Origin of the sequence: Conexibacter arvalis (assembly GCF_014199525.1) — a bacterium.
Lineage (GTDB): Bacteria > Actinomycetota > Thermoleophilia > Solirubrobacterales > Solirubrobacteraceae > Conexibacter > Conexibacter arvalis.
The window spans coordinates 106147-160023 of record NZ_JACHNU010000002.1 but is presented as its reverse complement, the minus strand read 5'-3'; the positions used below and the strand labels follow the sequence as shown (position 1 = coordinate 160023).

At 76.3% G+C, this 53877-nt stretch carries 56 protein-coding genes and 1 pseudogene (1 of these 57 only partly in view); 33 read left to right on the top strand and 24 right to left on the bottom strand.

Annotated features, from left to right (window positions below; translation table 11 throughout):
* The 3 genes from BDZ31_RS09290 to BDZ31_RS09280 form a co-directional block, all read right to left on the bottom strand.
* On the bottom strand, nt 1-650 hold the 5' portion of the coding sequence (locus tag BDZ31_RS09290) for a glycosyltransferase family 9 protein (RefSeq protein ID WP_183341372.1). 664 nt of this gene lie to the left of the window's left edge; only the first 650 of its 1314 coding nucleotides appear in the window; the start codon lies at nt 648-650; its stop codon lies beyond the left edge, outside the window.
* Entirely contained in the window at nt 647-2320 is a 1674-nt protein-coding gene (locus BDZ31_RS09285) for an HAD-IIIA family hydrolase (RefSeq protein ID WP_221242963.1), read from the bottom strand. The genes BDZ31_RS09290 and BDZ31_RS09285 overlap by 4 nt, the downstream gene beginning before the upstream one ends.
* A gap of 269 nt (nt 2321-2589) precedes the next feature.
* The gene (locus tag BDZ31_RS09280) at nt 2590-4254 is read right to left on the bottom strand and encodes a carbamoyltransferase family protein (RefSeq protein ID WP_183341368.1); all 1665 of its coding nucleotides are present in this window, start codon (nt 4252-4254) and stop codon (nt 2590-2592) included.
* Between the two features lie 146 nt (nt 4255-4400).
* Between BDZ31_RS09280 and BDZ31_RS09275 the strand changes: the two genes are divergently transcribed.
* Nucleotides 4401-5291 carry a glycosyltransferase family 2 protein gene (locus BDZ31_RS09275; RefSeq protein ID WP_183341366.1) on the top strand — a complete coding sequence of 297 codons (891 nt, stop codon included), beginning with the start codon at nt 4401-4403 and terminating at the stop codon, nt 5289-5291.
* A 96-nt stretch (nt 5292-5387) separates the two neighbouring features.
* Here the strand turns inward: BDZ31_RS09275 and BDZ31_RS09270 are convergent, their stop codons facing one another.
* On the bottom strand, nt 5388-6536 hold the full coding sequence (locus tag BDZ31_RS09270) for a carboxylate-amine ligase (RefSeq protein ID WP_183341365.1): 1149 nt from the start codon (nt 6534-6536) through the stop codon (nt 5388-5390).
* 136 nt (nt 6537-6672) lie between these two features.
* Between BDZ31_RS09270 and BDZ31_RS09265 the strand changes: the two genes are divergently transcribed.
* On the top strand, nt 6673-7041 hold the full coding sequence (locus BDZ31_RS09265) for an STAS domain-containing protein (protein ID WP_183341362.1): 369 nt from the start codon (nt 6673-6675) through the stop codon (nt 7039-7041).
* Between the two features lie 53 nt (nt 7042-7094).
* On the opposite strand, the gene BDZ31_RS09260 is transcribed toward BDZ31_RS09265, so the two are convergent.
* On the bottom strand, nt 7095-8048 hold the full coding sequence (locus tag BDZ31_RS09260; RefSeq protein ID WP_183341360.1) for a Crp/Fnr family transcriptional regulator: 954 nt from the start codon (nt 8046-8048) through the stop codon (nt 7095-7097).
* 158 nt (nt 8049-8206) lie between these two features.
* Here BDZ31_RS09260 and BDZ31_RS09255 point away from each other — a divergent pair, with 158 nt between their 5' ends.
* Entirely contained in the window at nt 8207-9340 is a 1134-nt protein-coding gene (locus tag BDZ31_RS09255) for a HemK2/MTQ2 family protein methyltransferase (protein ID WP_183341358.1), read from the top strand.
* Between the two features lie 7 nt (nt 9341-9347).
* Here BDZ31_RS09255 and BDZ31_RS09250 read toward each other — a convergent pair whose 3' ends face one another.
* Nucleotides 9348-10385 carry an iron-containing redox enzyme family protein gene (locus BDZ31_RS09250; protein ID WP_183341356.1) on the bottom strand — a complete coding sequence of 346 codons (1038 nt, stop codon included), beginning with the start codon at nt 10383-10385 and terminating at the stop codon, nt 9348-9350.
* A 324-nt stretch (nt 10386-10709) separates the two neighbouring features.
* On the opposite strand from BDZ31_RS09250, the gene BDZ31_RS09245 reads away from it, so the two are divergent.
* The gene (locus tag BDZ31_RS09245; protein WP_183341353.1) at nt 10710-11843 is read left to right on the top strand and encodes a carboxylate-amine ligase; all 1134 of its coding nucleotides are present in this window, start codon (nt 10710-10712) and stop codon (nt 11841-11843) included.
* A gap of 25 nt (nt 11844-11868) precedes the next feature.
* On the opposite strand, the gene BDZ31_RS09240 is transcribed toward BDZ31_RS09245, so the two are convergent.
* The 4 genes from BDZ31_RS09240 to BDZ31_RS09225 form a co-directional block, all read right to left on the bottom strand.
* The gene (locus BDZ31_RS09240; RefSeq protein WP_183341351.1) at nt 11869-12423 is read right to left on the bottom strand and encodes a TetR/AcrR family transcriptional regulator; all 555 of its coding nucleotides are present in this window, start codon (nt 12421-12423) and stop codon (nt 11869-11871) included.
* On the bottom strand, nt 12420-12740 hold the full coding sequence (locus BDZ31_RS09235; RefSeq protein ID WP_183341349.1) for a DMT family transporter: 321 nt from the start codon (nt 12738-12740) through the stop codon (nt 12420-12422). The genes BDZ31_RS09240 and BDZ31_RS09235 overlap by 4 nt, the downstream gene beginning before the upstream one ends.
* Before the next feature lie 112 nt (nt 12741-12852).
* Entirely contained in the window at nt 12853-13764 is a 912-nt protein-coding gene (locus tag BDZ31_RS09230) for an enoyl-CoA hydratase/isomerase family protein (protein ID WP_183341347.1), read from the bottom strand.
* Complete coding sequence (locus BDZ31_RS09225; protein ID WP_183341345.1) at nt 13761-14144, bottom strand: hypothetical protein; 384 nt, start codon at nt 14142-14144, stop codon at nt 13761-13763. The genes BDZ31_RS09230 and BDZ31_RS09225 overlap by 4 nt, the downstream gene beginning before the upstream one ends.
* Nucleotides 14145-14305: 161 nt before the next feature.
* Between BDZ31_RS09225 and BDZ31_RS09220 the strand changes: the two genes are divergently transcribed.
* The 4 genes from BDZ31_RS09220 (at nt 14306) to BDZ31_RS09205 (ending at nt 17238) form a co-directional block, all read left to right on the top strand.
* Nucleotides 14306-14845: a hypothetical protein gene (locus tag BDZ31_RS09220; RefSeq protein ID WP_343075558.1), complete on the top strand. Its 540-nt coding sequence runs from the start codon at nt 14306-14308 to the stop codon at nt 14843-14845.
* 219 nt (nt 14846-15064) lie between these two features.
* Nucleotides 15065-16009: a hypothetical protein gene (locus BDZ31_RS09215; protein WP_183341343.1), complete on the top strand. Its 945-nt coding sequence runs from the start codon at nt 15065-15067 to the stop codon at nt 16007-16009.
* 6 nt (nt 16010-16015) lie between these two features.
* A complete protein-coding gene (locus BDZ31_RS09210) occupies nt 16016-16276 on the top strand; it encodes a hypothetical protein (protein ID WP_183341341.1) in 261 nt (86 codons plus the stop codon).
* A gap of 299 nt (nt 16277-16575) precedes the next feature.
* Nucleotides 16576-17238 (top strand): peroxiredoxin, encoded by a 663-nt coding sequence (locus BDZ31_RS09205; RefSeq protein ID WP_183341339.1) that lies wholly within the window; start codon nt 16576-16578, stop codon nt 17236-17238.
* Nucleotides 17239-17301: 63 nt separating this feature from the next.
* On the opposite strand, the gene BDZ31_RS09200 is transcribed toward BDZ31_RS09205, so the two are convergent.
* Complete coding sequence (locus tag BDZ31_RS09200; protein ID WP_183341337.1) at nt 17302-18657, bottom strand: cytochrome P450; 1356 nt, start codon at nt 18655-18657, stop codon at nt 17302-17304.
* Between the two features lie 183 nt (nt 18658-18840).
* Between BDZ31_RS09200 and BDZ31_RS09195 the strand changes: the two genes are divergently transcribed.
* The 4 genes from BDZ31_RS09195 to BDZ31_RS09180 all read left to right on the top strand — a co-directional run bounded on the left by BDZ31_RS09195 (nt 18841) and on the right by BDZ31_RS09180 (nt 22698).
* Nucleotides 18841-19500, top strand: a complete 660-nt coding sequence (locus BDZ31_RS09195) for a TetR/AcrR family transcriptional regulator (RefSeq protein WP_183341336.1) — start codon at nt 18841-18843, stop codon at nt 19498-19500.
* Between the two features lie 85 nt (nt 19501-19585).
* Complete coding sequence (locus BDZ31_RS09190; protein ID WP_183341334.1) at nt 19586-21052, top strand: FAD/NAD(P)-binding protein; 1467 nt, start codon at nt 19586-19588, stop codon at nt 21050-21052.
* A gap of 199 nt (nt 21053-21251) precedes the next feature.
* On the top strand, nt 21252-21572 hold the full coding sequence (locus BDZ31_RS09185; RefSeq protein WP_183341332.1) for a hypothetical protein: 321 nt from the start codon (nt 21252-21254) through the stop codon (nt 21570-21572).
* Nucleotides 21573-21576: 4 nt separating this feature from the next.
* Nucleotides 21577-22698, top strand: a complete 1122-nt coding sequence (locus BDZ31_RS09180; RefSeq protein WP_343075557.1) for a sensor histidine kinase — start codon at nt 21577-21579, stop codon at nt 22696-22698.
* Nucleotides 22699-22768: 70 nt separating this feature from the next.
* Here BDZ31_RS09180 and BDZ31_RS09175 read toward each other — a convergent pair whose 3' ends face one another.
* Nucleotides 22769-23425 carry a response regulator transcription factor gene (locus BDZ31_RS09175; RefSeq protein WP_183341330.1) on the bottom strand — a complete coding sequence of 219 codons (657 nt, stop codon included), beginning with the start codon at nt 23423-23425 and terminating at the stop codon, nt 22769-22771.
* 109 nt (nt 23426-23534) lie between these two features.
* Between BDZ31_RS09175 and BDZ31_RS09170 the strand changes: the two genes are divergently transcribed.
* The 8 genes from BDZ31_RS09170 to BDZ31_RS09135 all read left to right on the top strand — a co-directional run bounded on the left by BDZ31_RS09170 (nt 23535) and on the right by BDZ31_RS09135 (nt 32766).
* The gene (locus tag BDZ31_RS09170; RefSeq protein ID WP_183341328.1) at nt 23535-25154 is read left to right on the top strand and encodes a SpoIIE family protein phosphatase; all 1620 of its coding nucleotides are present in this window, start codon (nt 23535-23537) and stop codon (nt 25152-25154) included.
* Nucleotides 25151-25510 carry an STAS domain-containing protein gene (locus BDZ31_RS09165; protein ID WP_183341326.1) on the top strand — a complete coding sequence of 120 codons (360 nt, stop codon included), beginning with the start codon at nt 25151-25153 and terminating at the stop codon, nt 25508-25510. Before BDZ31_RS09170 ends, BDZ31_RS09165 begins: the two co-directional genes overlap by 4 nt.
* A 74-nt stretch (nt 25511-25584) precedes the next feature.
* Nucleotides 25585-26868, top strand: a complete 1284-nt coding sequence (locus BDZ31_RS09160; RefSeq protein WP_183341324.1) for a sensor histidine kinase — start codon at nt 25585-25587, stop codon at nt 26866-26868.
* A gap of 134 nt (nt 26869-27002) precedes the next feature.
* Nucleotides 27003-27674: a response regulator transcription factor gene (locus tag BDZ31_RS09155; protein ID WP_343075577.1), complete on the top strand. Its 672-nt coding sequence runs from the start codon at nt 27003-27005 to the stop codon at nt 27672-27674.
* A 212-nt stretch (nt 27675-27886) separates the two neighbouring features.
* Nucleotides 27887-28663, top strand: coding sequence for an ABC transporter ATP-binding protein (locus BDZ31_RS09150; protein ID WP_183341320.1), 777 nt, complete (start codon nt 27887-27889; stop codon nt 28661-28663).
* Nucleotides 28664-28667: 4 nt separating this feature from the next.
* Nucleotides 28668-31178 (top strand): ABC transporter permease, encoded by a 2511-nt coding sequence (locus BDZ31_RS09145; RefSeq protein WP_183341318.1) that lies wholly within the window; start codon nt 28668-28670, stop codon nt 31176-31178.
* 106 nt (nt 31179-31284) lie between these two features.
* The gene (locus BDZ31_RS09140) at nt 31285-31818 is read left to right on the top strand and encodes an isochorismatase family protein (RefSeq protein ID WP_183341316.1); all 534 of its coding nucleotides are present in this window, start codon (nt 31285-31287) and stop codon (nt 31816-31818) included.
* 279 nt (nt 31819-32097) lie between these two features.
* Entirely contained in the window at nt 32098-32766 is a 669-nt protein-coding gene (locus tag BDZ31_RS09135) for a nucleotidyltransferase family protein (RefSeq protein ID WP_183341314.1), read from the top strand.
* Here BDZ31_RS09135 and BDZ31_RS09130 read toward each other — a convergent pair.
* Entirely contained in the window at nt 32747-33037 is a 291-nt protein-coding gene (locus tag BDZ31_RS09130; RefSeq protein WP_183341312.1) for a hypothetical protein, read from the bottom strand. The genes BDZ31_RS09135 and BDZ31_RS09130 overlap by 20 nt on opposite strands.
* Entirely contained in the window at nt 33034-33171 is a 138-nt protein-coding gene (locus BDZ31_RS09125) for a hypothetical protein (protein ID WP_183341310.1), read from the bottom strand. The genes BDZ31_RS09130 and BDZ31_RS09125 overlap by 4 nt, the downstream gene beginning before the upstream one ends.
* Nucleotides 33172-33608: 437 nt before the next feature.
* Between BDZ31_RS09125 and BDZ31_RS09120 the strand changes: the two genes are divergently transcribed.
* From BDZ31_RS09120 to BDZ31_RS09090, 7 genes are read left to right on the top strand one after another with little or no spacing between them, the layout of a single operon-like run.
* The gene (locus BDZ31_RS09120; protein ID WP_183341308.1) at nt 33609-35183 is read left to right on the top strand and encodes an amino acid permease; all 1575 of its coding nucleotides are present in this window, start codon (nt 33609-33611) and stop codon (nt 35181-35183) included.
* 2 nt (nt 35184-35185) lie between these two features.
* Nucleotides 35186-36166, top strand: coding sequence for a metallophosphoesterase family protein (locus BDZ31_RS09115; protein ID WP_183341306.1), 981 nt, complete (start codon nt 35186-35188; stop codon nt 36164-36166).
* A gap of 25 nt (nt 36167-36191) precedes the next feature.
* A complete protein-coding gene (locus tag BDZ31_RS09110; protein WP_183341304.1) occupies nt 36192-37433 on the top strand; it encodes a M24 family metallopeptidase in 1242 nt (413 codons plus the stop codon).
* A 5-nt stretch (nt 37434-37438) separates the two neighbouring features.
* Nucleotides 37439-38230: a nitrilase-related carbon-nitrogen hydrolase gene (locus tag BDZ31_RS09105; RefSeq protein WP_183341302.1), complete on the top strand. Its 792-nt coding sequence runs from the start codon at nt 37439-37441 to the stop codon at nt 38228-38230.
* Nucleotides 38227-39345 (top strand): histone deacetylase family protein, encoded by a 1119-nt coding sequence (locus tag BDZ31_RS09100; protein WP_183341301.1) that lies wholly within the window; start codon nt 38227-38229, stop codon nt 39343-39345. Before BDZ31_RS09105 ends, BDZ31_RS09100 begins: the two co-directional genes overlap by 4 nt.
* A 1-nt stretch (nt 39346) precedes the next feature.
* On the top strand, nt 39347-40153 hold the full coding sequence (locus BDZ31_RS09095) for a hypothetical protein (RefSeq protein ID WP_183341299.1): 807 nt from the start codon (nt 39347-39349) through the stop codon (nt 40151-40153).
* Entirely contained in the window at nt 40150-41139 is a 990-nt protein-coding gene (locus BDZ31_RS09090; protein WP_183341297.1) for an extracellular solute-binding protein, read from the top strand. The genes BDZ31_RS09095 and BDZ31_RS09090 overlap by 4 nt, the downstream gene beginning before the upstream one ends.
* Here the strand turns inward: BDZ31_RS09090 and BDZ31_RS09085 are convergent.
* Nucleotides 41105-42127 (bottom strand): LacI family DNA-binding transcriptional regulator, encoded by a 1023-nt coding sequence (locus BDZ31_RS09085; protein ID WP_183341295.1) that lies wholly within the window; start codon nt 42125-42127, stop codon nt 41105-41107. The two genes, BDZ31_RS09090 and BDZ31_RS09085, sit on opposite strands and share 35 nt — an antisense overlap.
* 21 nt (nt 42128-42148) lie before the next feature.
* Nucleotides 42149-42727: a helix-turn-helix domain-containing protein gene (locus tag BDZ31_RS09080; RefSeq protein ID WP_183341293.1), complete on the bottom strand. Its 579-nt coding sequence runs from the start codon at nt 42725-42727 to the stop codon at nt 42149-42151.
* Between the two features lie 158 nt (nt 42728-42885).
* Between BDZ31_RS09080 and BDZ31_RS09075 the strand changes: the two genes are divergently transcribed.
* Nucleotides 42886-43839, top strand: a complete 954-nt coding sequence (locus tag BDZ31_RS09075) for a collagen-like protein (protein ID WP_183341291.1) — start codon at nt 42886-42888, stop codon at nt 43837-43839.
* Nucleotides 43840-43885: 46 nt separating this feature from the next.
* Nucleotides 43886-44275 (top strand): TFIIB-type zinc ribbon-containing protein, encoded by a 390-nt coding sequence (locus tag BDZ31_RS09070; protein ID WP_221242962.1) that lies wholly within the window; start codon nt 43886-43888, stop codon nt 44273-44275.
* A 31-nt stretch (nt 44276-44306) separates the two neighbouring features.
* On the opposite strand, the gene BDZ31_RS25935 is transcribed toward BDZ31_RS09070, so the two are convergent.
* From BDZ31_RS25935 to gvpJ, 8 genes and pseudogenes are all read right to left on the bottom strand, one after another.
* Nucleotides 44307-44651, bottom strand: coding sequence for a gas vesicle protein K (locus BDZ31_RS25935; protein ID WP_343075576.1), 345 nt, complete (start codon nt 44649-44651; stop codon nt 44307-44309).
* A 267-nt stretch (nt 44652-44918) separates the two neighbouring features.
* Nucleotides 44919-45197: pseudogene (locus BDZ31_RS25930) on the bottom strand (gas vesicle protein); the annotation flags it as partial.
* Nucleotides 45166-46185, bottom strand: coding sequence for a GvpL/GvpF family gas vesicle protein (locus BDZ31_RS09060; protein ID WP_183341287.1), 1020 nt, complete (start codon nt 46183-46185; stop codon nt 45166-45168). The pseudogene BDZ31_RS25930 and the gene BDZ31_RS09060, both read right to left, overlap by 32 nt.
* Nucleotides 46178-46615, bottom strand: coding sequence for a gas vesicle protein (locus BDZ31_RS09055; RefSeq protein ID WP_183341285.1), 438 nt, complete (start codon nt 46613-46615; stop codon nt 46178-46180). The genes BDZ31_RS09060 and BDZ31_RS09055 overlap by 8 nt, the downstream gene beginning before the upstream one ends.
* A 4-nt stretch (nt 46616-46619) precedes the next feature.
* A complete protein-coding gene (locus tag BDZ31_RS09050; RefSeq protein WP_221242961.1) occupies nt 46620-46898 on the bottom strand; it encodes a gas vesicle protein GvpO in 279 nt (92 codons plus the stop codon).
* Nucleotides 46891-47148, bottom strand: coding sequence for a gas vesicle protein GvpG (locus tag BDZ31_RS09045; RefSeq protein ID WP_183341283.1), 258 nt, complete (start codon nt 47146-47148; stop codon nt 46891-46893). Before BDZ31_RS09045 ends, BDZ31_RS09050 begins: the two co-directional genes overlap by 8 nt.
* Entirely contained in the window at nt 47139-47936 is a 798-nt protein-coding gene (locus tag BDZ31_RS09040) for a GvpL/GvpF family gas vesicle protein (RefSeq protein WP_183341281.1), read from the bottom strand. The genes BDZ31_RS09045 and BDZ31_RS09040 overlap by 10 nt, the downstream gene beginning before the upstream one ends.
* Nucleotides 47933-48331, bottom strand: a complete 399-nt coding sequence (gvpJ, locus tag BDZ31_RS09035; protein ID WP_183341279.1) for a gas vesicle protein GvpJ — start codon at nt 48329-48331, stop codon at nt 47933-47935. The genes BDZ31_RS09040 and gvpJ overlap by 4 nt, the downstream gene beginning before the upstream one ends.
* A gap of 360 nt (nt 48332-48691) precedes the next feature.
* Between gvpJ and BDZ31_RS25505 the strand changes: the two genes are divergently transcribed.
* The 4 genes from BDZ31_RS25505 (at nt 48692) to BDZ31_RS09015 (ending at nt 53696) form a co-directional block, all read left to right on the top strand.
* On the top strand, nt 48692-49954 hold the full coding sequence (locus BDZ31_RS25505) for an SRPBCC family protein (RefSeq protein WP_183341277.1): 1263 nt from the start codon (nt 48692-48694) through the stop codon (nt 49952-49954).
* A gap of 5 nt (nt 49955-49959) precedes the next feature.
* Nucleotides 49960-50100 carry a hypothetical protein gene (locus tag BDZ31_RS09025; protein WP_183341275.1) on the top strand — a complete coding sequence of 47 codons (141 nt, stop codon included), beginning with the start codon at nt 49960-49962 and terminating at the stop codon, nt 50098-50100.
* A gap of 45 nt (nt 50101-50145) precedes the next feature.
* Nucleotides 50146-51027 (top strand): hypothetical protein, encoded by an 882-nt coding sequence (locus BDZ31_RS25500; RefSeq protein ID WP_183342487.1) that lies wholly within the window; start codon nt 50146-50148, stop codon nt 51025-51027.
* Nucleotides 51028-51707: 680 nt separating this feature from the next.
* Nucleotides 51708-53696, top strand: a complete 1989-nt coding sequence (locus tag BDZ31_RS09015) for an FG-GAP-like repeat-containing protein (RefSeq protein ID WP_183341273.1) — start codon at nt 51708-51710, stop codon at nt 53694-53696.
* Nucleotides 53697-53877 lie beyond the last annotated feature (181 nt).

Below are 53877 nucleotides of genomic sequence, written 5' to 3'. Positions count from 1 at the left end.
CGTCGCAGGATCCGCAGCGCGCCGTCGTCGCCGGGTGGGAGCGGGTGGCCGGCGGCTGCGGCGAGGCCGAGGGCGCGCTCGACCTCGTGGACGTCGTCGGAGATGCGGTGGCGGACGTCGAGCAGCGAGCCGGGGTAGTCGACGCTGGTCGCGGCGATCCGCGGGACGCCGGCGAGCCGCAGCAGCAGCGCCAGCGGCAGCGGGCTCTGATGGAAGGAGGTGAAGATCACCGCCTCGTCGACCGGCCGCGCGGCGACCTCGCGCACCAGTCGGTGGCTGTGGGCCGGGTCGAACGGCTCCGGCTCGGGATCGATCCACTCGGCGCGGTGGAGCAGCAGCTCGTCGACGCACGGCAGCAGCTCCGCGGCGGCCTGGCCGCGCGGCCCGCAGAGGAGCGTGACCCGTCCCGCGTTCGCGGCGACCGCCCGGATCGCCGGTCCGGCGAGCAGCACGTCGCCGTCGTTGTCGAGCCGGGCGACGAGCACGTGCGGTCGTTGCGGCCGGTCGGCCGTCCGCCCCCCGATCGGCCGCGGCCGCGCCGTGTCGGCCGGATCGGCCACGGTGCGCGGCGGGGCGGGACCGGTCGCGGTGGGCGTCGCTGCGGGGGCGGGCGCGGCGTGGCGGCGGTCGCGGTCGGGGCGGGCCGTCATGTGACCGCCTCCCCGTCGAGCACCAGCCGGACGGCACTCAGCAGGTCCGGGGCGACCTCCACGGCGGCGTCGACCTCGGCCGGCAGGGTCGCCCGCGTCGGCACGAGCACCCCGCGCGCGCCGGCGGCGCGGGCGGCGGCGACGTCGGCGCCGATGTCGCCGATCACGACGCACCGCTCCGGCGCGACGCCGAGCGCCGCCGCGGCCGCCAGCACGAGGCCGGGCGCCGGCTTGCGGCAGTCGCAGCCGTCGGCCGGGACGTGCGGGCAGACGAGCCACGGCCCGACGTCGCCGAGCAGCTCCTCGACGCGAGCGTTGACCGCCTCGACCTGCGCGGGGGTGAGAAGCCCGCGCGCGATCCCGGACTGGTTCGACACGACCGCCGTCGGGACGCCGGCCGCGCGCAGCGCCGCGAGCGCGTCGAGCGCGCCGGGCATCGGCCTCACCCGCAGCGGATCGCCGTTGTACGGCACGTCCTCGACGAGGGTCCCGTCGCGGTCGAACAGCACCGCCGCCGGCCGCCCGCCGCCGCCTGGCGCTCGGCCACGAGGGTCGAGCGCCGGCCCGCCGCCGCGCATCGCCGCCGCCGGCCGCCCGCCGCCGTCTGGCGCTCGGCCACGAGGGTCGAGCGCCGGCCCGCCGCCGCGCATCGCCGCCGCCGGCCGCCCGCCGCCGTCTGGCGCTCGGCCGCGAGGGTCGAGCGCCGGCCCGCCGCCGCGCATCGCCGCGGCCGGCGGAGCATTGGCTGTTTGCACGTGAAGAGCACGTGCAAACAGCCGATGGCCGCCGCCGTGCCAGGCATCTCTGTCGTACGGGGCGGCCGCGCGCCAGCGCCACTCGCCGGCGAGCCGGTGCGCGACGGCGGCGAAGGGCAGGGCGATCGAGGTCGCCGCCATCACCGCGACCTCGGCCGGCGTCCGCGGCCCCGGCGCGATCCGCGCCCAGGCCAGCTCCGCCGTCCCGCCGACCCACCCCGCGCCAGCGATCAGCGCCGCGGCCCGCACGCGCCGCGAACCGTTGCGGCGCGGGGCTGTGAGCGCGAGGAGGAGGCCGGCGGTGGTGAGGCCCGCGGCGGCGGTCGCGGCGTGGCGGGGGAGGCGGCCGGCGGGAGCGGCGGCGCGGGTGCGCCAGTCGCGGCCGTGGAGGCGGCGCATCAGCGCGTCGTCGGCGTTGCCGGCCTGGCGACGGACGCTCGCCCAGAAGCCGGTCGGGCCGACCGGGTGGAGCGTCTCCCGCTCGCCCCGCTCGATCCGCCAGCCTGCACCGACGACCCGCAGGCCGAGGTCGGCGTCCTCGCGGTAGTTGCGGCGGAAGCGGTCGTCGAAGCCGCCGACCGCCGCGAGCGCGGCGCGCCGGTAGGCGAGGTCGGCGGTCGCCCAGCGCGCCGACGCGAGCCCGGCGACATTGCGCTCCCAGTCGGTCGGGCGCCGATCGGCCGGCAGCGGGACGCGGATCCGTCCCTGCACCCCGCCGACCTCCGCGCCGGCGCCGCGCAGGTCGTCGAGCAGCCGCTCGCCCCACCGCTCGCCGGGCACCACGTCGTCGTCGAGGAAGACGACCCATTCGGCCGCCGCCACCCGCCATCCGACGTTCCGCGCCGCCGCCGGCCCCCGGCCGCCGGAGGTGAGGACGGTCACCGAGAGCGACCCGGCGTCGCGCAAGCCGCCCACGTCCGCGCGGAGCGCCTCCCGCGCCGCGTCCCCCGTCGTTGCCGACCGGCCGCCGCCGGCGCCCGCCCCCGCGCCAGAGCGGAGCGCTGCCCCCGCCACCCCCGCCACCCCCGACCCGCCGCCCCCGCTTATCCCCGCCCGATCGTCCACGACCCGCACCCGCGCCGGCCGCTCGGCGGGCGGGAGGGCGTCGAGGGCGCGCAGCAGGCGGGAGAGCGACGGGCGTCCGACGGTGGGGATGACGACCTCGTAGGTGAGCGGCGGGCGCCTCATCGGGCGAGCGCCTCCACGGGGCGGGAACCGGCGAAGGCGCCGGCGCGGCGGACGACGAAGGGGCCGATCGCGAGCAGGTCGATCGGCGCGGAGCCGAAGCACTCGAGCGCGTCGCGGGGATCGTCGACGATCGGCCGTCCGGCGGTGTTGAGGCTCGTGTTGACGACGACGGGGACGCCGGTGCGCCGCTCGAAGCCGTCGAGCATCCGCGCCACGAGCGGTTCGGCCGCGCGCGCGACGGTCTGGATCCGCGCCGTCCCGTCGACGTGGACGACCGCCGGGATCCGCTCCCGCCACGCCTCGTCCACGACGTGCGTGAACAGCATGTGGGGACTCGGCAGCCGGCCGTCGAAGATGGCGCCGGCGCGCTCCTCCAGCACCATCGGCGCGACCGGCCGGAACTGCTCTCGGCCCTTCACGTCGTTGAGCCGCTCGACGTTCGCCGCCCGCCGCGGATCGGCGAGCAGCGAGCGGTGCCCGAGCGCGCGCGGCCCGAACTCGGCGCGCCCCTGGAACCAGGCGACGATCCCGTCGTCGGCGAGCGTCGCGGCGACCTCGTCGGCGACGTCGTCGGCGCGCGCGAACTCGACCCCGGCCGCGCGCAGCCAGCCGGCCAGCTCGTCGTCCTCCCAGCCGCGGCCGAGCGCCGCGGTCGCCATCGCCGCCGGCCGGTCGCCCAGCTCGCGCGCGACGTGCAGCGCGGCGCCGAGCGCGGTCCCGGCGTCGCCGGCGGCCGGCTGGACGAACAGCTCCGCGAACGGACCTTCGCGCCACAGCCGCGCGTTCGCGACGCAGTTGAGCGCGACGCCGCCGGCCATCGCGAGCCGGCGCTCGCCGGTCCGCTCGTGCAGCCAGCGCGCCAGCTCGAGCACGACCTCCTCGGTCGCCCGCTGGACCGAGGCGGCGAGATCGGCGTGGACCGCCTCCGGGGAATCCCTCGCCGCGACCGGCGGGGCGAACCGCTCCCACGCCGGCGGCGTCGCCGCGAAGCCGCCGTCCCCGGTCGCGTGGACGCATTCGCGCAGCGCGCCGAGGAAGCGCGGCTCGCCGTAGGCGGCGAGCGCCATCACCTTGTACTCGTCAGAGGCGCGCCGGAAGCCGAGATGCGACGTCAGCTCCTCGTAGACGAGCCCGAGCGAGTGCGGGAGCGCCTGTGCCGCCAACGGCTCCAGCCGCCCGTCGCGCACGCGACCGGCGAGGTGCGAGCCGCGCTCGCCGCGGCCGTCGAGCACGAGCGCGGCGCAGTCGCTCCAGCCGGCGGCGCCGTAGGCCGAGGCGGCATGCGCGAGGTGGTGCGGGACGTACGTGACGCACGCGGGATCGAGGCCGGGCAGCGCGGTCGCGAGGAAGCGGGGAGCGCGCCGCACGTAGAGCGTCCGCAGCCCCTCCCAGCGCAGGTCGAGCACCCCGTCGGTCGGCGGCGCGAGCGCCGGGTCGTAGGAGTAGGCGACGGCGTCGAGCTGGTCGGGGCGCAGACCGGCGGCCTCCAGGCACCAGCGCGCCGCCTGCTCGGGCAGCTCCCACGTCGAGAAGGCGACCGGCGCCTTCCCGTGCTTGCGGCGCGTGAAGCGCTCCTCCTCGGCGGCGGCGGCGATCTCGCCGTCGACCACGAGCGCTGCGGCGGGATCGTGGAAGACGGCGTTGACGCCCAGAACGCGCATACGGGCGACTCCTTCGTAAGGGGGCCACGAGCGCCGGCGGGGCGGCGCGAGCCGGACGTACCCCTGCGAGAAGTGGCTAAACGACAACGGACCGGGATCTGCGCTGCCTGGCGTCTCGAATCGCTTCGCGCGGGTACGGAGGCCGCATGGAGGCGAGGGGAGAGCCGCGGATCGGCGTCGCGCTCGCGACCCGCGACCGCCGCGAGCTCGTCCTGTCGACCGTGGCGCGGCTGCGCGCGCTGCCGGAGCGGCCGCCGATCGTCGTCGCCGACGACGGCTCGGTCGACGGTACCGCCGCCGCGCTGCGCGCCCGCGGGGACGCCGGCGTCGAGGTGATCGCGCTCCGCTCGAGCGTCGGCGCCGCCGCGCGGACCGAGGCGGTCGCGCGGCTGCGGACCCCGTACGTCGCGTTCAGCGACGACGACTCGTGGTGGGAGCCCGGCGCGCTGGCGCGGGCCGCCGCGCTGCTCGACCGTCATCCGCGCGTCGGGCTGATCGCCGCGGCGGTGCTCGTCGGTCCCGAGCGGCGGCTCGACCCGACCTGCGTCGCGATGGCGTCCGGTCCGCTCGCCGCCGCGGCCGGCCGGAACAGCGGCCCCGGCGTCCCGGTCACCGGCTTCGTCGCCTGCGGCGCGGTCGTGCGGCGCAGCGCCTTCGTCGCGGTCGGCGGCTTCCACCGCCGCTTCGAGGTCGGCGGCGAGGAGCAGCTGCTGGCGCTCGACCTGGCCGCCGCCGGCTGGGAGGTCCGCCACGTGCCCGAGATCGTCGCGCGCCACTGCCCGCCGGGCGGCGGCGCGCCGCGGCCGGCGCGGGTCGCGGCGACGCTCCGCAACGACCTCTGGACGATCTGGCTGCGCCGGCCGCCGCGGCGGCTCCCGGGCGCGACGGCGCGGCGGCTCTGGGCGGCCGGCCCCTGGCGGCGGACGACGGCGGCGGGCGCGATCGCCGCGCTCCGCGGCCTTCGCTGGGTCGCGCGCGAGCGCCGGGTCGTGCCCGCCGCGGTCGAGCGCGACCTGCGCGCCGTGGAGCGGGGGTGAGCGGACCGCCGGCCGCGCCGCGCGCGCCGCACCCCCGCCGCGCGCGCGTCGCGCACGTGCCCCGCCGCCCGTGCCGCGCGTGCGGTCCGGGGCCGCTCAGCCCCGCGCCGTCAGCGTCGCCAGCTCGCGCAGCAGCGCGCCCATGCCGCCGATCGCGTGGATCGAGCGCTGGCGCCCGGCGCCGCCGCCGCGCGCGACGAGCGCGGGGAGCGAGTCGAGCGCCGCGTCGCAGCCGAGCTCGCGCGCGTCGCCGGCGATCTCGCGCAGCACCTGCGCGAGCAGCGCGTCGAACGGCACGAGGCGGCCCTCGGCATCGGGCAGGCGGGCGCGCACGCCATAGCGGGCGGCGCGGAAGGTCCCCTCGTCGAGCAGCTCTGCGGGCGGGCTCGGCTCGCCGCGCCCACCCGCGCCGCGCGCCGGCTCGGCCTCCGCGAGGTGCCGCGCGAGGCAGTGGACGAGCGCGACGAGCGCGGCCAGGTCGTCGAGCGACGCCTGCGCGTCGAGCGCGCGGATCTCGACGGTCCCCAGCCGTGGATGGGGCCGCAGCTTCCACCAGAACCACGTGTAGTCGGGCACGTCGGCGGCCCGCACGAGCCGCGCGCTCAGCTCGGCGAAGTCGTCGAAGTCGCGCAGCGCGCGCGGCACGCCGGAGCGCGGCCATCCGCGCGTCGTGATCTCCCGCGCGGAGGCGAGCCCGGTGTCGCGCCCGTGCCGGTAGGGCGTGTTGGCACCGAGCGCCTGCAGCAGCGGCAGGTGCCGGCGCAGCCCGTTGAAGACGCGCACGGCCGTCTCGGGGTCGGGCATGCCGACGTGGACGTGGAGCCCGCCGACCGGCGTCGCGACGGCGTCTCCGAGCAGCTCGTGGATCCGCTCGTAGCGCGCCTTGTCGGTGATCTCGGCGGCGCCCTCCAACGCCGCCGGGTGGGTGCCGGCGCCAAGGATCCCCGCGCCGGTCCCGACGACGGCCCGGCGCAGCCCCCGCAGCGCGGTCGCCGCCTCGCCGGCGTCATGGCAGAGGTCGGTGATCAGCTCGACCTGGCAGGCGTGCAGCTCGCGCTCGACCGTTCCGCGGACGGCGCCGAGCCGCTCCAGCACGGCCGCGGAGGCGTTCGTCTGCGCGCCGTCGACGGGGTCGACGAGGAACAGCTCCTCCTCGACGCCGAGCGTGAACGGGGCCTCGCGGCCGAAGCGGTGCTCGCCCGCCCACGAGCCCTCGCCGCCGTCCGCATCGCCCGTGCCGTCCATGCGCGGAATCGTTCCCCGCGTCGCCGCGGAGACATGCGCGAGGCCTCCGATCCGCCGCATGTTGGAAACCAACATCCCCGTTGCCCCGGTCTCCGTCGGCGCGATACGGTCGATGAACCCGAGCCTGGAGGCTCTCATGCAGCATCTCGGTGACGCCGCCGCCGGCGGCCTCGCGATCGAGCCCACCATGGAGTACGGGCAGGCGGTCGTGCGTGTCACGGGCGAGCTCGATCTCGCAACCGTCGGCATCCTCGAACAGACGGTCCAAGATCTGCTCGCAAGCGGCTGCCCCGGCGTCGTGCTCGATCTGCGCGAGCTGGCGTTCATCGACTCGACCGGTCTGCGGATGCTGCTGCGACTCGACGACCTCGCGAGCGACTGCGGCCGCCGTTTCGGGATCGTGGAGGGCACCGGCCCCGTGCGCCGGCTGCTGCGGCTGACCGGGCTGGACGCCCGCTTCGCGGCCGACGCGAGAACCTCGGTCGGCGCGTCGCCGCAGAGATGACGCGACCGCGGATCGCCGCACGGGCGGCTGCTCTCGACCGCAGGCCGCCGCTGTCAGCCTGAAGCGCCGTCTCTGCTCGAAGGTGCCGAAGCTGACGCTGTGCGGGCGCGCATCCGCGCGTGGACGGCCAGCATCCGCTCGATCCGCGCCTCCAGCCGGTCGAGCGCGCCGGCGACCGGCAGGGCCTCGCGGGCGGGACGCGACGCGGGCGCCGTCGGCGCGGGGGCGTCGCGCTCCGGCGGCAGCGCCAGGTCCCCTTCGAGGAAGCGGACGCCGCCGCCGCGGCGGTCGGCGACCCCGACCTCGTCGCCGGAGGGGACGAGCAGCAGCCACGCACCGTCGTCGCGCCGCTGGACGAGCCCGTCGGCGGCGAGCTGTCTCAGCGCGAGCGTGACCGTCGACCGTCTGGCGCCGAGCATCTGCCCGAGCGTCTCGTGCGTCAGCCGCAGCGGCAGCACGACCCCTTGGCTGCCGATCCGGCCCCAGCGCTCGGCGAGGAACCACATCAGCGTCTCGATCCGGTCCTCGACGCGCGCCAGCCCCGAGATCGCGCATTGCGTCCCCTGGCGCGCCGACTGCGCCGCGATCCGCTCGAACAGCGCCGCGACCACCTCCGGCCAGCGCAGCACGCGCTCGACGAAGGCGTCGTCGACGGGGAGCGCGCGCCCGGGCTCGAGCACGACCCATGCGACGTCGATCGGCACGAGCCGGCCGCCGAGCGCGTCGGTGCCCGGCTCCAGCAGGTCGCCGCGGCCGAGCAGCTGGACGGTCGTCGTGTCGGCGAGCCGCACGTTGCGGCTGACGAGCCCGTCGAGCAGCAGGAGGCCGTGGAGCGAGGAGGCGTCACGGTCGAGCGCCGCCGGCGCGAGCGGTCCGCGCGGCAGCCGGACCGCGCGCGCCAGCAGGCGGACGCGGGCCTCGGCGCGGCGCTCGGGAGCCAGTCGCTCGGCGAGGTCGGGATCCTCGTCGAGCAGCCGCACGGCCTGCTCCTCGCGCGGAAGGCTCATGGTCGCTCGTCTACCCGCCGCGGGCTGCCGCGATCCGCGCTCGCGAGGGACGCGGCCGGCGCCGACTTGCTCGCCGCGCGCGCGGCGCCCGCGCCGCTCGCCCGCCGCGCCGGACCACGCCGCTTTTCGGTCTCACGGGTGCGGGGTAGCGCTCGCCCATGTCCTCGATCGCCTCTCGCCCCGGCGGGCGCGCCGCCGTGCGGATCGCGGCGCCGCCGGGCGTCTTTCGCCCGCGCAGCGACGCGCTGCTGCTCGCCGCAGCGATGCGCGAGCGCGGCCTCGCCCGCGGCGCGCGCGTGCTCGATCTCTTCACCGGCAGCGGCGTGCTCGCCGTCGTCGCGGGGCTGGAGGGGGCGAGCGCCGTCACCGCGGTCGACCTGTCGCGCCGCGCGGTCGTCGCGGCGCGGCTGAACGGCCGCCGCAACGGCGTGCGGCTGCGGGCGCTGCGCGGCGACCTGTTCGCGCCGGTCGCAGGCGAGCGCTTCGACCTGATCGTCGCCAACCCGCCGTACCTGCCGGGCGCCGACGAGCTGCCGCGCGGCGGCGCGGCGCGGGCGTGGGAGGGCGGCGCCGACGGGCGCCTGCTCGTCGACCGGCTGTGCGACGGCGTCCGCGGCCATCTCGCGCCGGGCGGGCGGCTGCTGCTCGTGCAGTCGTCCTTGACCGGCGAGGCGGAGACGCTCGACCGGCTCGCCTCCGCGGGCCTGCGTCCGCGCGTGCTGGCCCGCCGCCGGGGGCCGCTCGGCCCGCTTGCGCGCGCCCGCAGCGCCGCGCTGCGCGCCGCCGGTCGGCTCGCGCCGGACGCCGACGCGGAGGAGCTGCTCGTGATCGAGGCGGCGGCGCCTGGCGAAGCGGGAGCGCGCACGGCGCCGACGGGCGGCGCCGTCGAGCGCGACTCAGGCGACTGGTGGAGCGCGCGCCGCGTCGTCGGAGGCGCGACGGCGCCGCCCCTCGGCGCGAGCGCGTCCGGCGGCGAGACGTCCGGAGCGGTCGCGCGCTCGCCGGCCGACGGCGACGCGGCCGAGCCGCCGCTGCCGCCGCGTCCCGCCGCGCCCGCGCGGATCACGCCCTACCGCGACGGCCCCTACCTGCTGCGCGGCCCGTTCGAGCTGACCGACCAGGACGGCAGAACGATCGACTGCGGCCGGCAGACCGTCGCGCTCTGCCGCTGCGGCCGCTCCCAGATCCGCCCCTTCTGCGACGGGACCCACAAGCTGGTCGGGTTCAGAGCGGCCGGCGGAGCGGAGGGCGGCCCGCACGGCGACGAGCGCCGGGCGGGCGGCGAGGGCTGACGCCGCGTCACGCCGCCGGGCGCAGCGAGCTGGCGCCGGACTCCCAGGCGTCGAGCAGATGACGCGCCCAGCGGGCCTCGAGCGCCAGCAGCGCGCGGGCGCCGAGCAGCACGTCGGCGGCCAGCTCGGGCTCGCTCGCGGCCAGCCCGCCGGCGAGGTCCCACGCGGCAATGTTCTCGTGGACGGCGTCGGCGGCGACGTGCTCGTCGAAGAAGTCGGTCGCCTCCTCGCCGAATCCGAGCCGGCGCAGCGCGTTGCCGTAGCGGCGGTTGGGCAGCGAGGAGGTCATCTCGAACGCGGCGAGGTGGCCGACGATCGCGCCGCGCAGCCGCCGGTGCAGCCCGCACAGCGACATCAGGTTGACGGTCGCGAGCGTGACCGCCGGCAGCCGCTCGACGTAGGCGCCGTAGGTCGGGTCGAGCCCGACCGCCGCCATCGCCTTCGCGAACAGCGTCGCGTGGATGCGGTCGGCGGCGCCGCCGCCGTACTCGTCGGCCTGGACCTCGACGAGCGCCGCCTTCGGGCCGCCGGCCAGCCGCGGGATCGCCCACGAGTGGGGATCGGCCTCCTTCAACTGGTATCCGGAGCGGTGGATGAGGAACTCGCGCACCTGCTCGGAGCTCGCGCGCGCCTCGACCCAGCGCGACAGCGGAGGGCCGTCGTCGGCGGCGACCAGCTCCTGCAGCGCGGCGCCGATTCGGGCCGGTGCGACGGCATCGGGCGGCGCGGCGAGCGCGCGGACGGCCGCCTCGAACGGCCGTTCGAGCGCGGCGCGGAAGGCGAGCTGGCCGGGATCCCACTCCCAGTCGGGATCGACCCCGAGCAGCTCGCTGTAATGCAGCTCGTAGGAGAGGTAGAGCGCGAGCTGGAGGTCGTCGTCGGCGAGCGGGTCGTCGATCGCCGCGAGCGCGTCGGGCGCCGGCGCGGCCAGCGGCGCGCCCGGCTGGCGGCGCAGCGTCTCGATCAGCCGCTCGCTCAGCGGGCCGCGCGGCGTCGGGAGCGCGAACGCGCGCGGCCGGGGACGGAGCGTGACGGTCGGCACCATGGGCGGAAAGGTTCACGCGCGGCGCCCGCTTCAAACCACGGCGGTCCTGCGCGGCGCCGGCGCGGGCCTGCCGCGGCGCGCCGGCGCGGGTCGTGTGCGGCGCGCGTGCGCGCGGCGACGGGCCGGCCGCGGCGCGCCGGCGGCGGCGCGGGCGCGGCCGCGCGGTGCGGGCGGCGGCGGGCCGGCCGCGCGCGCCGGCGGCGGCGCGGGCGCGGCGTGTGGGCGGCGGCGGCGCGGGCGCGGCGGGTGCGGCGCGGGGGCGGCGGCGGCCGCGCGCGGGCCTCCCGCGGTTGGAAGCGCGCGCGAACGGTCACAGTGGCGGTGATGACGGTCCCAGCGCTCGAGCTTCCGACGACCGCCGAGCTGCGGCGGCGGTTCGACGCGGCCGGCGGCTTCACCGTCGGCGTCGAGGAGGAGACGATGCTGCTCGACCCCGGCACACGCGACCTCGCTCCGCGCGCCGGCGCGCTGCTGGAGCGGCTCGGCGGCGACCCGCGCTTCAAGCCCGAGCTGCCCGCCTCCCAGCTCGAGATCGCGACCGCGCCGGCCGCGACCGTGGGCGAGGCGGTCGCCCAGCTCACCGCCGCCCGCCGCGACCTCGCCGCCGCGGCCGACGGCCTGGCGCTGCCGGCGGTCGCGGGCGTCCATCCCTTCAGCGACGCCGAGGGCGAGCTGAACGGCGGCGCCCGCTACGAGCCGCTGCAGGAGCGGTACGGGACGATCGCGCGGCGCCAGCTGGTCGCGAGCCTCCAGGTCCACGTCGCCGTCGGCGGCGCCGACCGCTCGCTCGCCGTCTGCAACATGCTCCGCGCGCGGCTGCCGGAGCTGGCGGCGCTGGCCGCCAACGCGCCGGTCCACGCCGGGCGCGACACCGGCCTCGCGTCCGTCCGCCCGACGATCTGCACGCTGCTGCCGCGCCAGGGCGTCCCGCCGCATCTCGACGGCTGGGAGGCGTATGCGGCCGAGCTGCGCTGGGGCGCGGCGGCCGGGGTGCTGGAGGGGCCGCGGACGTGGTGGTGGGAGCTGCGCCCGCACCCGGCGTTCGGGACGCTCGAGCTGCGCGTGCCCGACGCGCAGACGACCGTCGCGGAGGCCGCCGCCGTGATCGCGGTCGTGCAGGCGCTCGTCGCGACGCTCGCCGCGCGCTGGAAGGCCGGCGAGCCGGTCGCCGCCGTGCCGACGTGGCGGATCGAGGAGAACCGCTTCGCGGCGCTCCGCGACGGCCTCGACGGTTCGCTCGCCGACCTGGAGACCGGCGCGCCGACGCCGACCCGCGCCCGCCTGGAGGCGCTGCTGGAGGAGATCGCGCCGGCCGCCGAGCGGCTCGGCTGCGCCGCCCAGCTCGCCGCCGCCCGCGATCTCGCCGCCGCCAACGGCGCGATGCGGCAGCGCGAGGTCGCCGCGCGGTCGGGCGCCGACGGCCTCGCCGCGTGGCTCGCCGAGCGCTACCTGGCCTGACGCGCGTCGCCTGGCGCGTCTCGCCTCAGCGGCCGCCCATCAGCGCGGCGATCCCGTCCTCGAGCGCCTCGCCGTCGAGCGGGCGGTCGAGCGCGACAGCTCGCACGATCGCGCCGTCGACGAGCATCGCGATCGCCCGTGCGCGCCCCTCGCGGGCGATCGGGCTCAGCTGGCGCTCCAGCAGCTCCAGCCACTGCCGCACGAGCTCGCGCAGCTCCGGCTCGCGGGCCGCGGCGATGTACAGCTCGTATTCGACGACGGCGCGCGCCCGATCGGCGAGGTAGGAGGCTGCGAGCGAGACGAGGGTCGCGGGGAAGGGGTCGCGCGTCAGCGCGTCGGCCCACCGCTCCAGCTCCCTGGCCCAGTCGCGCAGGTTCTTCTCCAGCGCGCTCGCAACGAGGTCGCCGCGGGTCGGGAAGTAGTAGGTCGTCGAGCCGAGCGGGACGTCGGCGCGCTCGGCGATCAGGCGGTGGGAGGCGTTGCCGAGCCCGTGCTCGGCGATCACCTCGACCGCCGCCGCGACGATCGCCTCGCGACGGCCCTTGGGGTCGCGCGGGCGCGGTGGGCGGCGGGCGCTCAATGGGCACCTCCAAGGTTGAGCATGACGACGCCAGCGATCACGAGCACGATCCCGCCGACCTTCGCGGCGGTCAGCGGCTCGCCGAGGAACATCGCCCCGACAGCGGCGATCGCGGCCGTGCCGATCCCGGCCCACATCGCGTACGCGACCCCGACCGGCATCGACTTGATCGCCTGCGCGAGCAGCGCGAACGCGATCCCGTAGCCGAGCAGGCAGGCGACGGTCGGCAGCGGGCGGGTGAAGCCGTCGGTCTCCTTCATCAGGCTCGTCGCGGCGATCTCGGCGGCGATCGCGATCGCGAGCAGCAGGTACGGCATGCGGGCGGTGCTCCTTCATGTACGACTGTACATGTACGAGCGTACATGGCGTGCGGACGGCGCGGCGCGGGGACCCGCGCCGGGCGCCGGGGCGGGTCGCCGAAGCCCGCCGTCAGGAGCGCGCCAGCCGCCCGCGGACCGCCCCGGCGAACGCCTCCGTCGTGAAGCAGACCGGCTCGGCGAACTCCTCCAGCGCGAGTGCGCCGTCCCAGGTCGCGTCCGCGGCGCCGCGCAGCAGCGGCTTCGTCATCTGGAGGGCGTGGGGCGGCAGCGCGCAGGCGCGGTCGCACCAGCGGTCGGCGGCGGCGAGCAGCTCGCCGCCGGGGACGACCTCCTGCACCAGCCCGCGCGCGAGCGCGCCGCGCGCGTCGAGGTGCTCGCCGGCGACGTAGAAGGCGAAGGCGCCCTGGTAGCCGAGCGCGCGCGTCAGCGCCCAGCTGGTGCCGACCTCCGGCAGCAGCCCGAGCTTGCCGAACGCGGGGACGATCACCGCCTCCTCCGCGGCGATCGCGATGTCGCAGGTGAGCGCCCAGGCGAGGCCGACGCCGGCGGCCGGGCCGTTGAGCGCCGCCACGAACATCGTGTCGCCGCGGGCGATCAGCCGGGCGATCGCGCCGAACTCGTTGCGGATCCAGCGCCACATGTCGGCGGCGCCCTCGGGCTCGCGCCGCTCGAGCGAGTCGACGGCGCGGTCCATCATCCGCAGGTCGCCGCCGGCGCTGAAGCCGCGGCCGTCGCCGGTCAGCACGACCGCGCGGATCTCGGGATCGGCGGCGAGGTCGGCGAGCGCTCGCTTCAGCTGCGTGACGAGCGCCGCGGTCAGCACGTTGAGGCGGTCGGGCTCCGCGAGCGTGACGAGCGCGCGGTCGCCGCGCCGCTCGACGTGGACGGCGGCGCGGTCGGCGGCCGCGCCCTCGTCGAGCAGGTCGCGGTAGACGGAGGGGCGGCCGGCGCTCGACCGGCGCGGCGCGGCGTGGCGGTCGGGTGCTCCGGGCGTGGTCGGCCGGCGGTCGGATGCGGTCATGGCGTGATCGGCTCCTGCTCGCCGACGGTCCCGAGCGCGGCCCAGGCGGCGTCGGCGAGCGCCGTGCGGGCGTCGGCGCCGATCGCCGGCTCGGGGCCGTCGAGCGCGTGGCGGACGTAGTGGAGTGAGGGGCCGAGCCAGAGCGCGCTCAACAGCGGGAACGGCAGCTCGCGCACGGCTCCGTAGTGGACGTGGGTGGCGTACCACCCGCTGGCGCGGCCGAAGAAGCCGCGGTTCGCGTCGGCGAGCGCGGCGGGGTCGGCGGCGCCGCGGCCGCCGAACAGCAGCCGCGCCTGCGCCGGATGGGCGGCGCACCAGTCGAGCGTGTGCAGCACCGCGCCGCGCACGCCGCCCTCGGCGGTCGGGCTCGCTCCCAGCACCGCCAGGAAGCCCTCCTGGTAGCCGCGCAGCGTCTCAACGCCAACCGCAGCCGGACCTTTGTCATCCAGCTGTTGGTCAGCGACAGTTGGATGACAGAGGTCCGGGCGGAGGCGGGCGAGGGTGGGACGGCAGGCGGTGCGGGGCCGTTACGGTTGGGCGCGTGGGCGCGATCGCGATCGAGTTCGAGAAGCCGCGGCAGGGGCGCCGCTACCGCTCGCTGATCCACCGTCCCGACGGGCTCGTCGTGGCATTCGAGGGCGGGGCGTACAACAAGGTCGGCGGGCCGGCGCGCGAGGTCCCGCACGATCTCGCGCACCTGATCGTCGAGGAGGAGCTCGGGCTGCGCGCCGGCGTCTGGGGCGTGCTCGCGGCCGGCGGCATGTTCGCTCACGCCACGGTCGTCTCCGGCCGCCGCGCCCCGCACGCGGCCAGACGCGGGCGCGAGGCGATCGACCGCGCCGGCGACCGCATCATGCAGGCCGAGATCCTCACCCGCGCGGTCTGCGACGTCGCGCTCGCCGGCAGGCCGGCCGACCCGCGCACGATCCGGCGCGAGATCGGCGAGCGCTGGTGGAGCGACGACGTCACCGCCGCCGCGATCGACCGCGCCCGCGAGCGCCTCCACGACGCCGCCTCCCGCTGGGCCGCGCTCGCGCCGGCCGCCACGCTGCGCGAAGCGTGGCGCCTGCCGCTCCCGTAGGCTGGCCCGCGCCGCCCGCGCCGCCCGCGCCGCCCGCGCCGCCCGCGCCGCACCGCTCGCGCCCGCCCCGCGCCGCTCGCGCCCGCCCCGCGCGTCCGACGCCCGCCTCGCGCCGCCCCGCTCGCCCCTGCCCGTCGTCGCGTTCTCTGACCTCGGCCGCGCAAGCGCCTCGGTCGCCGGGTAGCGACGGGGCGTTGGCGGATACGAGGAGCAGATCTCATGGCGCATGCACATCGCATCCACCGCCCGCGCCGGCGGCTCTCGCGCGAGACCGAGCGGCAGCTCACGGCTGAGCTGCGCGAGGCCGTCGGACGCGACGACGCGACGCTCACGCCGGAGCTGATCGCGCGCGCCCGCGAGCGCCACGAGCGGGGCGGCTCGTTCGTCGCGACGCTCGCGACCAACCGGCTCTACATCGCGATCTCGTTCTTCGCGCTCGTCGTGATCGGTGGGGCGATCGCGCTCGCCACCGGCAGCTGGTGGGTGCTCGTCGGCGCCGTCGCGCTGCACGCGACCGGAACGCTGCTGACGGCCGGCCTGGCGCTGCAGCTGACGACCGAGACCGAGCACGTCTCGCCGACCGTCGCCGCGCGGCTGGAGGAGGAGGGCGTCGGCGACCCCGACCGCGTCTTCACCGAGCTGGTCGAGGAGTACGCGGGCGAGGACCCGCGGGAGCGGCGGGCCCGCGACGTCGTCGAGAGCGGCGCCAACGAGCTGAGCATGCTGCCGCAGGACGACCCGGCTCGCGCCACCGCCGAGCAGCGCACCGCGATGACGCCCGACGCCCGCGCCAGCGTCCCGGCCGGCGAGGGCTCGCCGATCGGCGCGATGCCGGCGCTGGTCGTCGCGGGCACCTGCGTCGTCGCGCTCGTCGCGGCGATCGTCGAGGGCGGCGCGATCTGGGTCGCCGCCGCGATCGTGTGGCTCGCCGCGATCGGCTGGCTGCTGCTCGACCGCGCCTACGACGCGCGCGGGGAGGAGCGGGCCGGCACGAGCGCCCGCGACCGCGGCGCCGGCGAGGTGCCCGCCCGCGATGACGCCCCCGACCGCGACCGCGGCGCCGGCGAGGCGCCCGCGCCCGGTGATGCCGCCCGCGACCGCGGCGCCGGCGAGGTGCCCGTCCGCGATGACGCCGCCCGCGACCGCCGCGCGCCGGGGAGCTGAGCGGCGATGGTCCTCAAGCTCGTCCGCTACGGGCTGCCGGCGCTGATCGCGATCGCCGGCCTCGTCTTCCTGATTGCCGGCAGCGGCGGCGCGGCGACGGCATTCGGCATCGTCCTGCTGGGCATCGCGCTGCTGGTCCTGCTCGCGAACCTCTTCGCCCGGCTGAGCATCTCCAGCGAGGACGACCGCGAGCGCGAGCAGCGCGCGCGGGACCGCTACACGCGCACCGGCCGCTGGACGCCGCGGGGCGGCCCCCGGCCGCACTGACCCGGCGGCGCCGGCCCATCTTCCGCGCCCGCTCGTCGGCGCGCCCTGGCGCTCGCCGACGCGTGCATGTACGCCGGAAGGCCGCCCGCCGCGCCGCCGCCGGTGCCTGAGCGCGTCGCCGCGTCGGCCGCTCCGGCCCCCGCAGCCGTGCCGCCGGCGGGCCGCGCCGCCCCGGCCGCCCCCCGGCTCCAGCATCCCTGTCATCAGCCGCTCGTCGGGTGTAGGCTCAAGCGAGGGAAGTCGTAAAATCAGGTCGACTTTTCCAGTTTTCCGTCATAGCGACCAGGAGACCGCGCATCATGGCGTTGACCATCGGCGACACCGCCCCCAACTTCAGAGCCAAGACGACCGAGGGCGAGATCGACTTCCACGAGTGGATCGGGGACAGCTGGGCCGTCCTCTTCTCGCACCCGCGCGACTTCACCCCGGTCTGCACGACCGAGCTCGGCTACATGGCCTCGATCAAGTCCGACTTCGACAAGCGCGGCGTCAAGATCATCGCGATCTCGACCGACCCGACCGACAACCACGACAGATGGGCCGAGGACATCAAGTCCTCGCAGGGCACCGCGCCGAACTATCCGATCATCGGCGACACCGACCACGCCGTCGCGAAGGCGTACGGGATGCTGCCGCCCGACGTCGAGGGCGACCCGACGGAGCGCACGCCGGCGCAGAACGCGACGCTGCGCAACGTCTTCGTGATCGGGCCGGACAAGAAGATCAGACTGGTCCTGATCTACCCGATGACGACGGGCCGCAACTTCGACGAGGTCCTGCGCGTCATCGACTCCCTCCAGCTGACCGCCGACCACCAGGTCGCCACGCCGGCCCAGTGGAGACAGGGCGAGAAGGTCATCATCTCCGGCTCGGTCAGCAACGAGCAGGCGAGAGAGCGCTACCCGGAGGGCTGGGAGCAGCCGCTCCCGTACCTGCGCATCGTCGACGCGCCGGGCTCCTAGCTCCCCCTCGGCGAGCGGCGGCGATCCGGGGGCGAGCCCGGCCCCCGGACCGCCGCGCGCTCGCTACGCCGCCGCCCGCTCGGTCGCGGCCGCTGCGGCGGACGGGCTCGGCGGGGAAGGCCGCCGGGAGAGGAGGACGCGCGCGCCGTCGCCGGGGGCGATCGTGATCATCCGCCGTCTCACCCGCGGTCTCGGCCGGTCGGCGGAGACGGTGAAGCGCCGCGCCGCCGCGCGCAGCACGACGCGCATCTCCAGCAGCGCGAAGCTCGCGCCGAGGCAGCGCCGCCGGCCGCCGCCGAACGGCAGGAAGGTGTAGGTGCCGGGCTTTCTCTCCAGGAACCGCTCGGGCTTGAAGGCGTACGGGTCGGGATAGATCGCCGGGTCGTGGTGGATCTGGTAGGCGGCCGCGCACAGCACCGCGCCGACCGGGTAGGTCCAGCCGCCGATCTCGATCTCGCGCTTGACGAGCCGCGGCTCGGGGATCGTCAGCACCGGACGGCGGCGCAGCACCTCGTTGATCGTCGCGTCGAGGTAGGCGGTCTCGTCGGCGGCGACCGACGCCGCCAGCCGCTCCTGCACGTCGCGCGAGCGGGCGAGCTGCTCGAAGGCGAAGCCGAGCGAGGAGGCGGTCGTCTCGTGGCCCGCGACGAGCGCGGTCATCAGCTCGTCGCGGATCTCCTCGTCGCGCATCGGCGAGCCGTCGGAGTGGGTCGCGTCCAGCAGCATCGCGAGCACGTCGTCGCGGTCGCCGTCGCGCTCGGCGCGGCGCTCCTCGATCAGCGCGTACAGCTCGCGGTCGACCTCGGCTCTGTCACGCTCGAAGCGGCCGAAGCGGCCGCGTCCTCTCATCAGCCGCTGCAGCGGCGGCATCAGCGAGATCGGGCTGTCGCCGAAGGAGAGGATCTGCGGCAGCCGCTCCCGCAGCAGGTCGAGCCGCGGCCCCTCGTCGAGGCCGAAGACGGCGCGCAGGATGATCTCCAGCGTCAGCGCCTGGAGGCGCGGGTGCAGCTCGACCGGCGCGTCGAGCGGCCAGCCGTCGAGCTCGCGCTCGGTCAGCTCGTCCATCAGCCCGGTGAGGCGCTGCATGCGGTCGCCGTGGAAGGCCGGGAGCATCAGCTTGCGCTGCTCCATGTGGAGATCCTCGTCGAGCAGGATCACCGAGTTGGGGCCGACGATCGGCTCGAGGATGCGCGCGCCCTCGCCGGGGTGGAGGACGTTGGGCGGGGCGGTCATGAGCGCCTTGACGTCGTCGGGGTCGGTGAGGAGGACGAAGGGCGGCTGGCCCGCGAGCTTGAGCGTGTAGCGCCGGCCGTCGGCGCGCGCGCGGACGCGGTCGGGGAAGGCGAGCGGACGCATCCACCAGCCGATCGTCTGCAGCGCCGTCGGCATGCGAGATCCGGGCGGCAAGGTCGCCTGCATCGTCGTCGTCCCTCCTCGGTAGGGTCAGAGCGTGCGGATGAGTATATGTACTGACGAGTATCTGTCAAGGAAAGCGGTGCATCGGGCGCGGGCGGGGCGTGCGCGTGCGCCGCGCGCGGGTGCGCCGCGCGCGGGTGCGCCGCGCGCGGGCGGCGCCGGCGCGGCCGTGCGGGGATGCCGCTGATGCCGCGCGGCGAGTTCGACCGCAGCGCGCGCAAGGCGGCGACGCGTGCGCGGCTGCTGGAGGCGGCGGCGAGGGTCTACGCCGCCCGCGGCTTCGCGGGCGCGACGCTCGACGACGTCGCCGAGGAGGCGGGGCTGACGAAAGGCGCCGTCTACGGCCACTTCGGCTCGAAGGGCAACCTGCTGGCGGCGCTGATGGACGAGTACCTGGCGGCGGAGATCGCCGAGCAGGTCGCGCTCTTCAGTCGCGACGAGACGACCTGGAAGCGGCCGTTCAGCGGCGCCGACAGCTGGATGGAGGAGCTCGACGAGGCGCCCGACGCCTTCCGGCTGCTGGTCGAGTTCTGGCTCGCCGCGGGGCGCGACGAGGCGATGCGCGAGCGGTTCGCGACCGGCTTCGCCGCGCTGCGCGAGACCTTCGCGAGGTTCAGCGCCGAGAGCGCCGCCGACGCCGGGATCGCGATGCCGGTCGAGGCCTCCGAGCACGTCGCCAACACCTTCCTCGGCCTCAGCATCGGTCTCGGCATGATCCGCGTCGTCGATCCCGGTCACGTCTCGCCGGCGCTGCTCGGGACGGTGCTGTCGGTCTTCATCCGCTCGATGGAGCGCGATCCGGAGCTGCGCGCCGCGATCGCCGACCCCGACGCGCGCAGGGGGTAGAAGAGGCGGAAGGGCGCATCGATCGGCAAGCGGGCGGGTTGTCAGGGCGGTAACTTGACTTGGTCAATCTGGATAGGAGACATGGATGACGGGCGTGACGCGGACGGTCGTGGTCGTGGGGGCGGGCTGCGCGGGGACGCTGACCGCCGTCGACCTGCTGCGTCGGCCGGGCGGTCCGCTGCGCGTCGTCCTGGTCGAGCGCCGCGGGAGCTTCGGCCCCGGCGTCGCGTACTCGACCCCTGACGCCCGCCACCTCCTCAACGTCGCGGCGGAGCGGATGAGCGCCTTTCCCGGCGATCCCGGCCATTTCGCGGCATGGGCCGCCGACCGCCTCGGCCCGCTTCCGGCCGGCGCCTATCTCCCGCGCGGGCTGTACGGCGACTATCTGCGCGCGCTGCTCGACGACGCCGAGCGCTCCGCCGCCCCCGGCCGATGTCTCGAGCGCGTCGTGGGGGAGGCGGTCGACGTGGTGCCCGGGCGCGGTGCGGCGCTCGGCGGCTCGCGTGGGGCGAGCCGCCCGATGGCCGGCGGCGCGGTGGACGGCGGGGCGGCCGGCGGCGCGGGGGCCGGCGGCGCGGTGGATGGCGCGACGGTCGTGCTCGCGGATGGGCGGGCGATCGCGGCGGACGCGGTCGTGCTGGCGCTCGGCGGGCTGCCGGCGGCGGCGCCGGTCGCGCTGCCCGACGATCCGCGCGTCGTCGGCGATCCGTGGGCGCCGGGCGCGCTCGCGGGGGCGCCGCCGGCGGCGACGACGCTGCTGATCGGCTCGGGGCTGACGGCCGTCGACGTCGCGGTCGCCTGCTGCGGCGACGACGGGCGCGGCCGCGTCGTCGCGATCTCGCGCGGCGGCTGCCTTCCCCACGAGCAGCTGCCGGGGCTGCGGAGGCCCGTCCCGTCGGCCGATCCGCCGCCCGCGCCCGCCACCGTCGAGCGCCTGGAGCGCTGGCTCGGCGTCCACGTCGCGCGGGCGCGGCGTGCCGGCGCCGACTGGCGCGACGCGCTCGACGGGGTGCGGCCGCACGCGCAGACGCTGTGGCGCTCGCTGCCCGACGGCGAGCGGCGCCGTTTCGTGCGCGAGCGGGCACGCGCCTGGGAGGTGCGCCGCCACCGCATGGCGCCGGAGGTCGGCGGCCGGGTGCGCGAGCTCGTCGGCGCGGGACGGCTGCTCGTCCGCGCCGGCAGGGCGCTGGCGGTGCGCGCGCTGCCGCGCACGGTCGAGCTGCTCGTCGACGACTGCGGCGAGATGCGCACGCTGCGCGCCGACCGCGTCGTCGTCTGCGCCGGCGCCGGCACCGACGTCGCGCGCGCCGGCGTGCCGCTGGTCGACGCGCTGCTGCGCCGCGGCCTCGCCAGTCCCGATCCGCTCGGGCTCGGCCTGCGCGCGAGCCCCGAGGGCGCGCTCGTCGGCGCCGACGGCGCGGTCCGCCCGCGGCTCCACCTGCTCGGCCCGCTCCGCCGCGGGGAGCTGTGGGAGACGACGGCGGTCGGCGAGATCCGCGTGCAGGCGCAGGTCGTCTCCGCCGCGGCCGAGAGAGGCATCGATTCCGACTGACGCAGCGCCCCGCGCGGCGCGCGGCCGCGACCGCCGCCGGACGCGCCCGCGCGGCGGCAGCCGCGCCGCCCGCTGTCGTCGCCGCCTGACGCGCCCCGCCCGGCGCGCGGCCGCGCCGCCCGCCGCTGTCCAGTTTCCGGACATCGCGGGTCCGGATCGGGCCCTGTTCGGCGCGTAGGCGCGCTGCGAGCCTTGTCGCATGGCCTCGGACCGCTCCACCTCCAACCAGCAGGCCGGCGGTCGCGAGCCGTCGAGTCCGCTGCTGATCGCCGTCCGCTACGTGCTGCCGATCGCCGTCGTCCTGACCGGCGTCGTGATCTTCCTGAGAGATCCCCGCGTCGACAACTTCGAGGGCGCCGCCGCGCTGATCGGCGCCGGCCTCAGCGTGCTGCTGCTGAACGTCCTCCACCGCACCGGCGTCCGCGGCGACGTCGAGCGCGCGCAGGAGGACGAGGCGCGCCGCTACTTCGACGCGCACGGCCACTGGCCGGACGAGCGCCCGTCGAGGGACGTAGGCTGACCGGGTGAGCGCGACGGGCGACGAGCAGCCGGCGGTGACGGGCGCGCCGGCGGCGCACGCGCGGCCGGAGGCGGCGATGCCGTCCGAGCTGCTCGAGGTGCTGCTGCGCTCGATCGCCGACGCCGTCTACCTCGTCGACCGCGACGGGCTCGTGCGGTTCGTCAACCCGGCGGCGCTGGAGGTGCTCGGCTACGACGAGCCGGCCGAGCTGCTCGGCGCGCCGAGCCACGCGACGATCCACTTCCGCCGCCCCGACGGCTCCCCGTACCCGGAGTCGGAGTGCCCGCTGCTGCTGCCGCGCACGACCGGCAGGACGGTCCGCGTCGAGGACGACTGGTTCGTCCGCCGCGACGGCTCGATGGTCCCGGTCGCCTATTCGTCGGCGCCGATCCCCGAGCAGGGCGGCGGCCGCGGCGCCGTCGTCGCCTTCCGCGACACGAGCGAGCGGCGCGCCGCCGAGGCCGCGGCCCGCCGCGAGGCGGCCGAGCGGGCACGGGCCGAGGAGCTGCAGCAGTCGCGGGCGCGGATCGTCGCCGCCGCCGACGCCGAGCGGCGCCGGCTCGGGCGCGACATCCACGACGGCGCCCAGCAGCGGCTGATGAACGTCGCGCTCGGCGTCCAGGCGGGCCTGGCGGCGCTGCCGGGGGAGGCCGAGGAGGCGCGCGCCGCGCTCGACGACGCGCTCGCCGAGGTGCGCGCGGCGATCTCCGACCTGCGCGAGCTGGCGGCCGGCATCCACCCGTCGATCCTCACCAACCGCGGGCTGGAGGCGGCCGTCGACTCGCTGACCGGGCGGATGCCGCTGCCGACGCGCTTCGAGGTGCCGGCGCGGCGGTGGGCGCCGGCGGTCGAGGCGGCCGCCTACTTCGTGATCGCCGAGGCGCTCGCCAACGCCGCCAAGCACGCCCGCGCCAGCCGAGCCGAGGTGCGGGTCGCCGAGCGGGAGGGCCGCCTGCTCGTGACCGTCTTCGACGACGGCCGCGGCGGCGCGGTCGCCGCCCCGGGGCGCGGCCTGCAGGGGCTCCACGACCGCGTCGGCGCGGCCGGCGGGACGTTGACGGTCGACAGCCCGTCAGGCGGCCCGACGACCGTCACGGCCGACCTGCCGGCGACGCCGGCGGCGTAGCCGGCGCGGAGGTCCGGTCGTTTGCACCCCTCAGAGGGGTGCAGACGACCGGAGTTCGGCGCCAGCCGCGCTACCCCGCGCGCAGCAGGCGCAGCACCGCCATCACGCGGCGGTGCTCGGTCGGCTCGTCGGCGACGCCGAGCTTGTGGAAGATCCGCGTCGCGTGCTTCTCGACCGCGGCGCCGCTCAGGCCCAGCAGCTCGGCGATGCCGCGGTTGGACTTGCCCTCGGCCATCAGCCCGAGCACCTCGCGCTCGCGCGGGGTGAGCGCGTCGAGCGGGTCGTCGGCGCGGCGGCGGCCGACCATCCGCGAGACGACCTCGGGGTCGAGCGCCGAGCCGCCGTTCGCGACCCGCTCGATCGCGTCGGCAAATTCGGCGACGTCGATCACGCGGTCCTTCAGCAGGTAGCCGACGCCGCGCGCGTCGTCGCCGACGAGGTCGACCGCGTAGCGCTCCTCGAGGAACTGCGACAGCACGACGATCGCCACCTTGGGCAGCTCGGCGCGCAGCGCGATCGCCGCGCGCAGCCCGTCGTCGGTGTTGTCGGGCGGCATCTGCACGTCGACGATCGCGACGTCGGGCCGGTGCGCGCGGACCTTGCGCATCAGCTCCTCGGCGTCGCCGGCCTGCGCGACGACCTCCATCCCGGCGTCCTCCAGCAGCCGCGCGATCCCGGAGCGCAGCAGCACCTGGTCCTCGGCGATCAGCACGCGCGTCCGCGACATCGCGGTGGACAGTATGCGGTCGCGCCGCCGGCCGTCTCGCGGAGGGGCGCGGCGCCCGCACGGGGCGATCTCGGCATGACGAGGCCGGTCGCCGGGTAGTCTGGCGCGGGTGTCGACGAAGGAGATCCTGACCACGAGCGGCGCCGTTCCGCGCGACGAGGCGCTCGCCTCGCTGCAGCAGCTGACCGACGCGGCGCTGGCGTGGCTGCCGCAGGACGAGCTGCTGTCGGAGCTGCTCGTGCGCGTGACCGAGATCCTGCGCGCCGACACCGCCGCGATCCTCCTGCTCGACGACGAGCAGCCGCTGCTGCGCGCGCGGGCGGCGAAGGGGATCGAGGAGGAGGTCGAGCAGGGCGTCACGATCCCGCTCGGCAAGGGCTTCGCCGGCCGCATCGCGGCGGAGCGGCGGGCGATCGTGATCGACGACGTCGACCACGCCGACATCCTCAACCCGATCCTGCGCGACAAGGGGATCCGCTCGCTCGTGGGCGTGCCGCTGCTGATCGAGGGCCGCGTGCTCGGCGTCCTCCACGTCGGCAGCCTGCGACCCCGCCGCTTCAGCGCGGAGGAGACCGACCTGCTCCAGCTCGCCGCCGACCGCGCGGCGCTGACGATCGACAACGCCGCCCTCTACGAGCAGCGCCGGGTCGCGGAGTCGCTCCAGCGCCAGCTGCTGCCCAACATGCAGCGGATCCCGGGCGTCGAGCTGGCCGCGCGCTACCTGCCGGCCAGCCGCGACACGCTCGGCGGCGACTGGTTCGACGCCTTCGCGCTGCCCGGCGGGCGGGTCGCGCTCGCGGTCGGCGACGTCGTCGGGCACGGCGTCGGGGCGGCGGCGTCGATGGCGCAGCTGCGCGCGGCGCTGCGGGCCTACGCGACCGACGGCCACAGGCCGTCGGAGGTCGTCGCGCGGCTCAACCGCCTGATGTGGCAGCTGGGGCCGCGCTCGATGACGACGCTCTCCTACGCCGTCCTCGACCTCGAGGCCGAGCGGGTCGAGCACGTCTGCGCCGGCCATCCACCGCCGCTGCTGCTCGAGCCCGGGGGCGAGGGGCGGTATCTCGACGTCAAGCCGAACGTGCCGCTCGCGACGGTCCCCGGCAGCTGGTACGAGTCGACCGTCCACCACGTCCCGACCGGCGCGACGCTCGTGCTCTACACCGACGGCCTGGTCGAGCGGCGCGGCGAGGTGATCGACGAGGGGCTCGAGCGGCTGCGCGTGACCGCCGCCGCGGTCGACGGCGGCGTCGACCCGCTCTGCGCGTGCCTCGCCAGCAAGCTCGTCGCCCGGACGCGCGCCGACGACGTCGCGATGATCGCGCTGCGGGTCCCGCCGCCGCCCAAGGAGATCGACGGCAGCTGGCCGGCCGAGCACGCGACGCTCGCCGAGATCCGCCACCTGCTGCGCCGCTGGCTGCGCGGCCGGGGCGCGAGCGAGGAGGAGGCGTACGACATCACGGTCGCGTGCCAGGAGGCGTGCGCGAACGCCGTCGAGCACGCCTACGGGCCGGGCGCGCACAGCTTCTCGCTGCAGGGCCGCTTCGAGGACGGCCGCGTCTCGCTGACCGTGCGCGACGGCGGGCGCTGGCGGGCGCCGCGCGGCCAGCATCGCGGCCGCGGCCTCATGCTGATGCGCCGGCTGATGGACGACGTCGACGTCGAGCACGGCGACGACGGGACGGTCGTCGTGCTGGAACGGACGCTCGCAGGCGCGGAGGCACGTGCATGAGCTCGCTCGCGCGGATCGTCGTCGAGCAGCACGGCGCCTTCCCCGTCGTAGCGATCGAGGGCGAGGTCGACGCCTCCAACGCGACCGAGATCAGCCGCTCGATCGACGCGGCGCTCAGCAACCACTCGATCGCGCTCGTCGTCGACCTGACCGAGACCGGCTACCTCGACAGCGCCGGCATCAACCTCCTGTTCGCGCTCGGTGCGCGGCTGCGCGACCGCCAGCAGCGGCTGCTGCTCGTCGTCGACCCCGCCTCGCCGGTCGCGCGGATCGTCGCGATCTCCGGGCTCGCCGTCGCCGAGCGGACCGAGGAGACGCGCGCGGCCGCGCTCGAGCAGGCGCACGCCGGCCTGTAGCGCGGGGAATACTCCCGGGGGAGTACGCCCGCCGGCCGATGTGCGGCCGGCGCGGACGATCTACCGTGTCGTCGATGGCCGCAGCCGCCACATCCCGCACGCCCGCCGCGGCCGCCCGCGGCGCGGACCCGCTCGGCCCCGCGCCGTCCGGACCGGACGGCGCGGGCGGCGGCGAGCGGCCGGCGCGCGGCCCGCTGCCGCCGCCGTGGGCGCTCGACGTCGCGATCGCGCTGCTCGCGGGCGCCTTCGCCGTGCTGGTGACGACCGCGGTCGCCGACCGCGACCCCGGCGAGCGGCCGCTCGACGCCTTCGCCTACGTCGCGATCGCCGGCGCGGCGGCGCTGCTGCTCGGCCGCCGGCGGTGGCCGTTCGGCGTGCTCGGCGCGACCTTCGCGATCGAGCTGGTCTACGTCGCGCGCGGCTATCCCGGCGGGCCCGGTCCCTGCGTCGCGGCGCTGATCGCGCTCGCGACCGCGGCGGCGCGGATCCCGCCGCGCAACGCGCTGTGGCTCGGCGGCGGGCTGCTCGCGGTCGAGCTGACGGCGGTGCTGACGCTCGGCGGGCGCGACCTGCTCAGCGGCCCGGTCGCCGCGGCCGCCGGCTGGGTCGCGATCGGCACGCTCGCCGGCGTCGCGCTGCGCAGTCAGCGCGAGTCGGTCGCGGCGGTCGCCGCGCGGGCGCGCGAGGCCGAGCGGACGCGCGCCGAGGAGGCGCGCCGCCAGGTCGGCGAGGAGCGGCTGCGGATCGCGCGCGAGCTGCACGACGTGCTCGCCCACAGCCTCGCGATGATCCACGTGCAGGCGAGCACCGGCGCGCACGTCGTCGCGCGCAGACCGGAGCAGGCCGAGCAGGTGCTGAGCGCGATCAAGCAGGCGAGCGGCGAGGCGCTCGCCGACCTGCGCACGACCGTCGGCGTGCTGCGCGCCGGCGCCGAGCAGGAGCCCGAGCCGGCCGGGCCGCAGCCGAGCCTCGCGCGCGTCGAGGAGCTGGCCGACGGCGCGCGGCGGGCCGGGGCGGAGGTCTCGGTCGACGTGACCGGCGAGCGGCGGCGTCTGCCGGTCCCGGTCGACGTCGCCGGCTACCGGATCGTGCAGGAGGCGCTGACGAACGTCGTCCGCCACGCGGCCGCGACGCGCGTGCGGGTCGCGCTCGCCTACGAGCCCGACGCCGTCGCGCTCGTGATCGACGACGACGGCCGCGGCGCGGCGGCCGGGACGGGCGACGGCGCGGGCGGCGGCGGCCACGGCCTCGCCGGCATGCGCGAGCGCGCCGCGCTGCTCGGCGGATCGGTCGAGGCCGGCCCGCGCCCCGGCGGCGGCTTCCGCGTCCGCGCGCGGCTGCCGGCGGTGACGGCGTGAGCGGAGCGGGCGGGGCGTTCGACGGCCGCGGCGCGGCTGGCGCCGACGGCGCGAGCGGGGCGCCCCACGCTCCCGCCGCGGCTGGCGCCGGCGGTGCGACCGGCGCGCACCGTCCGGCCGCCGGCTCGCGCGAGATCCGCGTCGTGCTCGCCGACGACCAGGCGCTCGTGCGGGCCGGCTTCCGGATGCTGCTCGACGCCGAGGAGGGGTTCGCCGTCGTCGGCGAGGCGGCCGACGGGGTGGAGGCGGTCGAGGTCGTGCGCGCGACGACGCCGGACGTCGTGCTGATGGACGTGCGGATGCCCCGCCAGGACGGCCTCGCCGCGACCCGCGCGATCTCCGACGATCCCGCGCTCGCCGGCGTGCGCGTGCTCGTGCTGACGACCTTCGAGCTCGACGAGTACGTCTTCGGCGCGCTGCGCTGCGGCGCCAGCGGCTTCCTGCTGAAGGACGTCGAGCCGGTCGACCTGCTGCGCGCGGTGCGGGTCGTCGCCGACGGCGAGGCGCTGCTGGCGCCGAGCGTGACGCGCCGGCTGATCTCCGAGTTCGCCGCCCGCGCGCCGGCCGCCCCGACGCCGGCGCCGCCGCGGCTCGACGTGCTGACCGAGCGCGAGCGCGAGGTCGTCGCGCTCGTCGCCGAAGGGCTCTCCAACCGCGAGCTGGCCGAGCGGCTCGTGATCAGCCCGGCGACGGCGAAGACCCACGTCAGCCGCGCGATGGGCAAGCTCGACGCGCGCGACCGCGCCCAGCTGGTCGTGCTCGCCTACGAGTCCGGCCTCGTCACCCCGCGCCCGCCCGCCGCCTGAGCCGCCGCGGCACCCGCGCGGACCTTTGTCATCCAGGTGTTGCTCAGGAACAGCTGGATGACACAGGTCCGAGTGAGGGGCGGGCGTACGCCGCGGGGCGCAGGCGGAAGTGTCATCCGGGGGCGTATGGGAAGCCGCCCGGGGGGCGACGACAGCGCGGCGGGATGTGCGGAGACTGGGATGCGGTCCCGACCCGACAAGGAGATCGCACCATGACCGCCGCACCGTCCACCGCTCCGTACGCCCGCACCGCACCGCCGCCCGGCAGCGCCGTCGCGCGCGTCGTCGGCGCGACCAAGGTCCACGGCGTCGGCGACACCGCCGTCACCGCGCTCGACGACGTCACCGTCGCCTTCCCCGCCGGCCGCTTCACCGCGATCATGGGACCGTCGGGCTCCGGCAAGTCGACGCTGCTGCACTGCGTCGCCGGGCTCGACGCGCTCACCTCCGGCGAGGCCTACATCGGCGACACCCCGCTGTCGCGGCTCTCCGACACGCAGCTGACGCTGCTGCGGCGGGAGCGGATCGGCTTCGTCTTCCAGGCGTTCAACCTCGTGCCGACGCTGACCGTGCGCGAGAACGTCACGCTCGCGCTCGACCTCGCCGGAGCGCGGCCCGATCGCGACTGGCTCGACACGGTGATCGGGACCGTCGGCCTCGGCGACCGGCTCCACCACCGCCCGGCCGAGCTGTCCGGCGGTCAGCAGCAGCGCGTCGCGGTCGCGCGTGCGCTCGCCAGCCGGCCGCAGATCGTCTTCGCCGACGAGCCGACCGGCAACCTCGACTCGCGCTCCGGCGGCGAGATCCTTGGATTCATGCGCCGCGCGGTCGACGAGCTGGGGCAGACGGTCGTGATGGTCACCCACGACCCGCTCGCGACCGCCTGGACCGACGCCGCCGTCTTCCTCGCCGACGGCAGGGTCGTCGACGCGCTCGACGACCCGACGCCGGAGCTGGTGCTCGACCGCGTCCGGACGCTGGGCGGGTGATCGCATGCGACGGATCGCCCTGAACGGCCTCTGGGCCCACAAGCGCCGGCTCGCCGGCACCTTCCTGTCGGTGTTCCTCGGCGTCGCCTTCCTCGCCGGGACGCTGATGCTCGGCGACACGCTGCAGCGCAACTTCGAGCGGCTGTTCGGCGAGGTCACCGCCGGCACCGACGCGGTCGTGCGCAGCACGACGCGGATCGACGACGACGCCGGCCCCGGCCAGCGCGCGCCGATCCCGGCCTCCACGCTGGCGCGCGTCCGCGCCGTCGACGGCGTCGCGGCGGCGGAGCCGTCGATCGAGGGGCGCGGGACGCTGATCGGCGCCGACGGCAGAGCGGTCGGCCGCGACGGCCCGCCGAAGCTCGCCGGCAACTGGATCGCCGACCCGCGCCTCAACCCCTACCGGCTCGCCGAGGGGCGCGCCCCTCGGACCGGCGACGAGGTCGTGGTCAACCGCGGCGCCGCCGACGACGGCGGCCTGCGCGTCGGCGACGAGGCGACCGTGCGGACGCCCGAGCCGGTGCGCGTGCGGATCGTCGGGATCGCGACCTTCGGCTCCTCGTCGGGCGTCGGCGCGACGACCTTCACCGCCTTCTCGACCGCGGGCGCCGCGCGGCACGTGATGAAACGCCCCGACGCGATCTCGTCGGTGGTCGTGCGCGGCGAGCCGGGGCTGTCGCAGGCCGAGCTGGTCGCGCGGCTGCGGCCGGCGCTCGGCAGCGGAATCGAGGCGATCGCCGGCGACCGGCTGGCGGCCGAGCGGGTCGACGACATCGACCAGACCTTCCTCGACGGGCTCCGCACCGTGCTCGTCGCCTTCGCCGGGCTGGCGCTGCTCGTCGGCGCCTTCACGATCCACAACACCTTCGCGATCGTCGCCGCCCAGCGTGCGCGCGAGTCGGCGCTGCTGCGCGCCGTCGGCGCGACCCGCCGCCAGGTGCTCGGCGCCGCGCTGACGGAGACGGCGCTGCTCGCGGCCGTCGCCTCGCTCGCCGGCCTGGTCGGCGGGATCGCGATCGCCTCGGCGCTGAAGGCGATGTTCGACGCCTTCGGCTTCGCGCTGCCGGCCGGCGGCCTCGAGGTGTCGGCGACGAGCGCGCTGATCGCCGTCGCGGCCGGCGTCGTCGTGACGCTGCTGGCCGGCCTGGCGCCGGCGCTGGCGGCCTCGCGCGTCCCGCCGCTCGCGGCGCTGCGCGACGCGGCGCTGGAGGGTGAGGAGGGCGGCGCCAGCGTGCGGCAGCGCCGGTCGCTCACGGCGCTCGCCCGCGGGGCGCGGGCCGGCGGGGCGCGGGCCGGCGGGGCGCGGGCCGGTCGCTCGCGCCGCCGCCGGCCGCTGACCGCGCTCGTGCGCGGGGCGACGGCGCTGATCGCGGCGCCGCTGCCACGGCTGCGCGGCACGGTCGGGACGCTGGCGCGGCGCAACGCGATCCGCAGCCCGCGCCGGACCGCGCGGGCGGCGTCGGCGCTCGTCGTCGGGGTGACGGTCGTGACGGCGATCACCGTCGTCGGCTTCTCGCTCCAGCGCTCGCTCGACGACTCCGCCGCCCGCTCGTTCGACGGCGACCTCGCGGTCACCGGCGGCGAGTTCGAGGACGCGTCGCTGCCGCCGGCGCTGGCGCGCGAGCTGGCCGCGCTGCCGCAGGTCGCGACCGCGGTCGGCCTCGGCTCCGGCTCGGCGCGCGTCGACGGGCGCAACGGCGTGTACGCGAATGCCGACGCGGCCGCGCTGTCGCGGCTCGTCGACCTCGACCTGCGCGCCGGCTCGCTCGACGCGCTCGGCCGCGGGGCGCTGGCCGTCTCGGCCGACGAGGCCGAGCAGCGCGGCTGGCGGGTCGGCAGCCCGGTCGCGGTCGTCTATCCCGACGGTGCCCGCGCGACGCTGCGCGTCGGGGCGGTCTACGGCGAGGAGGGGATCGCCGGCGACGTGCTGCTGCCGCGCGCGGCGTGGGAGCGGCACGCGCCGCAGAGCGCCGACCGGACGATCTTCGTCTCGCTCGCGCCGGGCGTCGGCGAGGCGGCTGGGAAGGCGGCGGTCGAGCGGGTCGCCGAGCGCTGGGGCGCGCCGGAGACGCAGACGCGGCAGGAATACGTCGACGCCGCCGGCGACGGCGTCCGGATGGTGCTGTCGATCGTGTACGTGCTGCTCGCGCTCGCCGTGGTGATCGCGCTGCTCGGGATCGCCAACACGCTCGCGCTCGCGACCCACGAGCGGACGCGCGAGCTGGGGCTGCTGCGCGCGGTCGGGCAGACGCGCGGCCAGCTGCGCGCGACGGTCCGTTGGGAGGCGGTCGTGATCGCGCTGCTGGGGACGACCGGCGGGATCGTCCTCGGCCTGCCGATCGCGTTCCTGCTGACGCGGCTCGGCGACGCGGTCGGGATCGAGACGTTCGCGGTGCCGGTCGCGCAGCTCGCGATCGTGCTCGTCGTCGGCGGGCTGGCCGGCGTGCTCGCCGGGGTCCGTCCGGCCCGCCGCGCCGCGCGGCTCGACGTGCTGCGCGCGATCGCGGCGGAGTGAGGAGCGGAGGGCGCCGCGGCCGGCGGTTCGGCTGAGCGGAGATCCCGGCGCGCCGGCCGCCGCGTCCGGCGGTCGGCGGGCGGGGGCCGGCGGGTAGCTGGGAGGTGTGAGCGAGGCGCTGCTGATCATCGACGTCCAGCACGACTTCCTGCCGCCGGCCGGGGCGCTCGCGGTGCCCGAGGGCGACCGCGTGATCGACGCGATCGTCGCGCTGGCCCGCTCTGGCCGCTTCGACCTCGTCGTCGCGACGCGTGACTGGCATCCGCCCGACCACAGCTCGTTCGCCGGCGAGGGCGGGCCGTGGCCCGAGCACTGCGTCGCCGAGTCGCCCGGGGCGGCGCTGCACGAGCGGGTCGAGCAGGTTGCGGAGGTCGTGATCGACAAGGGGACCGAGCGGGCCGCGGAGGGCTACTCGGCCTTCGAGACGCCGGCGCTGCGCGAGGTGCTGCGCGAGCGGGGCGTCGACGCCGTCACGATCGCCGGCGTCGCGACCGACTACTGCGTCCGCCACACGGCGCTCGACGCGCTGGGCGAGGGGCTGCGCGTGACGGTCGCGACCGACGCCGTGCGCGGCATCGACGCCGAGCGAACCGCGGAGACGCTGCGCGAGCTGGCGGAGGCCGGCGCGGTCGTCGACTGAGGGGCACCCCGCACTCGGTGTCGAGCGCGTCCGGGCGACTGCCACCCGCAGCGGCGCTGACCGGCGGCAGCGGCGCACTCGGTCCCGCGCTCGTCCGGGCGACGGCCGCCCGCAGCGGGAGCTGACCGCTCCGCCGACGTTCGACAAAGACGAGCTCGATCCCGGCGACTGACCGGCGCAGGGGGCGCACTCGGTCCCGCGCTCGCCGCCCTCACGCGGCCCTCACGCCGCCCGCGACAGCGACCGGACGCGGTCGACTTTCGCGGGTACGATCGCGCCATGCCCGCGCTGTCCGAGCCGCCCGACCCGCGCGTCCACGCGATCGTGCTGGCGGCCGGCGGGGCGCGGCGGTTCGGGGCCGCGAAGCAGCTCGCGCCGCTGCGCGGGCGGCCGCTGCTGGAGCACGCGCTGGCCGCCGCGGCGGCGGCGCCGGAGCTGGCCGGCGTCGTCGTCGTGCTCGGCGCCGAGGCCGACCGGATCGCCGGCGCGGTCGACCTGCACGGCGCGCGGCCGGTCGTCGCGCCCGATTGGGAGGAGGGGATCGCCGCCTCGCTGCGCGCCGGCCTCGACGCGATCGGCCCCGACGCCGACGCGGCGCTCGTCCTGCTCGGCGACCAGCCGGAGATCGACGTCGACGCGATCGCGCGCGTCGTCGGGGCGTGGCGCGACCCGGGCGGCGACGAACCGGCCCGCCCCTCGCGCCCGCGCGCCGTGCGCGCGGTCCATGGCGGCAGACCGGGCCATCCGGTGCTGCTCGACCGCGCGCTCTTCCCGGCGCTGCGCGAGCTGCGCGGCGACCGCGGCGCCGGCGCCGTGCTGGCCGCGGCCGAGCTCGTCGAAGTCGAGTGCGGCCCCGGCGCCGTGCTCGACGTCGACACCCCCGACGACCTTGCGCGCGCCGGGTCGGATGAGTCCGTATCCCGGGCGCCTACGCGGCGCGCGAGGTGACGGTGATCTCGACCTGCCGGCCGGGGACCGCGAGCGCGGCATCGGCGGCGGCGCGGAGCGCGCCGCCGTCAAGCTCGGCGAAGCGGGTGACGATCGCATCGACGGCGTCGTCCACGCCGGCGCGCACGTTGAGCAGCTCGACGCTGACCGGCCGGCCGTCGGCGAGGGCGACGGTGCCGCACGGGTGCGCGGGCACGTCGCGGTCGACCCGGCGCACGTCGGCGAGGGTGATCTCGATCGCGTTGGCCTCGCTGTCGTAGACGGCCTTCATGCGCGTTCCTCGGATTGGTCGAGCATCACGGTGATGATCAGGTCGTGCGGATCGTGCGCCACTGAGACGACGATAGCCCGCCGGTCGAGCGCGCGCCCGAAGTAGCTGGCCGCGTTCGGACGAATCCGGGCCATGCGGACCGGGGAAGCGATGACAGCGGCGAGTCCTCGCGCGCGATGCCGCGCGTGGCGAGCCGCTCGATGGCGTGGCGCGTGAACCGCATGGTCAGGCAGTACGGCATGCGGCGTCCAGCCGTTCAAGCGCGGCCGCCCTGAAATGCGCGGGCCTGCGCAGTTCGTGCACCGCCCCGTCGCCGTTGGCGGCGGTGCGGGCGGTAGACGTTTGACCGAGCCGGCCGGGGCTCGGGAGCGAATTCGCGCAGGTGGGGTTGGCAGGGGCCGGGGATGCCGCTAGGGTAAGCCAAAGGGCTTTGGCATCCGATACGCGCTGGCTTCCGCGCGGAGGGAGAGTGATGAATACCGCCTCGAGAGCGCCTGGATCGGGTTCGATCCGGGGGCCGAAGACGCCTGCGCCATCGCTCGGCGTCTTCTCACGCAGATCGTCGGGTCTGGTGCGCGAGCTGTCGCTGGCCGACACCGCGTGGTACGGCATCCTGGCGGCCGGCGCGCTGTTCGGCCTGCTGTACGTCTTCCCGTCGCCGCAGGTCTTCCTCGCGGGCCTCAACGTTCCGCTCACCGCGTTGATCGCGATGGTGTTGATGATCCCCGTCTTCGCGCTCTATGCGGGCCTGGGCTCGGCGATGCCGCGGATGGGCGGCGACTACCTGTATCAATCGCGCGCGATTCATCCGGCCGTCGGCTTCACCTTCACGTTCGCGTGGGAGGTGTTCATGTGGGTCACCTTCACGACGACCGGCGGCCTCGTGGTGGCGACGCTCGGGCTGCAGCCGCTGCTGTTCAACCTCGGCCTGCAGTGGGAGTCGAGCGCGCTGATCGACGCCGCCAACTGGTTCGGCGGCGCCAACGGCCTGCTCGTGACGACGCTCGCGCTCACCTCGATGGCGTTCGCGGTGACGCTGCGCGGGATCGGCGCCTACCGCAAGATCCAGTGCTTCCTGATCATCCCGGCGATCGTCGTCTCCAACATCGTCCTGATCCTCCTGCTGCTGCGCTCCAACAGCTCGTTCATCACGCAGTTCAACGAGTTCCACCAGGCGGCGACCGGCGACCCGAACTTCCACGCGACCGTCCAGGCGGCCGCGGAGAGAGGGGGCTTCGAGAACCCGAGCTTCAGCTTCAGATACACCGTCATGTTCCTGTCGGTCGTCGGCCTGGCCTGGTACGTCGTCTTCGGCGCGCAGGGGCTGCTCGGCGAGACCAAGCAGGCCAACAACTTCGGCCGCCTCTTCCGCGCCTTCGCGATCGGCGGCCTCTACGTCGGCCTCGTCGCGTGGGTGATCCCGACCTGGCTCTTCCAGCGGATGGTCGGCAATGAATTCATGAACGCCTACGCCTTCGCGTTCACCAACGGTGACGTCACCTCACCAGCCGGGGCGACGATCCCGAGCTTCGCGATGATGATGACGAGCAGCCCGATCGTCTCGATCCTGCTGGCGCTCGGATTCATAGCGGTCGGCTTCTACTTCACCACGTGCGTCTTCCTCAACATGACGCGCGTCCTCTCGGCGATGGGCATGGACCGCACGATCCCCGAGTGGTTCAGCCGCATCAGCGAGCGCTTCCACGCGCCCGTCAACGCCGCGCTCTTCTACTTCGCGGTCGCCGTCGCGCTCAACGTCCTCTACCGCTTCGACGACGAGGTCAAGAACACGATGGTCTACGGCGGCGCCTTCACCAGCGTCGGCGTGATCGCGATGAGCGGCCTGGCGGGGATGCTGTTCGCCTACCGCGCCAAGCACGTCCACGAGGTCTCGCCGGTCGCGCGCCACAGAATCCTTGGGCTGCCGCTGATCGCCGTCGCCGGCGCCGTCACCTTCCTCGCCGCCGGCGCCGTCACGGTGATGAACCTGATCTATCCCGAGCTCGGCTTCACGACGACCGCGGCGCGCCTGCTGCTCCTGCTCAGCCTCGTCGTCTCGGCGATCTGGTTCTTCGCCTACCGCGCCTGGCAGAAGCGCAACGGCGTCGACCTCGACCTGGCCTTCCGCCAGCTGCCGCCGGAGTGACGATGGGCCTCTTCAAGAAGCGCGCAGGCGAGAAGAGACGGCGGATCAAGGTGCTGTTCGCGACCGATCTGCACGGCAGCGAGCACACCTTCGGCAAGCTGCTCGGCGCATTGCAGGCGTGGCGGCCCGACGCGATCGTCGTCGGCGGCGACGTCGCCGGCAAGGGCCTGATGCCGATCCACGTCGAGGGCGGCGGCGCCCGCGTGCGGTGGATGGGCGAGGAGCACGAGGTCGCGCTCGACGAGCTGCCCGAGTACGAGCGGCTCGGCTCCCAGCTCGGCTTCTACCCCTACCGCGGCTCGGCCGACGAGCTGCAGGCGCTGCACGACGACGGGGCCCACGCCGAGGAGGTCTTCGACCGCCTGATGTACGAGCGCTGGGAGCGCTGGATCGAGCGGCTCGAGGCGCGCTGCGCCGAGCTGCGGGTCCCCGCGTACCTGATCGCCGGCAACGACGACCCGTGGAACCTCGACGAGCTGACCTTCGCCGAGCGCGAGTGGACCCACGGCGCCGACGGCAGGGTGCTGCCGTTGAACGACGACTGGACGCTGATCTCCTGCGGGCTGGCGAACGAGACGCCGTGGCAGTGCCCGCGCGACGTGCCGGAGGAGAAGCTCGCCGCCGAGCTCGACGCGCTCGCCGGGCAGGCCGGCGACTTCACGTCGGTGATCGCCAACATCCACGTGCCGCCGCACGGCTCGTCGCTCGACATCGCGCCGGAGCTCGACACGTCGGTCTCGCCGCCGCGTGCGATCGCCGGCTCGACGGCATCGGTCGGCAGCAGGGCGGTCGCGTCGTTCCTGGCCGACCGCCAGCCGCTGCTGAGCCTTCACGGACACATCCACGAGTCGCCGGGCGCCGTCGAGATCGGGCGCACGAAGGCGATCAACCCCGGAAGCGAATACGCCGAGGGCGTGCTGCGCGCGGTGCTGGTGACGCTCGAGCCCGAGCGCGTCGTCGGCCACCAGTTCGTCACCGGCTGACAGAACCCACGAGAGGAGTCCCCACATGAGTGCAACGAGCGAGACGGCTGACGTCGTCAACGGCATCCCGCGCGCGGAGTTCGCGCAGCGGCGCGCGGAGCTGCGGCGCCGCGCCCAGGAGCGCGGCCTCGACGGCCTGCTGGTCGTCAGCCGCGGCGCCAACGGCGCCGACTGGGGCGCCGACGTCGTCTACCTCACCAACCACTACTCGCCCTTCCCGCAGATCGCCGACCGCCCGCCGGCGTGGTCGGGCCGCGGCCACGGCGTCGTCGTGATGCCGGTCGAGGAGGACGGCACGCTCGTCGTCGAGATCCCCGACTGGCGCGACGATCTCGTCGTGATCGACGACGTCCGCGTCGAGCTCGACCTGTGGGCCGGCGCGGCGAAGACGCTGAACGATCGCGGGCTGGGCGCCGGCAAGGTCGGCCTGATCGGCCGCGAGTCGCTGCCGCACGTCGCGATCGACCGCATCCGCCAGGCGCTGCCGGAGATCGAGTTCGAGTGGGCCGACGACCTGATCGAGGCGATGCGGCTGGTCAAGTCGCCGGCCGAGCTGGTGCTCGTGCGCGAGGCGGTCCGCGTCGGCTCCGAGATGGTCGCCGCCTTCTGCGAGGCGGCGGTGCCGGGCGCGACCGAGGCCGACTGCGTGATCGCGGCCTTCCAGACCGGCGTCCGCCAGGGCGCCTTCCCGCTCGACATCCCGGTCACCTCGGGGCCGAACGTCGACCACTTCCAGTGGGACCGGATGCCGTCGTGGGACCACAAGCGGCCGCTGGAGGCCGGGGACATGATCCACCCCGACATGTACGGCACCGTCAACGGCTACTTCTACGACATGGTCCGCACGACGGTGGCCGGCCGCAAGGTCACCGACGCGCAGCGCGAGGTGCTGGAGGCGAGCGCCGCGGTCGTCGAGCACATCGTCGAGGGGATGAGACCGGGCGTCCGCTGCGAGGAGCTCTTCAACCGCGGCGCGGCGTGGCTCGGCGAGCACGGCTTCGACGTGCCGGGCGGCGAGTCCTCCGACGGCGTCGCCTACCTCGGCCAGAGCTTCCCGTCGTTCGGCCACAGCATGGGCCTCGCGTGGGAGCACCCGTGGCTGATGCCCGGCGAGACGGCCGAGCTGGCCCCCGGCCAGGTGTGGGCGATCGAGGCCGAGGTCGGCCGCCCCGGCGCCGGCACCGGCGCCTTCGAGCACAACGTGATCGTCACCAAGGAGGGCGTCGAGGTGCTGACGCGCGACCTGCCGACCGTCTGGTGGGAGTGATCGCGATGACCACGGTCGACGTCGCGCTCCCGCCGTTTGGGGGCGTGACGGACGGGGAGGAGGCGTGCGCCGCGGCGCACGCCTCCGTCGCCGCCGCGTCCGCCGCCGGCGCGGAGCTGATCTGCCTGCCGCAATGGAGCTTCGCGCCGTACGTTGCGGCGACGCGGGACCGCGCCGGCCTCGAGCTGGCGCAGCGCGCGCCGGCGCCGGCGTGGCGCGACGCGCTCGCCGCCGCCGGTCCCGCGTGGCTGTCCGCGTCCGCGTACGAGTCGGAGGGGGAGGGCGTCTTCTACCTGACCGCGCGGCTCGGCCGCGACGGCGGCGAGGAGGTCGCCTACCGGCAGCGCAGGCTCGCCGCCGCCCACGGCCGCTACGAGCAGCTGTTCTGCTCGCCGGGCCACGGCGACCTCGCGGTCGCGGACGCGCCGTGGGGCCCGACCGGCCTGCTCGTCGGCCTCGACGCGGCCGACCCGCAGGCGTGGGCGGCGCTCGCGCGACGCGGCGCCCGGCTGGTCGTCGCCGGCGTCGCGGAGGACGAGGAGGGCTGGGATCGCCTCCGCGCCCTCGCGCGCGGGATGGCGGCGGCGCACGGCGTCGCGGTCGCGCTGGCCAACCGCGCCGGCGAGGAGCACGGGATCGCCTTCGCGGGCGGCGCGTGCGCGGTCGCGGCCGGCGGCGAGGAGCTGGCGGTCGGCGCCGACGGTCGCGTGGCGATCCCGGTGCCGGCCGTCGCCCGGGCCGCGCCCGCGGCCGCCGCACCGAGCGAAGACGAGCGACACGAGGAGCAGCAGGCATGAGCGCGATCGAGCAGGTCGAGGGGATCGGGTCGGTCCCGCACGGCTACTACCGCCGCGAGCAGGCGCTGACCGGAGTCGTGCTGCTGCCCGGGCAGGAGCGCCACGACACCGGCGAGCACCCCGAGAACGCACGGCGGCTGCCGGGCGTCGTGCAGCGGCTGAGAGCGAGCGCCGACTGGGAGCGGCTGTTCGTCATGCACCCGCGCCACGCCCGCGTCGAGGAGCTCGTCCGCTCGCACGACACGCGCTACGTCGAGAGCGTCCGCCGCGCCGACCGCGACGGCCCGGTCTGGCTCGACACCGACACGAAGGCCGGCCCCGGCAGCTTCGACCTCGCGACGCTCGCGACCGGCGCCGCGCTGACGGCCGTCGACGCGGTCGCGATGGAGGCCTACTGGCGGCCCGACAGCCTCTTCTGCCTCACGCGGCCGCCGGGCCACCACGCGCCGGCCGACCGCGCGATGGGCTTCTGCCTCTTCAACCACGTCTCCGTCGCCGCCCGCTACGCGCAGGCGACCTATCCGATCGAGCGGGTCGCGATCGTCGACTGGGACGTCCACCACGGCAACGGCACGCAGGAGATCCACTACGACGACCCAAGCGTCCTCTTCTGCTCGCTGCACCAGTGGCCGCTCTACCCCGGCACCGGCTGGCTGGAGGAGACCGGCGAGGGCGCCGGCGCGGGCTTCAACGCCAACGTCCCGATGCCGCCCGGCAGCGGCGACCGCGAGTACCTCGAGGCGCTCGACGCGGTCGTGCTGCCGCTGCTGGACGCCTACGACCCGCAGCTGCTGATCGTCTCGGCCGGGCAGGACTGCCACGCCGCCGACCCGCTCTCCAACCAGCTGGTCTCGGCGGCCGGCTTCCGCGCGATGGCGGAGCGGATGGCGGCCTTCGCGAGCGGCCGGAAGATCGGCCTCGTCGTCGTCCACGAGGGCGGCTACAACGTCTCGACGCTGCCGCAGGTCGACCACGCGATCCTTGGCGGGCTCGGCAGCTTCGCGACCGACCTTGAGGATCCGTTCGCGGCCGACGCGCCGCCGGCGGAGGGCTGGCCTGAGCGGCTGGCCGAGGTACGCAGAGCGATCGGCCGTCACTGGCCGGAGGTGAGATGAGATGACCGAGATCGAACGGCCCGCGGGCCCTCCCGGCGAGGCGTTCGAGCGGATGGCGGCGGAGGCGCGCGCGCTGGTCGCGGCCGGCGCCGCCGCCGGCGTGCCGCTGCGCGCCGTCGGCGGCATCGGCGTGTGGGAGCGGCTGGCGCCCGCGCGGCGCGACGCCTACGCCCGCATGCGCCCGGCGCCGAAGGACCTCGACCTGATCGCCCCGCCGGGTACGAAGGCGGAGGTCGCCGAGCTGTTCGCCGCGCGCGGCTACGTCGCCGACGAGCGGCTGATCGCCTGGCACGGCGACAGACGCCACCGCTACTTCCTGTTCGAGGCGGGCGGCGAGGAGCCGGCGCTGGAGGTCGACGTCTTCCTCGGCCTGCCGCCGGCCTGCCACAGACTGGAGCTGCGCGACGCGCTCGACGCCGACGGCGTCGCGGCGTCGGCGACCGACCTGCTGCTGCAGAAGCTGCAGATCGTCGAGACGACCGACAAGGACCTCGTCGACATCCTCTACCTGCTCCTCGGCCACGAGCTGTCGCCGACCGACGCCGGCGACGGCCTCGACGCCGGCCACGTCGCGCGGCTGCTCGCGCGCGACTGGGGCTTCCACCACACCGCCTCGGGCAACGTCGAGAAGGTCCGCGCGCTCGTCCCGGACGCCGGCCTCAACGGAGAGACGGCGGCAACCGGCGAGCGGCTGGAGCGGCTGGCGGCGGCGATCGAGGCCGAGCCGAAGACGCGCCGCTGGAAGCTGCGCGCGAAGGTCGGCACGCGCGCGCAGTGGTACGAGGACGTCGAGGAGCTCGACCGGTGACCGCGCCGCTGCGGATGCTCGTCTGGCCGGGGATGCCGGCCGACGAGGCGCTCGACCTGGTCGAGCGGCGGCTCGGCGTCGCCGTCGAGTCGGTCGCGATCTCGACCAACGAGCAGCTCGAGGAGCGCCTGCTCGCCGGCGAGCGCTACGACGTGATCACGCCGTCGGACTACATGGTCGAGCGGCTGGCGGCGCGCGGCGCGCTCCACCCGCTCGACCCCGCGCTGCTGCCGGGCCGCGTCGGCCTGGCGCCGTGGGCGCGGCGGCCGGTCTGGGATCCCGACGAGCGCTGGGCGGTCCCGCTCGCCTTCGGCACGACCGGGATCCTCTACGACCGCGAGCGGCTGCCCGATGCCGGCGCACGCGGCTGGGCGGCGCTGCTCGACCCGCCGCCCGGCGTCGCCGTCGGCCTGCTCGACGAGCTGCGCGAGGTGATCGGCGCCGCGCTGATCGCCTGCGGCCGCGACGTCAACGCGACCGACGACGAGTCGCTCGCGGCGGCGGCCGCGCTGCTGGAGCGGCGCGCCGACGCGATCGCCGGCTTCGACAGCGACGACTTCGTCGGTCCGGTGGTCGACCGCGAGGTCGTCGCCCACCACGCCTGGAGCGGCCCGGCGGCGCGCGCGATGCGGGCCGACGAGCGGCTCGCCTACGCCGTCCCGGCCGAGGGCGCGGTCCTGTGGGTGACGACCGCCGCGATCGACGCCCGCTGCGACCGGCCGCTGCTCGCGCACGCCGCGATCGACGTGCTGCTCGACCCGGCGGTCGCGCGGATCACGGTCGAGCGCAACGGCTACGCGACGCCCAACGGCGCCGCCCGCGCGCTGCTGGCGCCGGAGCTGCGCGACGACCCGGTGCTGTTCCCCGGCGAGGAGGTCGTGCGCCGCTGCGTCACGGTCCGCGACGTCGGCGCCGAGGGGGAGGAGCGGCTCGAGCGGCTGTGGGCGCGGCTCACCCGGAGCGGGCGGTCGACGCCCGCGAGATGAGCTTCGCCGGCACCGTGACCGAGCGGCCGGCTCTGGTCGGGTCGGCGAGGACGGCGGTCAGCAGCGCGACCGCCTCGCGCCCGATCCGCGCGGGGTGGAGGTCGAAGGCGGTCAGCGGCGGGTCGGCCCAGCGCAGCACCTCGCTGTCGAAGGCGGCCGCGATCCCGAGGTCGCCGGGGACCGACAGGCCGCGTCTGCGCGCGACGTGCGCGGTCGCGAGCGCGAGCACGTCGAGCATCGCGTAGACGGCGTCGGGGCGGTCCCTGCGCGACAGCAGCGCCTCCGCCGCTCTCATCGCCGCGGCGGCCGACATGCCCGATCTGACCGCGACCGAGATCGGCTCGATCCCGCGCTCCCGCGCCCACCGCTCGTAGGTCTCGACGGTGTCGGCGGCGTAGGAGCGCGTCAGCGGGCCGGTCAGGATCGCCGGCCGCTCGTAGCCGGCGTCGCCGAAGTGGTCGAGCACTCGCGTCGCCGCCTTGCGCAGGTCGTTGTCGACCCAGCCGCTGGTCTGGCCCGCGCCGAGCACGCGGCCGGTCGTGACGACGGGGGCGCCGCGCTGCGCGAGCGTCGTCAGCAGCGGCTCCTCGCCGGTCGGGTCGACGACGATCGCGCCGTCGACGGCGAAGGCGTCGATGTCGCGCGGGCGCATGTCGGGCGCGGCGAGCACCGCGGTGTAGCCGTGGTCGAGCGCTGCCGCCGAGACGCTGTTGAGCACGTCGACGAAGTAGGCCGAGTCGGTCGCGAGCGCCTTGCCGCCGAAGCCGGAGATCTGGACCGCGAGCATCATGTGGCGGCCGGTCGCGAGCCGCTGCGCATGCGGGTTGGCGCTGTAGCCCAGCTCGGCGGCGAGCGCGAAGATCCGCGCGCGCGTCTCCGGCTGGACCCGCCCCTTGCCGTTGAGCGCGTGCGAGACGGTCGTCAGCGAGACGCCCGCCGCGTCGGCGATGTCTCTGATGCTGACCCGTCTTCGAGGTTGCATTCTCATCGCCATTGCCAAAGGGTTTTATCAGCTGTGCAGGTGGACCCGCTCGCCTTGCGGGCCGAAGATCCCGATCAGCTCGACCGGGCCGTCGACGGCGCCGAACCAGTGGGGCGTCCAGGTCGTGAACTCGACCGCCTCGCCGGGCTCGATCACCATGTCGCGCTCGCCGAGCAGCAGCCGCATCCGGCCCGAGAGGACGTACAGCCAGTCGTGGCCCTCGTGGACGGGCAGCTCCTTGGGCGGCGTGTCGCGGTCGGCGTCGATCACGATCTTGTACGCCTGCAGCCCGCCGGCTGCGCCGCGGCGGGTCAGCGGCCACATCGTCAGGCCCCAGCGTCTTCTCGGGCGCGCTCTCACGCGCGGGTCGGGCGGCGGAGCGGAGCCGAGCAGCTCGTCGGCCGAGACGCCGAGCGCGCCGGCCAGCGCGGGGATGTGGTCGAGCGCGAGCCGCCGTCTGCCGGCCTCAAGGCGGCTGAGCGTCGACTCGTCGATGCTGGCGCGCGCGGCGACCTGCTGGAGCGTCAGCCCCTGGCGGGTCCGCAGCTCGCGCAGCCGCCGGCGGACGCGGACGTCGACCGGCTCCTCTGCTGTCCTTGCCTTCATGGCAAGTGATCTTGCCACATTCGCGGCACGTTGACGAACGGTGGCGCTGGTCGCCCGGCCGCGTCGCCGCGCGATAACGTGCCGGACCGGCCCGCGCTCGGCGGGCCCCTCACCGCACACCAGCCCGAAGGGATCGGGCTGCAGACGAAGGGATTCGCATGTCACGGGCGTTGTCCGTCCTCCGCCGCCATGTGGTCGCGTTCATGGCGCTGTTCCTGCTGCTCGGCGGCTCCGCCTACGCCGTCGCCGACCGCGTCGCGACCGGTTCGAGAAAGCAGGCGCGGATCCACGCCTGCGTCACGAACGACTTCGGCACGCTCAACCTCACCACGGCGAAGGCCAGATGCCCGCACGGCCAGCGCAAGATCTCGTGGAACGCCGAGGGGCCCGCGGGCGATCGCGGGCCGGCCGGCCGTCCCGGCAAGCGCGGCGCGGCAGGGCCGGCCGGGCCCGTGGGGCCCGCCGGCGCCGTCGGCGCCACCGGTCCCGCCGGGCCGGCCGGGGCCGCAGGGGCCGCCGGGCCCGCAGGGCCGAAGGGCGACGTGGGACCCGCAGGGCCGGCCGGCCCGGCCGGAGCGACCGGCGCGATCGGACCGGCCGGGCCGAAGGGCGACGACGGCGCTCCTGGCAGAGACGGCGCCCCGGGCAGAGACGGAGTCGTCGGTCCGAACGACGGCGCGACGACGGCTCCGACCCGCTACGCCCCTGGCGCGCATGCGGTCACCGCGTGGAGCGCCTCCGGCCAGCCGTCGAGCCCGTCCTTCGACCTCGCGTCGGGTCTCTACACCGCGCCCGTGACGGGGGTCTACCGCGTCGACGTGGCGGCGCACGGCGGGCCGACCTCGTCGGTCACGACCTCCAGCGCGGCGAGCGCGGGAGCCGCGTTGCAGCTGCTCCGCAACGGCACGGTCGTCGAGCAGCGCCTGCTCCCGATGCTCGACGTCAACGTCGCGCTCGTCCTGACGCTGCGGGCGCCGCTGCGCGAGGCGCAGGTGCGGATCGAGCGGCTGATCGAGCTGGACGCCGGCGATACGCTCTCGGCGCGGATCGCCAACCAGCTCACGATGGAGCTCGAGCTCGCGACCAGCATCTCGATCACGCGCGTCGCCTGATGCGGCCTCCGCGCTCGCATCATTCCCGCTGGATAGGCTCGCGGCCATGAGCATCCACGGCATCCCGGCTCAGCGCGGCGGCGAGCCGCTGCGCTGCCCCACCTGCGGCACCCGGCTGATCGAGGTCGAGCGCGCCGAGGTGCTGATCGACGCCTGTCCCGACTGCCGCGGCGTGTGGCTCGACCGCGGCGAGCTCGACAAGATCCTCGTGCGCGAGCGCCAGCTCGCGGGCGGCGACGCCGACGAGGACTTCTTCCGCGAGGTAGAGGGCCGGCGGGACGCGCCCGCCCCGACCGGCTCCTACGGGCGCAAGCCGAGCGAGCGCGAGGCCGCCGAGGTGCTGGCGCGCAAGGCCCTCGACGTCTACAAGGGCACGAAGGGCGCCAAGCAGAAGCACAAGAAGAAGGGCCTGCTGGAGCAGCTGCTCGACTTCTAGCCGGCGGCTGCTCGACGGCCCGCCGTGCGGCTCACAGCAGTCTGCCGAGCGGGCCGAGGTCGAGGTTGAGGTCCTCGTCGGTCAGCCCGAAGGTCTCCTTCAGCTCGTCCATCTGGCGCTCGAGCGCGAGCAGGGCGCGCCCGAGCCGCTCGACCTCGTCCTCGTCCAGTCCGCCGGCCTCGACGCGGCGGATCGCCTGGCGCTCCATCAGCTGGCGCAGCAGCTCGACGATCGTCAGCACGAGCTGGCCCAGCCCGCGCGCAAGGTCGTCCTCGTCGGCGTCGAGCCGCGTCGGCCGGACCCGCGCGACGGGCTCCGTCGGCGGGCCGTCCTCCGGCTCGTGCGCCCGCGCCGGCCGGGCGGCGCGGGCTGGCAGCGCGCGCTCCGGCGCGCGCGGCTCCGGGGCGGCGGCCGCCGGCGCGTGCGGCGGCGGGGTGGCTCGCCGGGGCAGCGCGTCCGCGGGCGCCGGCGACACCGGTGCCGTCCGCGGCGACGCGCCAGCCGTCGGCGCCGCGGCCGGTCCACCTGGCGCGGCCGCCGTCGGTGCGCCGCCCTTCGCGCCCGTCTCCGGCGCTCCGCCCGTCTCGGCCTCCTGCTCGGCCGCGGACGGGCGGAGCGCCGGGACCGAGCCGACGACCAGCCGCAGGCCGATCTCGACGAGGTCGATGTCGGCGAGCGAGAGCGCGGCGTCGCCGTTGACGACCACGCCCGTGCCGAGCGCGCGGTCGAGCACGTCGACCAGCGCGACCTCACGCTGAGCGGCCGGGCGCTGACGCTCGCCTTCAGCCGCCGGCCGCTCGACGTCGCGCTCGGCGGTCGGCCGCTCGACCTCGCCTTCAGCCGCCGGCCGCTCGACGTCGCGCTCGGCGGTCGGCCGCTCGACCTCGCCCTCAGCGGCCGGGCGCCGGCGCTCGCTGCTCATCTTCCGCTCCGGGCTTCGCGAAGTTGTACGGCGCCCACGGGCCGCTGACGTCGATCGCGAAGCCCTCCGCGCGGTGGCGCGCCGACAGCTCCGTGACGGCCGCCGAGAAGGCGGCGTCGCGCTCGCGGGCGACGAGGTAGGCGCCGTTGAGCACCATCGTTCCGGGCAGGCGCGACAGCTCGCGCCGCTGCGGCGGCAGCAGCGTCTCGGCGGACGCCGCCTCGCTCAGCCGCGCGTGGATCTCCTCCGCGATGTCGGCGATCCGCTCCAGCGCCCGCTCGCGCAGGCCGCGGTCGGCCTGCTTGCGCGCGAAGAAGGCCCGGCCGGGGGTCGTCTCCGCGCCCGCGCCACCGGCACCCGCCGCGTCCGCACCACCGGCGCCCGCGCCCGCGCCCGCCGCGCCTGCGCCCGCTGCGCCCGCACCGGCCGCGCCACCGGCGCCCGCGCCTGCCGCGCCTGCGCCCGCCGCGCCCGCACCGGCCGCGCCACCGGCGCCCGCGCCCGCCGCGCCTGCGCCCGCCGCGCCCGCGCCGGCCGCGCCCGCACCGCCCTCGCCGCGCAGGACCGCCTCCAGCCGCCGCTCGTCGACGCGCGCCTTGACGCTCCACTCGGCGTGGCCGCGCAGGCGGCGCAGGGCGGCCGTCAACGCGGCGCGCTCGTCGGCGAGCATCGCGCGGACCTGGGGCTCGCCGGCGAAGATCGTGAACATCCGCAGCGGGACGACCGCGTCGCACGCGAGCGTGCGGGCGAGGACGGCGTCGTGAGCGCGCGCGGTCCGCTCGACCCAGGCGAGGTCCTCGAGGTTGCGCCGCAGCGGCTCCTCGCCGAACTCGCTGAGCGGCACGCGGCTGGCCAGCGCCCGCAGGCCGGTCTCGTCGACCGGCTCGATCGGGGCCGCGCCGTCGACGCCGACCAGCCCGTCGAGCGGCGGCCGCGCCGCGGCGTCGAGGACGCAGTAGAGGTACCAGCCGACCGCCGGCTCAGCCATCGGCTCCCCGCTGCTCGCTCCCGCTCGTCAGCTGGCGGCGGAGGCGGTCGACCTCCTCGCGCAGCTGCTCGTTCTCCCGCTCCAGCGCCGGCGGCTCCTCCTCGCCGGCGACGAGCCGCTCGATCCGGTCGAGCCGCTGCTCCAGCTCGGCGCGCCTGTTCTCGTCGCCGCCGCTCAGCCACGGGTCGTGCTCCCACCAGTCGATGCCGATCCGCCGCGCCGTGTCGACGCCGGCGACGAGCAGCCGCAGTCTGATCGTCAGCAGCTCGATGTCGAGCAGGTTCACGCGGATGTCGCCGACGATCACGATCCCCTTGTCGAGGACGCGCTCGAGCACGTCGGCGAGGTTCGACGCGCCCTCCGACGCGCCGGCGAGCGCTCCGCCCGGAGCGGCGGCGTTTCCGGAGCTGGAGGGGACGATCCCGCTCATCTGCTCACCCGCTCTGCTCGTAGGCGTGGCTGCGGGCGTAGCGGCGCAGCCGTCTGTAGCCGAGCAGCTCGCCGTCCTCGTCGACGCGCGCCTCGTAGCTGCCGAGCACGTCGTCGGTCGACGGCACGCGCTCCAGCTCGAGCAGCTCGACGGTGACGAACCAGCTGCCGTCCTCGGCTCGCTCCAGCGAGCTGACGCTCTCGGGCTGCAGCCCGGTGACCTCCGCGAGCTGATCGCGCGCTCGTCTGGCCAGCTCCGCGCTCGGCGTCTTGCGCTCAGCCACGGTCGGCTCCCTCCTCGTCGGCGCCCGGTCCGGAGAGCTGGCGATCGAGCGCCTCGCTCTCGCGCTGCGCGGCCTCCTCGGCGTCGAGCTCGCCGCGTGCGCGGGCCTGCTCGATCTCCTCCAGCTCGCGCACCGTCGCTGCGGGGCTGTTGTGTTGGCGGTCGACCTCTTCCGCGAGCTTGTCGCCGACCCAGACGGTGAAGCGCAGCGGCGCGACCGGCAGCAGCACCAGCTCCTTGATCAGGCCCATCTCGGCTCCTCCACGTCGATGAAGCTGTACGCGGGCATCGGGCCGAGCAGGCGGAAGCGGATCCGCCCGGCGTGGTCGCCGGCGAGCTGCTCGACGGCCTGCTCGAACTCCTCGCGCCGATCGCGCTCGACCAGCAGCGGCACGTTGCAGACCATGTACTCGCGCTCGATCGGATCCGGGGCGGCGGCGACCGCGACCGGCCGCAGCGCGTCGAGCAGCGCCGCGGCGTCGCGCTCGCGCGCCTGGTCGACGGCGGCGCCGACCAGCTCGCCGAGCCGCACGCGCTGCTCGCGCGTCTCCTCCTCGGGCGCGTCGCGCAGCTGCTCGCGCAGGCGCGCGACCTCCGGCTCGGCCTCGACGATCTCGCGCAGCAGCGCGTCCTCGTCGTAGTAGGCCTTGAGGGTCATCTGGAGGCGGCTCTCGACCCGTCTCAGCAGCGCCGCCAGCTCGTCGTGGTGGGCGAGCAGGAGGTCCTCGCCGACGTCCTGCGCGTCGCCGACGACGATCCCGAAGCGGAACGGGACGACCGGCGCGTCGAGGATCGCGGCCTCGAGCACGTGCGCGTGCGCGAGCGCCTGGTCGCGCGTCCCCCGCTCGTCGTCGGAGGGGGCCGGGCCGGCGATCGCGCCGAGGTCGCCGGCGTCGACGACCCACACCTCGGGGAGTCTGTCGCGGCGCCGCTCCAGCTCGCGCAGCGCGGCGCCGGCCGGCGCGACGCCGTAGACCCAGACGCCTCTGCGGCCCTGCTCGCCGCCGCTCTCGCGCTCGCGCTGTCGCTGCGCGCTCATCGCTTGCCTCCTCTGCCGCCCGAGCGCTTCGCGGGCTCCTGCTCCCGCTCGCCGCCGCCGACGATGTCCTGCAGCTTCTCGGCGCCGGCCTCCAGCACGCCGCGGCTCTTGCCCTTGGATGCGCCCTCGGAGACGTCCTCGACGACCTCGGTCAGGTCGCGCGGCTCCTCGCTGCCCATGTCGAGCCGTCCGACCGCGTCAGCGAACCGCAGGTAGGTGTCGACGCTCGCGATCACGACGCGGACGTCGGCCCGCAGCAGCTCGATGCCGACGAGCGACACGCGCGCGAAGACGTCGACGACGACGCCCTTGTCGAGGATCGTGTTCACGACATCCGCGAGGGAGCTTTCCTGGTTGCGCTCCAGCGCTCCTCCCGGGCTCGGCTGCACTCCCATCGGCGTCACCTCCGCCGCTGTTCGTGACCGCCGGGTGCGAATCGTCGGCGGCCATCCTGGCTTTCGCAACGGTTCCGGATTACCCCCGCCATATCGCCGCAAACGGACGCGGCGGCGGAGTGGCGCCGCGCCGCTCACGTGACAGACGGGGCGCTGCCTGCGGGAGCGGCCGCGCCTGCGTGCGGAGCGCGCGTCCGCCAAGGGCCCGGAGCGATCGACGGGCGGCCGAGCGCCGAACCGCCGACATCCGAGCGCGCTGCTTAGCGCCAGATACCGGGGGTATCGACCCGGCAGAGCGGACAGAGCGGTCGAACGACATCGGCCGACGCTCCGAATGTTGGCGCGAGAAGGGACTGACGAATGGCCAAGGACATCGCGGACGTCATGCGCGACACGCTCAGCAACGCGGTTCGTGACGCGGCGAAGAACATCGGGATCGACGGCAAGAGCAAGTCTTCGCGCAACCCGCTCTCCGGTGCGGGCGGCGTCGCCGCGGGCGCCGGTCTGGCCGCGCTCGCGCCGCTCGCCGCGAAGGGCGCCGTCCGCGTCGCCAGAAGACGCCTCATGGGCGAGGGAGCCAAGCAGGCGACCGGCGCGGTCGGCAAGGCGACGGGCGCCGGCGGCGCGGTCGACAGCGTGACGCACAAGCTCGGCGACGCGGTCGGCAAGGGCGTCGGCGGGAAGGTGAAGGAGACGGTCGACGAGGCCGGCGGCGTCGGCGGCGTGGCCAAGAGAGTCGGCGAGAGCATGCTGCCGTTCGGCGGCGGCGGTGGCGACGGCGGCGGGGAGCAGGGCGTGCCCGGCGTCGGCGAGGGCCGGCGGATGCCGGTGCAGCAGTCGATGGACGTCGCGGTCCCGATCGAGACGGCCTACAACCAGTGGACGCAGTTCGAGGACTGGCCGAACTTCATGCACCGCGTCACGCGCGTGACGCAGGACGATCCCTGCACCGTCAAGTTCGCGACGAAGATCTGGGCGAAGACGAAGGAGTTCACCGCCAAGATCGAGACCCAGCGCCCCGACGAGCGCATCAAGTGGTCGGTCGAGGAGGGCATCACCCACACCGGTGTCGTGACCTTCCACGAGCTCGCGCCGCGGCTGACGCGGATCGAGCTGAGCGTCGACGTCGCGCCCGGCTCGCTGATCGAGAAGGCGGCGCGCGGCATGCGCCACATCAAGCGCGCGATGCGGGCCGACATGCACCGCTTCAAGGCGTACATCGAGATGCAGGAGATGGAGACCGGCGCCTGGCGCGGCGTGATCGAGGACGGCGAGCTGGTCGAGGACCACGATCCCGCGTACGACGAGGAGCGCGACTACTCCGAGGCGCCGTCGGCCGCGGGCGAGGAGTCCGAGGAGGAGCAGCAGGGGCCGGAGGCCGAGGCGGAGGAGGAGCCCGAGGCGGAGGAGGAGCCCGAGGCGGAGGCGGAGGAGGAGCCCGAGGCGGAGGCTGAGGAGGAGCCCGAGGCCGAGGAGCCCGAGCCCGCGCCGGTCGCCAGACGGCGCCAGCCTGCCGCTGCGAGACGCCGCCGGACACCTGCCCGACGCGGCGACGACGGCCGCGGCGACAACCGTCGCAGCGCGCCGGGCCGTCGCAGGGCGGCGCCGACGGCGAGAGGGTAGGGGCGGTGGCCGTCCCGCGGACGCTGCGCCGCGCCGTCGCGGACCGGGCGAGAGGCAGACGCTCCTCGCCGGTCCGCGCGTTGGTCGCCGCCGGCACGGTGGCGGCCGCGGCCGGCGGGATCACCTACAAGGCGCTGCGCCGGTGAGCGGCGTCGGCGCGAGGACACGAGATCCGGCGAGGGAGCGAAACGATGCCGATTGACGTACAGAGAGCCGTGAACGCCGCGATCGAGTCGGCCCTCGAGGACCTGAGATCCGGTCGGAAGCGCCGCTTCCTGACCCCGGGCCGCGCGCTCGCGCTCGGCGTCGGCACCGTCGCGGCCGCACGCGCCGCCGCCGGCCCCGCCCGCAGACTGCTGCAGGAGCGCCTGCAGGGCGCGGGCGGCGGGGAAGAGGGCGAGGACGAGGAGCAGGAGCGCGCCTCGTCCGCTGATTCCGCGTCCGCCGAGGAGGAGACCGAGCACGGCCCGGAGGCGGAGGCCGAGGAGGAGGAGCCCGAGGCGGAGGCTGAGGAGGAGCCGGAGGCGGAGGCCGAGGAGGAGGAGCCGGAGGCGGAGGCTGAGGAGGAGGAGCCGGAGGCCGAGGCTGAAGAGGAGGAGCCGGAGGCCGAGGCTGAGGAGGAGCCGGAGGCGGAGGCTGAAGAGGAGGAGCCGGAGGCGGAGGCTGAGGAGCCGGAGGCGGAGGCCGAGGCTGAGGAGGAGCCGGAGGCCGAGGCCGAGGAGGAGCCGGAGGCCGAGGCCGAGGAGGAGCCGGAGGCCGAGGCCGAGGAAGAGCCCGAGGCCGAGGCTGAGGAAGAGCCCGAGGCCGAGGCTGAGGAAGAGCCCGAGGCCGAGGCTGAGGAAGAGCCCGAGGCCGAGGCTGAGGAAGAGCCCGAGGCGGAGGCCGAGGAAGAGCCCGAGGCCGAGGCTGAAGAGAAGCCGGAAGCTGAGGCCGAGGAGAAGCCGGAGGCCGAGGGGGACGGTCGGGAGCGCCCGCCGGCCCGCCGCCGCACGCCGCGCAGAGTGTCGCCGCCCCGCCGTCCGGGCCGCCCCCGCACCTCGGCGGCGCGCAGAACGACCGGCCGCTCCAGCTGAGCGAGGCGGGCGGGGCGACCGCCGCGTCGGCTGAGCGAGGGGGGGCGACCGCACGTCGCCTCACGGCACCGAGCATTGGCTTTCTGCACGTATTGAGCACTGGCAGAAAGCCAATGCGGTTCATGGCCCGCGGCCGGTCGGGCGGCCGCGAGGGGCGGCGCAGGCTCCGCAGCGGCCGCGAGTGGGGACGCAGGTCCCCTGCGTGAGACGACGCGGGTCCATTGGCGCGCCGGCCGCGCGCACGTAGGCTCGGAAGCCAGCGCATCGCGTCGCTGCGCGCATGGGCGCGGTCGCGACGAGCGACGCGAACGACGAACGGGCAGGTGGCTTGGATGAGCTGGACGACGCGCGCGCTCGCGAGCGCCGCGGTCGCGCGGACCGCTGCGCGCACACGCGATCGGAGAGCCGACCAACGCCGACGCGTGCTTCCCGTGGCAGGCCGACGATCGCTTCCCGCGGTGTGGCGACGCGCGCTCGCGGCGGTGCCCGCGGTGTGGCGACGCGCGCTTCCCGCGGGAGCTGCCGCGACGGGCAGCACGCCGCGGATCGCGCCTCGCCGGCGGCGTCTCGACGGTGCGCGGCGCGGGTTTGCAGGGTCGCTGCCGGCGCTCGTGCTCGCCGGCGCCCTGTTCGCACCGGCGCCCGCGCATGCGATCACGTTCACGAGCTCCGCGGTCCCGGTGGCCGGCGACGGCTTCGGCTGGCCGAGCGGGCTCGGCGTCGGCGACTTCGACGAGGACGGCCGGGCCGACGTCGCCGTCGCGCTCCAGTCGGGCGAGCTCTCGATCCTGCTGCGCGACCCGAGCGGCCAGTACGGCCACGGGCCGGGCAGCCCGCACCGCCTCGACGAGCACGGCGGCGGCCCGCTGGAGGTCGCCGACGTGAACGGCGACGGCCACGCCGACGTGCTCGCGTACCAGTCGCAGCCGAGCAGCTCGACCGTCGCGGTGCTGCTCGGCGACGGCGACGGCGCGTTCACGCCCGCGCCGGCCGTGACCGCCCCGGGCGCGTACGGGACGATGGCGCTCGGCGACGTCGACGGAGACGGGAAGCTCGACCTCGTCCTCGCCGTCGAGACCGGGCTCGGGTCGCGCCTCGCCGTCATGCGCGGCGTCGGCGACGGCACCTTCGGCGCGCCGGCCAGCGTCGACGTCGCGCTCGACGGCGCCGTCCCGAGCGCGGTCGCGCTCGCCGACTTCGACGGCGACGGCAAGCTCGACGCCGCCGTCGCCCACGCCTTGGTCACGGTCGGGGTCGTCACGGTCCTGCGCGGCGACGGCACGGGCGGCTTCGCGAGAGCCGCCGGCAGCCCCTACGCCGCCGGCTCCGGCTCGCTCGTGCTCAGCGCCGGCGACCTCGACGGCGACGGACGCGTCGACCTGGTGGTGTCGGCCCGGTCGGCGAGCGGGGACAACAGAAGCGTCACGGTCGCGGTGCTGCTCGGCGACGGCGACGGCACGTTCCGCGCTGGCCCGCCCGGCTCGTTCGTGACCCCGCCGGCACTCAACCCGGTGAGCGTCTTCGCCCTTCCGCTCGGCGACCTCGACGGCGACGGCCGGCTCGACGCCGCGATGCCGCTCGGCGAGACGGCCGGCGTCTGGCCGCTGTTCGGCGACGGCGCCGGCCGGCTCCTGTCGGACGCGGGCGCGCTGCTTCCCGGTGCGTGGTCCTACAACGCCGGTGCGATCGCCGACCTCGACGGCGACGGCCGGCTCGACATCCTCGCGACCAGCCCGCTGTCGCCTGCGCGGGTGCTGATGTACGTCAACGACGCCGAGCCGGCGATCGCGGTCTCCTCCTCGGCAGCCGAGCTCGGCTCCCGCCAGGTCGGCGACCCGCCCGCGGGCGCGACCGTCACGGTCTCCAACCCCGGCGACCACGGTCTGCGCCTGACCGGTCTGGCGATCTCCGGACCCGACGCGGCCGACTTCGGCGCGACCGGCTGCACCGACCGGCCGATCCCGGCGGGCCAGTCGTGCGACCTCGCGCTCTCCTTCGCGCCGCCCGCCCCCGGCGCCCGGTCGGCGACGCTGACGATCGCCTCCGACGCCCCGGGCGCCCGCGAGACGACCGTCGCCCTGAGCGGCACCGGCACCGAGCCGCCCGGCGGGGGCGACGGGGGCGGCGGCTCTGGCGGTGGCGGGTCGGGCGGTGGAGATGGCTCCGACGGAGGTAGCGGCGGTGGCGGTGGCGCCGGTGATGGCTCGGGCGGTGGCGGTGGCGGCTCCGGCGGTGGCGGCGGCGCGGGCGGCGGCAGAAGCGGCGGCTCGGGCGGCGGAAGTGGCGGCGGAAGCGGCGGGTCCGGCGGCGGCGGCGCGGGCGGCGGCTCCGGCTCGATCGGCCGCGCCGCGGCGCTGCGGCTGACGGTCCGCCCGGCTCGGGCGGCGCTCGCGCCCGGCCGCCGGCTGCGACTGACGGTCGCCGTTCGCAACCGCGGCAGAGCGGCGGTGCGCGGCGTGTCGCTCTGCCCGCGGGTCGGCAGAGCGCTCGCGGCCGGCCGCTGCGTCAAGCTCGGGCGGATCGGCGCCGGCAGAACGGCCCGACGCGCGATCGCCGTCAAGCTGACGAGACGGGCCCGCCCGGGCCGCCGATACGTCGTCAGACTCGTGGCGCGAGCGGCCGGCTCACGCGCGATCGCCGCCCGCGTCGTCGTCACGGCGCGGCGCTGACGGCCGTGCACGCCCGTCGAGCAGGCGGGCGCACGGTGGAGCGAACGAGCCGGGCGCGCTGTGGCGAGCGGGCGCGTCGCGGTGAGCCGGGCGCGCTGTGGCGAGCGGGCGCGTCGCGGTGAGCCGGGCGCGCTGTGGCGAGCGGGCGCGTCGCGGTGAGCCGGGCGCGCTGTGGCGAGCG

Excerpts from the sequence above, each read along its gene's own strand:
- BDZ31_RS09260 (WP_183341360.1), bottom strand. The coding sequence starts at position 8,048 with ATGAGCCTTCCGCGCGAGGAGCAGGCCGTGCGGCTGCTCGACGAGGAT.
- BDZ31_RS09145 (WP_183341318.1), top strand. The coding sequence starts at position 28,668 with ATGCGACGGATCGCCCTGAACGGCCTCTGGGCCCACAAGCGCCGGCTC.
- BDZ31_RS09215 (WP_183341343.1), top strand. The coding sequence starts at position 15,065 with ATGGCGCATGCACATCGCATCCACCGCCCGCGCCGGCGGCTCTCGCGC.
- BDZ31_RS09255 (WP_183341358.1), top strand. The coding sequence starts at position 8,207 with ATGTCCTCGATCGCCTCTCGCCCCGGCGGGCGCGCCGCCGTGCGGATC.
- BDZ31_RS09280 (WP_183341368.1), bottom strand. The coding sequence starts at position 4,254 with ATGCGCGTTCTGGGCGTCAACGCCGTCTTCCACGATCCCGCCGCAGCG.
- BDZ31_RS09115 (WP_183341306.1), top strand. The coding sequence starts at position 35,186 with ATGGGCCTCTTCAAGAAGCGCGCAGGCGAGAAGAGACGGCGGATCAAG.
- BDZ31_RS09250 (WP_183341356.1), bottom strand. The coding sequence starts at position 10,385 with ATGGTGCCGACCGTCACGCTCCGTCCCCGGCCGCGCGCGTTCGCGCTC.
- BDZ31_RS09100 (WP_183341301.1), top strand. The coding sequence starts at position 38,227 with ATGAGCGCGATCGAGCAGGTCGAGGGGATCGGGTCGGTCCCGCACGGC.
- BDZ31_RS09200 (WP_183341337.1), bottom strand. The coding sequence starts at position 18,657 with ATGCAGGCGACCTTGCCGCCCGGATCTCGCATGCCGACGGCGCTGCAG.
- BDZ31_RS09195 (WP_183341336.1), top strand. The coding sequence starts at position 18,841 with ATGCCGCGCGGCGAGTTCGACCGCAGCGCGCGCAAGGCGGCGACGCGT.
- BDZ31_RS25500 (WP_183342487.1), top strand. The coding sequence starts at position 50,146 with ATGCCGATTGACGTACAGAGAGCCGTGAACGCCGCGATCGAGTCGGCC.
- BDZ31_RS09095 (WP_183341299.1), top strand. The coding sequence starts at position 39,347 with ATGACCGAGATCGAACGGCCCGCGGGCCCTCCCGGCGAGGCGTTCGAG.
- BDZ31_RS09235 (WP_183341349.1), bottom strand. The coding sequence starts at position 12,740 with ATGCCGTACCTGCTGCTCGCGATCGCGATCGCCGCCGAGATCGCCGCG.
- BDZ31_RS09270 (WP_183341365.1), bottom strand. The coding sequence starts at position 6,536 with ATGGACGGCACGGGCGATGCGGACGGCGGCGAGGGCTCGTGGGCGGGC.
- BDZ31_RS09080 (WP_183341293.1), bottom strand. The coding sequence starts at position 42,727 with ATGAAGGCAAGGACAGCAGAGGAGCCGGTCGACGTCCGCGTCCGCCGG.
- BDZ31_RS09150 (WP_183341320.1), top strand. The coding sequence starts at position 27,887 with ATGACCGCCGCACCGTCCACCGCTCCGTACGCCCGCACCGCACCGCCG.
- BDZ31_RS09190 (WP_183341334.1), top strand. The coding sequence starts at position 19,586 with ATGACGGGCGTGACGCGGACGGTCGTGGTCGTGGGGGCGGGCTGCGCG.
- BDZ31_RS09055 (WP_183341285.1), bottom strand. The coding sequence starts at position 46,615 with ATGAGCGGGATCGTCCCCTCCAGCTCCGGAAACGCCGCCGCTCCGGGC.
- BDZ31_RS09075 (WP_183341291.1), top strand. The coding sequence starts at position 42,886 with ATGTCACGGGCGTTGTCCGTCCTCCGCCGCCATGTGGTCGCGTTCATG.
- BDZ31_RS09125 (WP_183341310.1), bottom strand. The coding sequence starts at position 33,171 with ATGGCCCGGATTCGTCCGAACGCGGCCAGCTACTTCGGGCGCGCGCTC.
- BDZ31_RS09060 (WP_183341287.1), bottom strand. The coding sequence starts at position 46,185 with ATGGCTGAGCCGGCGGTCGGCTGGTACCTCTACTGCGTCCTCGACGCC.
- BDZ31_RS09070 (WP_221242962.1), top strand. The coding sequence starts at position 43,886 with ATGAGCATCCACGGCATCCCGGCTCAGCGCGGCGGCGAGCCGCTGCGC.
- BDZ31_RS09275 (WP_183341366.1), top strand. The coding sequence starts at position 4,401 with ATGGAGGCGAGGGGAGAGCCGCGGATCGGCGTCGCGCTCGCGACCCGC.
- BDZ31_RS09210 (WP_183341341.1), top strand. The coding sequence starts at position 16,016 with ATGGTCCTCAAGCTCGTCCGCTACGGGCTGCCGGCGCTGATCGCGATC.
- BDZ31_RS09165 (WP_183341326.1), top strand. The coding sequence starts at position 25,151 with ATGAGCTCGCTCGCGCGGATCGTCGTCGAGCAGCACGGCGCCTTCCCC.
- BDZ31_RS09130 (WP_183341312.1), bottom strand. The coding sequence starts at position 33,037 with ATGAAGGCCGTCTACGACAGCGAGGCCAACGCGATCGAGATCACCCTC.
- BDZ31_RS09160 (WP_183341324.1), top strand. The coding sequence starts at position 25,585 with ATGGCCGCAGCCGCCACATCCCGCACGCCCGCCGCGGCCGCCCGCGGC.
- BDZ31_RS09105 (WP_183341302.1), top strand. The coding sequence starts at position 37,439 with ATGACCACGGTCGACGTCGCGCTCCCGCCGTTTGGGGGCGTGACGGAC.
- BDZ31_RS09175 (WP_183341330.1), bottom strand. The coding sequence starts at position 23,425 with ATGTCGCGGACGCGCGTGCTGATCGCCGAGGACCAGGTGCTGCTGCGC.
- BDZ31_RS09230 (WP_183341347.1), bottom strand. The coding sequence starts at position 13,764 with ATGACCGCATCCGACCGCCGGCCGACCACGCCCGGAGCACCCGACCGC.
- BDZ31_RS09045 (WP_183341283.1), bottom strand. The coding sequence starts at position 47,148 with ATGGGCCTGATCAAGGAGCTGGTGCTGCTGCCGGTCGCGCCGCTGCGC.
- gvpJ (WP_183341279.1), bottom strand. The coding sequence starts at position 48,331 with ATGGGAGTGCAGCCGAGCCCGGGAGGAGCGCTGGAGCGCAACCAGGAA.
- BDZ31_RS09185 (WP_183341332.1), top strand. The coding sequence starts at position 21,252 with ATGGCCTCGGACCGCTCCACCTCCAACCAGCAGGCCGGCGGTCGCGAG.
- BDZ31_RS09205 (WP_183341339.1), top strand. The coding sequence starts at position 16,576 with ATGGCGTTGACCATCGGCGACACCGCCCCCAACTTCAGAGCCAAGACG.
- BDZ31_RS09135 (WP_183341314.1), top strand. The coding sequence starts at position 32,098 with ATGCCCGCGCTGTCCGAGCCGCCCGACCCGCGCGTCCACGCGATCGTG.
- BDZ31_RS09245 (WP_183341353.1), top strand. The coding sequence starts at position 10,710 with ATGACGGTCCCAGCGCTCGAGCTTCCGACGACCGCCGAGCTGCGGCGG.
- BDZ31_RS09265 (WP_183341362.1), top strand. The coding sequence starts at position 6,673 with ATGCAGCATCTCGGTGACGCCGCCGCCGGCGGCCTCGCGATCGAGCCC.
- BDZ31_RS25505 (WP_183341277.1), top strand. The coding sequence starts at position 48,692 with ATGGCCAAGGACATCGCGGACGTCATGCGCGACACGCTCAGCAACGCG.
- BDZ31_RS09085 (WP_183341295.1), bottom strand. The coding sequence starts at position 42,127 with ATGAGAATGCAACCTCGAAGACGGGTCAGCATCAGAGACATCGCCGAC.
- BDZ31_RS09110 (WP_183341304.1), top strand. The coding sequence starts at position 36,192 with ATGAGTGCAACGAGCGAGACGGCTGACGTCGTCAACGGCATCCCGCGC.
- BDZ31_RS09040 (WP_183341281.1), bottom strand. The coding sequence starts at position 47,936 with ATGAGCGCGCAGCGACAGCGCGAGCGCGAGAGCGGCGGCGAGCAGGGC.